The following is a 56085-nucleotide window of genomic DNA, read 5'->3' as shown; positions in this document are numbered from 1 at the left end:
CATTACCTTGAGCAACCCGCCGGTCAACGGCCTGGGTCTGGCTACCAGACGCGGTGTGGTTGAAGGTTTGCGCCAGGCCCTGGCGGATGACGCCGTCAAGGCCATCGTCATTACCGGGGCCGGCAAGGCCTTTTCCGGCGGAGCCGATATCACCGAGTTCGGCAAGGAAGATGCCTACCGCGAGCCGCATCTGATCTCGGTCATCCAGCAGCTGGACCTGTCGACCAAACCTTTGATTGCCGCGATTCACAGCGTCTGCATGGGTGGCGGGCTGGAGCTGGCGCTGGGCTGCCACTACCGCATTGCCGCCCCCGGCACGGCTGTGGCACTGCCCGAGGTCAAGCTGGGTCTGCTGCCGGGCGCCGGTGGCACCCAGCGCCTGCCGCGCGTACTGGGTGTGGAAGCCGCTCTGAACATGATCGTCAGTGGCGAGACCGTGATGAGCGAAATGCTGGCCATGCTGCCCGGCCAGAAGCTGTTCAACAAGATGTCTGCATCGGCCGAGACGCTGCTGGCCGATGCCAAGGCCTTGGCGCTGGAGGTCGCTGACGTCCGCCCGCTGCCGCGTGTGCGCGACCTGTCCTGCAAGCATCCCCAGGGCGAGGCCTACTTCGAGTTTGCCGCCACCATGGTGCAGGGCATGTCCAAGAACTTCCCTGCGCCCATGCGCTGCCTGGAAGCCGTCAAGAACGCCACGACCAAGAAATTCGACGACGGCATGGTGGCCGAGCGCGAAGCCTTCATGCAGCTGATGATGACGCCCGAGTCGCGTTCGCTGCGCCATCTGTTCATGGCCGAGCGTGCCGCCTCCAAGATCCCTGACGTGCCCGGCGACACACCGGTGCGCGAGGTCCGGGCCGTGGGCGTGATCGGCGCCGGCACCATGGGCGGCGGCATCTCCATGAACTTCCTGAATGCGGGCATTCCCGTCACGATTCTGGAGACCAAGCAGGAAGCCCTGGACCGTGGCGTGGCGACCATCCGCAAGAACTACGAAGCCCAGGTCAAGAAGGGCAAGCTCTCCGAGCAGAAGTACGAGCAGCGCATGGGCCTGCTGTCCACCACGCTCAACTATGGCGATCTGAAGAATGCCGACCTCATCATCGAGGCCGTGTTCGAGGAGCTGGGCGTGAAGGAGCAGGTCTTCAAGCAGCTCGATGAAGTGGCCAAGCCCGGTGCGATTCTGGCATCCAACACTTCCACGCTCGATGTGGACAGGATCGCCGCCTTCACCAAGCGTCCCCAGGACGTGGTGGGCATGCATTTCTTCAGTCCCGCCAATGTGATGAAGCTGCTGGAAGTGGTGCGCGGCAAGGCCACGGCCAAGGATGTGCTGGCCACGGTGATGAAGGTGGCCAAGAAGATCAAGAAGACGGCCGTGGTCTCCGGCGTCTGCGACGGCTTCATTGGCAATCGCATGATCGAGCAGTACTCGCGCCAGGCCGGCTTCCTGCTGGACGAAGGCGCATCGCCACAGCAGGTGGACAAAGCCATCGAGAAGTTCGGCTTTGCCATGGGCCCGTTCCGCATGGGCGATCTGGCGGGCAACGACATCGGTTGGGCGATTCGCAAGCGCCGTTATGTCGAGAAGCCTGATATGAAGTACAGCGCCAGTGCGGACCGCCTGTGCGAGCTGGGCCGCTTCGGCCAGAAGACCGGTGCAGGCTGGTATGACTATGTGCCTGGCAAGCGGGATGCCATCCCTTCGGAGGTGGTGGCCAAGATGATCGACGAGCACCGCAAGAGTCTGGGCATCACGCCGCGCAAGATCTCCGACGAGGAAATCGTGCAGCGCCTGGTCTTTGCGCTGGTCAACGAAGGCGCGCAGATTCTGGAAGACGGTATTGCCAGCAAGTCCGGCGATATCGACATGGTGTATCTGACCGGCTACGGCTTTCCGCTGTGGCGCGGCGGCCCCATGCACTATGCGGGCGAGGTCGGCCTGTTCAACGTGGTTCAGGCCATGGGTCGCTTTGCCCAGAACCCCAACGACGATGCCAAGTTCTGGCAGCCCGCACCGCTGCTGGCCAAGCTGGCCGCCGAAGGCAAGCAGTTCAGCTAGGCGCGGACGATCTGCCACGAAACACCCAGAATCAAAGGACAGAACATGACATCCGCAGTGATTGTTTCTACCGCGCGCACTCCGCTGGCCAAGAGCTGGAAGGGCGCTTTCAACATGACTTACGGTCCCACCATGGGTGCCCATGCGGTCAAGGCCGCAGTGGAGCGCGCAGGTATCGAGGGTGCCGAGGTCGAGGACGTGATCATGGGCATGTCCCTGCCCGAAGGCACGACCGGCGGCAACGTCGCCCGTCTGATTGCCATGCGTGCAGGTCTGCCGGTCACGACATCGGGTCTGACCATCAACCGCTTCTGCTCCTCGGGTCTGCAGGCGATTGCGCTGGCTGCCCAGCGCATCATCGCGGGCGAGAACGAGGTGCTGGTGGCCGGTGGTCTGGAGAGCATCTCCTGCGTGCAGCCCCATCTGAACTCGCACATGGCCTTCGATCCCGAGCTGACGGCCATGAAGCCCGAGATCTACTGGAGCATGCTGCAGACTGCCGAGCAGGTGGCCAAGCGCTACCACATCAGCCGCGATGCCCAGGATGAGTACGGCGCCTCCAGCCAGCAGAAAGCGGCTGCGGCACAGGCGGCCGGCCTGTTCGAAGCCGAGATCGCCCCCATGAAGACCGTCATGGGCGTGGTGGACAAGGTGCGCGGCATGGTCACCAAGGAGGTGATCGTGAGCAAGGATGAGGGCATTCGCGAGGGCACGACCAAGGAAGGCATCAGCGGTCTGCGCAGCGCGCTGCCCGGCGGGGTGATTACCGCCGGCAATGCGAGCCAGTTCTCCGACGGTGCCGGTGCCTGCGCCGTGGTCAGCGAGGAATACGCCTCGCGCAAGGGCCTCAAGCCCCTGGGCCGTTTCCTGGGCTTTGCCGTGGCCGGCTGCGAGCCTGATGAGATGGGCATCGGCCCCATCTATGCCATTCCCAAGGTGCTCAAGAAGCTGGGTCTGTCGATCAACGATATCGACCTGTGGGAGCTCAACGAAGCCTTTGCCGTGCAGGTCATCTATTGCCGCGACAAGCTGGGCATTCCGGCCGACAGGCTCAACGTCAACGGCGGCGCGATTGCCGTGGGCCACCCCTATGGCGTCTCGGGCCAGCGCCTGACGGGTCATGCGCTGATCGAAGGCAAGCGCCGTGGTGCCAAGCGTTTCTGCGTGACCATGTGCATCGGCGGCGGCATGGGCGCGGCAGGCGTGTTTGAAGTCCTGTAAGCAGGGCTTGGGTCAAGCCGTCTTCTGGCCACCTTGGGTTGGGGCTGGAGACGGCTTTTCTCTCCTCTGGATTTATGAATTTGATAGCTTAAATCGCTTTATTTATAAGCGTTTAAGCCTATTTTTATGGGTAATTTATGCGCCTGCGTTCCACCATTGACTTTCTGCTCTACGACTGGCTGCAGGCCGAAGGGCTGACCAGCCGCCCCCGCTTTGCCGATCATTCGCGCGACACTTTCGATGCGGTGATGGACACCTGCGAGCGCATTGCGCGCGAGAAATACGCGCCCTTCAACCGCACGGTGGATCTGCAGGAGCCGCAGTTCGACGGCGAAAAAGTCATCCTGCCTCAATGCACCTATGAAGCCCGCGAGGCCTATGCCGAATCGGGCATGCTCAGCGCGGCCCAGGACTACGAGATGGGCGGCATGCAGCTGCCCTATACCGTGGAGGCGGCGGCCAACTGCTTTTTCGCAGCGGCCTCCATCAGCATTGGCTCGAACATGCTGACCTCGGGCAATGCCAACGCCATCATGGCCCATGGCACCGAGCGCCAGAAAAAAGTCTTTGCCGCCAACGAGTTCAATGGCCGCTGGGCCGGCACCATGGCCTTGTCCGAGCCGCAGGCGGGCTCGTCGCTGTCGGACATCGCCACGCGCGCAGAGCCCGATGGCATCGAGCATGAGAGCGACGCACTGGGGCCGCGCTATCGCCTCAAGGGCAACAAGATGTGGATCAGCTCGGGCGACCACGAGATGACCGAGAACATCGTGCATCTGGTGCTGGCCAAGATTCCGGGCGCCGATGGCAAGACGATTGCCGGCGTGAAGGGCATTTCGCTGTTCATCGTGCCCAAGAAGCTGGTCGATGCCGAGGGCCGGCTGACCGGCGAGCGCAACGACGTGGCCCTGGCGGGCCTCAACCACAAGCTGGGCTGGCGTGGAACGACCAATACCTTGCTCAATTTTGGCGAAGGCAAATACCCGGTGCGCGGTCAGAGTGGCGGGGGGCTGGACGGCCGCGGTGCGGGCGCCATAGGCTATCTGGTCGGCAAGCCCGGGGAGGGCCTCAAATGCATGTTCCACATGATGAACGAGGCGCGCATCTCCATCGGCATGGCGGCCTCCATGCTGGGCATGGCGGGCTACCACGCCAGCCTCGAATATGCGCAAAGCCGCCCACAGGGCAGGCCCATAGGCGAGGGCGGCAAGGATGCGAGCCGGCCGCAGTCGCGCATCATCGAGCATGCCGACGTCAAACGCATGCTGCTGGCGCAGAAGGCCTATTGCGAAGGTGCGCTGGCCCTGAACCTGCTGTGCGCCAGATTGGTGGACGAGCAGTACACCGGCCAGAGCCAGGAGGCGGCAGAAGCCAGGCTGCTGCTGGAGGTGCTGACGCCGGTGGCCAAGAGCTGGCCCAGCGAGTTCTGCCTGGAGGCCAATTCGCTGGCCATCCAGATCCATGGTGGCTACGGCTATACGCGCGACTTCGCGGTCGAGCAGTACTGGCGCGACAACCGCCTGAACATGATTCACGAGGGCACACATGGCATTCAGGCCATGGACCTGCTGGGCCGCAAGGTTGTCATGGAGGGCGGCAAGGGCCTGCAGCTGCTGGCGGCCCGCATCAACGTGACCATTCAGCGAGCCATGCAGCATGAGAGGCTGGGCACCTATGCCAACCAGCTGGCGCGTGCGCTGGCCGATGTTGGATTAACCACCAAGGCGGCTTGGGCCACGGGCAATCCGCAGGAGGCACTGGCCAATGCCGTGCCCTATATGCAGGCCTTCGGTCATCTGGTGCTGGCCTGGATCTGGCTGGATGTGGCACTGGCCGTACTGGCCATGGACAAGGATCTGGCAATTGCGGCTCATCGCGGCAGCATGGCGGCGCAGCGCTACTTCTTCCACTACGAGTTGCCGCGCATCGGCGCCTGGCTACAGGTGGTGAAGGCGCGCGACATGACCTGCGCAGCGATGGAGGAAGAGGCGTTCTGAGCCTCGCAGCGCTGCAAAAAGGCCCGCGTCAGCGGGCCTTTTTCATGGGGCAGGTTCAGCTCAGGGCTTTTCGCAGTTGCCGCTCATACCCATCATGCCGGACAGCTTTTGAAGGCTGGAGCGCTGCTTCAGGCAGTCCTGATAGCTGGCTTCGGAGGCCTTTTGCTGCGCGACCTGAGTGGCCTTGGCGCGTTCGGCGCGCAGCTGGGCGATGCGTTCGCGAATCTGCGGCATCAGTGCAGTGGCGGCCTTCTCTCCTTCCACAATCGCATGGCTGCGCTGCGCGAAGTCGGCCGGGCCGATGTCCAGCACCTTGGGACGAATGATGATGTCGGCTCGCGCCAGCTCGGCCTGGCCCAGCTTCTGGCCCATGATGGCAATCGACTGATTGAGCGCTCCCAGCATATTGGCCGGAGTCTTGCCGCTGGCCTTGTTGGAGATGTCCACGGCGATCACGATGTCGGCCCCCAGATTGCGCACGGCATCCACCGGCACGGGGCTGACAATGCCGCCGTCCACATAGTGGTACTTGCCGATGGTGACGGGCTGGAACACGCCCGGCACGCTGCTGGATGCGCGCACGGCCTGGCCCACATTGCCACGTGCGAACACCGTGCGTTCACCATCTTCCAGGCGGGTGGAGATGGCGACAAAGGGCTTGGCCATCTGCTCCAGCGGCTTGCGGTGCACCTGTTCGTTGACATAGTCTTCGAGCTTTTGCCCCAGTACCAGACCGCCAGCGGACAGCTGCAGGTCGCGAATCTTGGCCTCGTCCAGGGCCACGGCTTTTTCCTGCAGCTCAAAGGCGTTCATGCCGCTTGCATAGAGCGCACCCACCACGCTGCCGGCGCTGGTGCCGGCCACGAACGAGGGCGTGAGGCCATTGGCCTCGAGCATCTTGATGACGCCGATATGGGCAAAGCCCTTGGCCGCACCGCCGCCCAGCGCCAGGCCGATCTTGATCGGGGGGGCTGATGTGGTTGCGGTGGGCGGCTCGGGTGTCGCTGCGGGGCTGGGGGGATTGCTGCCGCAGGCGGCAAGGCCAAGCAGACTCAAACAGACCAAGGGGCGCAAAAAAACGTTCAGGCGCATGCCGGGAAATCCTGCTGTCATTAGGGCGCAAAGTATAGCGACGGGTGTTTGATGCGTTGACGTACTGGTTTTGATCGTCAAAAAGCATAGCTTTCTGTGCTTGGCTGCAAATGGCTTGGGGCATGTATCCCTTGTTTGGCCTATGCGTGCCGATGCGGCTCTGCAGACAATGTTCTCATCACAAGCAAGTGGCTGGCACGCTCTGACGGCGCGACAGGACGAACGCCTGTCCGCCCTGTCCCTGCCGCAGGCCCGGCCCGATCAAGAGGCAGCAAATGTCGCAAAGCAATACATGGCAGGCCGGCGCCACAACGGCACAGGCCTCGGTCTGGTGGGTGGGCTTCGGCCTGGTAGTGGGAGTGCTGGGTGCGGCGCTGATCAGTCCGCTTTATGCGCTCTATCAGCAAGCCTGGCAGTTGCGGCCCAGCGATATCTCGCTGATCTATGTGCTCTATATGTGCGGCGGGCTGTGCGCCCTGCTGTTTCTGGGGCGCCTGCCTGACCGCATCGGCTTTGAGCGCGTGATGCTGTGCTTCCTGTGCCTGACGCTGGCGGGCACCCTGATCTCCATGCTGGCCTGGAATCTGCCCAGTCTGATCGTCGGGCGCTTCATGGTGGGGGTGTCGTCAAGCCTCATCACCATCAGCGCCACCACGGGACTGACGCTGCTGGCGGCTGACGGAGCCACCCGTCTGCAGCCTCAGCGCGTGGCCATGGTGGCCAGCTTTCTCAATGTGCTGGGCTTTGGTCTGGGTCCCTTGATCGGCGGCATGGCGGGGCAGTGGCTGCCTCAGCCCTTGATGACGGCCTATCTGGTGCCGCTGGTGCTGGGCTGCATCGGTGTGGCGGGCGTTGTCACGCTCAAGCTGCCGGAGTCGGTGCAGCGGGATGCGGGCCAGCCGGGGCAGGCCCCCGGACGTCTGCACTGGCGGGACTGCCTGCCGCGGCTGACCTGGCCTGTGCGCGAGGATTCCCAGGCTTTTGCACTGACCTGCGGCTATCCGTTCGTGGCGTTCGGCGTATTCGGGCTGTATGCCTCCATGGCACCGCTGTTTCTACAGCAGATGATTCCCTTGAGCGGCCCTGTGGTCAGCGGTACGGCCATTGCGGTGATCTTGCTCGTCTCTGCGGGCATTCAGCTGGTGGCTGCGAAATTGCTGCTGCACCGCTGCGGTTTTGCCGGCATGGCGCTGCTGGTGCTGAGCAACGCCATGCTGATGTGGAACCTGCAGATGCGCTCGACGCTGCTGTTCATCTTGGGCGTGGGCTTGACGGCACTGGGGCATGGCATGAGCATGCTGGCCGGCATGACCATGGTGGGCCGTCTTGCCAGGCCCGACAACCGGGCCGGCCTGTTGTCCACCTACCAGACCATAGGTCTGCTCGGCTCCATGCTGCCCATGTTGGCCGTGGGCTGGATCGCCGACCGCTGGAGCATCACGCTGGCCGTGAGCCTGTTTGCCGGTTTCGTCATGCTGTTGGCTACCCTGCTGGGGTTGGCATTTGCGCGCCATCCGCGCATGCGGGAGGCTGTGAACTGAGTGCAGGCTTGCAGCTCGTTTCTGTCAATTACAGAAGATGACTTGTATGAATTAAATGTCACAAATTCGGACAAATTTGTCCTACAGGGATGCGGGAAAAGTTCGTATCCGGGCCAAAATGGTGCCTGGTTACAGTTAACTGTCATGTTTTTGCAAGCATTAAGGGAGAAATCGATATGACCAATATGTTCAAGCGTTCCGCCCAAGTTCTGGCCATTACCGCCTTGGCCTTTGGCTTGGCTGCCTGCGGCAAGTCCGAAGACAACAAGACCGCTGGCCAGAAGCTCGATTCCGCCATTTCCCAGACCGAGAAGGCTGCGGAAAATGCTGGCAGCAAGATTGAAGAAGGTACGGCCAAGGTCGGCGATGCAGCCGCTGATGCATTGGCCAAGGCTGGTGAAGCTACCGGTGCCGCCATGGAAAAGGCTGGCAACAAGATGGAGGAAGGCGCTGCCAAGGCGGGTGCTGCCCTCGATGACGCAGGCATCACCGCTGCCGTCAAGACCGATTTGATCAAGGCCCCTGAAATCAGCGCTCTGCAGATCAATGTGGACACCAAGGGCGGCGCAGTGACCTTGACCGGCACCGTGCCCAGCGAAGCCGTCAAGACCCAGGCCGGCGAGATTGCCAAGGCCGCCAAGGGCGTGACCTCGGTCAACAACAATCTGACCGTGAAGGCTGGCTGAGACCTTTCAGACTGCATCTCGCATGAAGCCAGAGCGCGCAAGCCCTCTGGCTTTTTTGTGGCTGCATGGCACTAAGATCAGGGCATGACCCAAGCCGACCACAAGCTTTCCACCCATCTGATCCACCATCCCTACAAGCCACCCACGGACTTCGAAGGCCCGCAGCCGGCCGTGCACAAGGCCTCGACCGTGTACTTCGAGAATGTGCAGGCCATGCGCGAGCGCCGTTGGCTGGACAAGAGCAGCTACACCTACGGTCTGCATGGCACGCCCACGACCTACGCCCTGGAAGAGCGTCTGGCCTCGCTGGAGGGTGGTCTGCAGTGCCTGCTGGTGCCCAGCGGCCTGGCCGCGATTGCCACGGTGTCGTTGGCGCTGCTCAGGACGGGCGACGAGGTGCTGGTGCCCGATAACGTATACGGTCCCAACAAGACGCTGACCGAGGGCGAACTTGCCCATTTCGGCATTCGCCATCAGTACTACGACCCCATGAGCGTCGGAGACCTGGCGGCCAAGATCACGCCGGCCACCAAGCTGGTCTGGCTGGAGGCTCCGGGCTCGGTGACCATGGAGTTCCCGAATCTCGTCGAGCAGGTGCGCCTGTGCCGGGCCAGGGGCGTGACCATGGTGCTGGACAACACCTGGGGCGCGGGTCTGGCTTTTCGCCCCTTCGACCTGCTGGGCGATGGCAGCCTGGGCGTCGATGTCACGGTCCATGCCCTGACCAAATACCCCAGTGGCGGCGGTGATGTGCTGATGGGCAGCATCATCACGCGCAACCAGCCCCTGCATATGCGCATCAAGCTCGCGCACATGCGCCTGGGTCTGGGCGTGAGCGGCAACGACGCCGAAGCCGTGTTGCGCAGCCTGCCCAGTATCGGCCTGCGCTATCACGCACAGGATCGCTCGGCACGCCAGCTGGCGCAGTGGCTGGCCACCCAGAGTGCTGTGGTGCAGGTCTTGCACCCCGCCATGCCTGACGCCCCGGGCCATGCCTACTGGAAGCAGCTGTGCGGACAAGGGCAGGGCCAGGATGGCGTGGCAGCCGGTCTGTTCAGCGTGGTCATCGACGAGCGCTTCGACCAGGCTGCCTTGGATCGCTTCTGCGACAGCCTGCGCCTGTTCAAGCTGGGTTATAGCTGGGGCGGGCCAGTGAGCCTGGTCGTGCCCTACGAACTGCCCGAGATGCGCAGCCGTGCCACACCCCATATCAAGGCGGGGACCGTGGTGCGCTTTGCCATCGGACTCGAAGATACGAGCGATCTGCAGGCCGATCTGGCCCAGGCGCTGCTCAAGGCCTTTGGTTGATGCTATTTAATGGGAGCTTTAAGCGCTTGTAAATAAACGATTTCAGTATTATTGTTATCTGAAATCAATAGTGGATAGGCGCTATAAGCTCTTGTTTTGATAGTGAAAATGCGGAAGGGCTGACATGCGGGCTTTCCGCAATGCAGATTCAGGGTTGAGCGGGTAACTTGTTCCTGTCAGCTGCCGCCACCGAGGCGCGGCACGGGCGCCAAGGAGGATCTCGCATGCAAGCTTCCCCTGTTTCCGAGGTCAAGGCCGAGTCCGGCAATCTGCAGATTCTGCAGCTGCGCTGGAGCGAGCCCTGGCAATGGCTGGTGCGCGGTCTGGGCGATGTGCGGCGCGCACCCATGATTGCGCTGTTCTACGGCCTGTGTTTCTGGGGCATGGCGCGGCTGCTGGCCTGGGTGTTTCGCGCCAGCCCCGAATATGTGATGTCCATGGCCAGCGGCTGTCTGCTGGTCGGCCCCTTCATGGCCATGGGCCTGTACTACGTCAGCAAGCAGCTGGAGCAGGGCAGGCCCGTGCTGCTGTCGCAGTCCTTGACCTGCTGGGACAAGCATCTGGCCAGCATGGGCATGCTGGTCATGGTGTTGATGGTGCTGGAGATGCTCTGGGGGCGCGCCGCCATGGTGGTGTTCGCCATCTCGTTCGATACCGGCATGCCCAGCACGGCCACCCTGCTGCAGACCCTGGTGCGGCCCGAGAACTGGGAGTTCCTGCTGGGCTACACCGCAGTTGGCGGGATATTTGCTGTCTTGGTGTTTGCCAGCATGGTGGTTTCACTGCCCGCCATTCTCGATCTGGATACCGATGCCTTGACGGCCTGCATCACCAGCATGCGCGTGGTGGGGGCCAACACGGGTGTGATGTTGCTGTGGGGGCTGATCATTACCGTGTTGATCGCGGTCTCGCTGCTCTTCTACAGTACAGGTCTGATCGTCATCGGGCCGCTGCTGGGTTGCGCCAGCTGGCATGCCTATAAAGCCAGCGTCCGCGCCGAGAGCAAGGAGGAAGCTGCTTGAGGCGCAATGAGGGGGAATGTCATGGAGTTCTGGAACTGGTTGAAAAAAGTCTTTACGCCCCAGCCAGGCGCTTCGGGCCACAGCACCGATTCGCAGCTGGCCTGGACTTCGGCGAGCAGCCGCGAAGACGGCAGCGACGTCTTCAACGACAGCTATTTTTGCGGCTCGGGCAGCCACGAGAGTGCCTGCAGCTCGGACGGCGGGGACTGTGGCGGTGATGGCGGAGGCGGCGGCGACTGAGGCCGCGCGGCCGCTGCTTATTTCAGCAGGTGCTTGAGCTTGGGCCAGACATTGGCCAGCATCTGGGGCTGGGCCTGGGCATTGGGGTGAATGCGGTCGCTCTGAAACCATTGCTCGGCGTCCGCAGCATCGCCGATGCCCGACAGCAGAAACGGCACCAGCGGCAGCTTTTGCGTGTCGGCAATGCTCCTGAACATATCGGCAAATTGCTCGGTATATGCCGCTCCATAGTTGGGCGGTACCTGCATGCCCACCAGCAGTACCTGGGCCCCGGCCTCCCTGGCTGCCTTGATCATGACTTCCAGATTCTGCTGTGTGCTCTGCAGCGCCAGGCCGCGCAATGCGTCGTTGCCGCCCAGCTCCAGAATCACGATGCCGGGTTCATGCTGCCTGAGCAGCGACGCCAGGCGCGCTCTGCCGCCGGCCGTGGTCTCGCCGCTGATACTGGCATTGACCACCTTGCGCGGGTTTTTTTCATCACTCATGCGCTGCTGCAGCAACTGCACCCAGCCCTTGCCGCGTGTCAGGCCGTATTCTGCGCTCAGGGAGTCACCAAGCACCAGCACCGGGCCGGGTTTAGCGCCGGCAGCGGCCTTGGCCGGCTCCTTGTTTCTGGCAGGCGATGAGGCTACTGCCGCGCCGCAAGCCCCTGAAATGGCGAGCGCCAGAGCAACAGCGATACAGTGACGGCGCTGCAGCGCAAAGTGCTGGCTGCGACTCTTGACGTTTTTGCTATCCAATTGATTCATGTCCACAACTCTTGCCATTCCTTTGATTGCCGTTGAGCAACTGTCCAAATCGGTGAGCGATTCCACAGGCGTGCTGGATATTTTGCGGGATATCAATCTGAGTTTCACGGCCGGTGAAACCGTTGCCATTGTGGGGGCCTCCGGCTCGGGTAAAAGCACTTTGCTGTCGATTCTGGCCGGCCTCGATACCCCCAGTCACGGCACGGTCCGCCTGCTGGGCCAGGATCTGTTTGCACTCAGCGAGGACGACCGGGCGGCGGTGCGGGCGCAGAAGATGGGTTTTGTCTTCCAGAGCTTTCAGTTGCTGGGCAATCTCACGGCTCTGGAAAACGTCATGCTGCCGCTGGAGCTGGCAGGTCAGCGCGATGCGAGGGCACGGGCTTCGCAGATGATGGAGCGTGTGGGCCTGGGTCAGCGTCTCAATCACTATCCCAGGCTGATGTCGGGTGGAGAGCAGCAGCGCGTGGCCCTGGCGCGTGCTTTTGTGGTGGAGCCGGCCGTGCTGCTGGCCGACGAACCCACTGGGAGCCTGGACTTCGCCACGGGCCAGACCATCATGGAGCTGATGTTTGCACTCAACCGCGAGCGCGGCACGACCCTGATTCTGGTTACGCATGACCGCGAGATTGCGGCGCAATGTGATCGCAGCATCACCATAGAAGCCGGGCGCTCTGTCTGAAAAACAAAAAGGCCTGTGTGATCACAGGCCTTTGGGGATTTTTGCGCTTATCAAATAAGCGCTTGCAGCTATTCAATCAGCAGTCTCTGAGCTCAAGCCTCAGATGCGCGCGACTTCCAGTCCGGCCCTGCGCTCTGCGGCGCGGCAGGCGGCTGCGGTAAACAGCACGTCGGTCGAGGAATTGAGGGCTGTCTCGGTCGAGTCCTGAATCACGCCGATCACATAGCCGACACCCACCACCTGCATTGCCACATCGTTGGGGATGTTGAACAGGCTGCAGGCCAGCGGAATCAGCAGCAGCGAGCCACCGGGTACGCCCGAGGCACCGCAGGCGCAGACCGCAGAGACCACGCACAGCAATATGGCCGTGGGGATGTCCACCGAGATATTGAGCGTATGGGCGGCGGCCAGTGTCAGCACGCTGATGGTGACGGCAGCGCCGGCCATATTGATGGTGGCGCCCAGCGGGATGGAGATGCTGTAGGTGTTCTCGTCGAGCCTGAGCTTCTGGGCCAAGGCCAGATTGACGGGAATATTGGCTCCCGAGCTGCGCGTGAAGAAGGCGGTCACTGCGCTTTCGCGCAGGCAGGTCAGCACCAGCGGGTAGGGATTGCGGCGAGTCTGTGTCCAGACAATGACTGGGTTGATCACCAATGCCACAAACACCATGCAGCCGACCAGCACGGCCAGCAGATGGGCGTAGTCCTTGAGTGCTTCCAGCCCGCCGGAGGAGAAGGTGGCGACCACCAGGCCGAAGATGCCGAAGGGGGCCAGGCGAATCACGCCTTGAATCACGCGGGTGATGGCATGGCCGAAGTCATCCACCATGGTGCGGGTGGTGGGCGTGGCGTGGCGTAGTGCCAGGCCCAACGCAATAGCCCAGGCCAAAATGCCGATGTAGTTGGCGTTCAGCAGTGCATTGGCGGGGTTGTCGAACAGGCTTTGGACGACGGTGCTCAGCACCTGGCTGATCTCGCCGGGAACGCTCTGGACTTTGGGCGCTTCACGAAAGTGAATCACTGAGGGAAAGAGCGCGCTGGCTGCCACGGCCACACAGGCCGCCGCCAGTGTGCCGAGGACGTACAGCCAGAGCACGGGCTTGATTTGCGTTTGCTGGCCGGGGCGGTGGCTGCTGACGGCCGCCATGACCAGCAGCAGCACCAGAACCGGCGCGACAGCCTTGAGCGCGGCGATGAACAAGCTGCCCAACAGGGAAACCGGCTGGGCGGCAGCGGGCCATAGCCAGGCCGTCAGGCCGCCCAGAATCAGGGCAATCACAATCTGCAGCACCAGGCTGGTGCGGTTGAACCAATCGAGCAAGGCGTTGAGCATGCTGGGTATTTGTTATGGGATTGGAGGGAGATACAAGCACGCAAGCCTGCCTCATGCAGGACATGAAGAGGCTGTTGCGTGAATGCAGGGGCAACAGGCTCAAGCCTGTTGCCAGTCGTTCTGGGTGGCAGTGGAGCTTCATGTAAAGACTCGCACTCGGCAAAAGCCATGCTGGTGCTGCCTGATGAGCCGGTGCCTTGCCCGTTGGGGGCGCAGTGTAGCGGCAATGGAAAACCTCAGCTGTCAGCCCAGACATGGCCCTGCGAGTCTCAGGTCTGCCGTAAACGCCGGGATAATGTGGCCCCATGTCGTCCCCCAAAGTTCTTTTCGGCTTTCACGCCGTAGGCGTGCGTCTGAAGACCGCCCCCCAATCCATCATTGAAGTCTATTTCGAGGCTTCGCGTCGCGATGCGCGCATGCGCCAGTTTCTGGAGCGGGCCAAGGAAGCCGGTGTGCGTCTGATCGAGGCTGATGCCCTGCGCATTGCCAAGCTGGCTGGCTCTCACGGCCATCAAGGCGTGGCTGCACGCGTGGAAGAAGTCAAGGACACGCGCACGCTCGATGAGCTGCTCGACGACCTGCAGGAGGAGGGGGTGAAGGCCCCGCTGCTGCTGGTGCTCGACGGCGTGACTGATCCGCACAATCTGGGCGCCTGCCTGCGTGTGGCAGATGGCGCCGGCGTGCATGCCGTGATCGCTCCCAAGGATCACGCGGCCGGCATCAACGCCACCGTGGCCAAGGTGGCCAGTGGTGCGGCCGAGACCGTGCCTTACTTCATGGTCACCAATCTGGCGCGCACGCTCAAGGAACTCAAGGAGCGCGGCATCTGGATCATCGGTACCAGCGGCGATGCCGACAAACATCTCTATCAGATGGATCTGACCGGCCCGACAGCGCTGGTGCTGGGGGCCGAGGGCGATGGAATGCGCCAGCTCACCCGCAAGACCTGCGATGCGCTGGTCAGCATCCCCATGCAGGGCGCGGTGGAAAGCCTGAACGTGTCGGTCGCCAGCGGGGTATGCCTGTATGAGGCGTTGCGCCAGCGCCTGGCCGCAGCCGTTGCGATCAAGGCCTGAGTCGGCTTTCCGGGTACTGAAGCAAGGCGCGGCTGCGAGAGCAGCGGCGCCTTTTTTGAAGCTCCGGCCGAGCGAGCCGTACTCAGACGGCCGGCAGATCGGCTGGCGTCTTGCAGTCCGGATGCAGCATGCGCTGTACGATGCGTGCCAGCTCACCAATCTCCATGGGCTTGCTGAGCACCACATAGCGGCATTCCTGAGCATGCGGCACTTCGGCCTCCTCGCTGCTTGTCATGAGAATGAGCGGAATGAGGACATGCTCCCGCGCCAGCTTTTCCTGCATTTTCGCGATGCTCAAGGCACCGGAAAACTCATCGGCGGCAATGATGAGATCCACCTTCATGCCGCTGTTGATATAGCGCAGCGCGACTTCGGGTAAATATGCGGTCACGACTTGATAACCAAGTCCGTAGAGCACCTGGGCCATGGCATTGCGCGTGGCCAGATCGGGCTCGATGAGCAAAATCGTTTCCTGCCGGCCCGCAGGGGCCGAGGCTTGCGGGCTCTGCGGTATGACCGGTTGTGCGCGCGGAAAGTACAGGCTCACGATGGTGCCCAGGCCTGGAGTGCTTTCCACTTCGATCAGGCCCTGGACGTGGTCCATGAAGTTCTTGACCATGGGCAGGCCCAGGCCCGCGCCCTTGCCTTCGGGCTTGGTGGTGAAGAACATCTCGAAGATGCGGGCCTTGATCTCTTCACTCATGCCCGTGCCGTTGTCGGCCACGCTGATCATTACGTAGTCGCCCGCATGGCTGGCACGCTTGAGCAACACGTTCTCCGCTGTCAGCGTGATCTGGCCGTGCTCTTCGGTGGCATCACGCGCATTGATGCAGAGATTGATCAGCGAGTTCTCGAAATACAGCTTGTCCACGCTGATGGGCCAGATGCTGCTTGCCATATGCAGCTGCAATTCAGCGTTCTGGCCGACGGCCTTGCTCAGCAGCGGCTCCAGATCCTGTACCAGTGCACGGGGGTCGGCGGCAGCCAGCTGCATGGATTTGCGACTGCTGAACCCCGTCAGATGCGATGCCAGGCTGCCTGCTTTCTGAATGGTGTTGAGTATCACATCCACATGTTCGAGCTGCTCGGGCTCACCCAGCTGCTTTTCCAGCATGCCGGCATGCAGGCCGGTGATGAAAAGCAGGTTCTTCATGTCGTGCGCGACACCGGCAGACAGCTGGTTCACCATGCCCATCTTCTGGGCCTGCGCGAGGTAGGTCTCGGCCTGATCCAGCGCCTGCTGCTTGAGCCTCAACTGGTGGCTCAGCGTGGTGATCTGGTCGCGCAGTTGATTCTCGGACTGCCGGACGCTGTCTATGCTCAGGTTGGCGCCGACCCAGTAGAGAATCCTGTCCTGCGCATTCTTGACGGGAGACAGCGACGAAAAAAACCAGTGGTACTGGCCGTCATGGCGCTTGATGCGCAGCCGGTATCCTGTCGATTTTTCGGTGATCAGGGCGCGTGACAGCCCGGTGTTGACGGTCGCCAGATCGTCGGGATGCACGATATCAATCCAGATGCCTTCGCGCAGGCTCAGGGGACGTACTTCCCGGTAGGCGTATTCATGCAGGGCCCGGTTGAGCCAGGTCACTTCTCCATGGGGTGTTGCTATCCAGACCTGGTAGGGCAGGTGGTCCAGAAAGGCCTCAAAGCGGTTGACATGTCCCAGCCCGAGTTCGTCATCGGGTTCACGAAACGAGGTTTCGGTCGGCAATACATAGCATTGCACCGCTTCTGTCGTGCCAGCGCCTTGAATCGGTGAAAAATGCCAGAGCCCGGGGTGATCGGGCAGGTTTGCAGTCGCTTCCAGGCCTGTTTCCATGCACTGCCTGATAGCGAGCCTGGCTGTTTCCAGAATCTCGCGTTGGGGTATGCCGGGGGGCTGGTGGCTGGGTTGCAGAAGGCGCTGCAATGCAGGATTGGCAAAGCGCAGCTCCAACGTTTGGACATCAACAAGACCCCATGCCAATGCTGCAGGCGTCATGGCTTGCTGAAGTGCGAACAGTTGGCCCGATTCGTTCATATGCTGGTGTGGTGCAATATCAGGCAAAGAAGAAGCTCCGCAGATAAATTCAAGTATTCCACGTTGCAACTTGTTTTTTGAGGTTATAGCCTTGGTTCAAGCACTTATTGACAATTCTTCGACGTCCTTGGGCGCGATCGCCTGCGTGCGTCGCTGGCTGGGCGAGGCGCAGCGACTGGCCGTGCTAACCGGGGCCGGTGTCAGCGCCGAGTCGGGAGTGCCCACTTTCAGGGAGGATGCAGACGGGTATTGGTCCCAGTTCAAGCCTGAGGAAATGGCCAGCGAGCTGGGGTACCGCCGCGATCCGGCTCACGTCTGGCGCTGGTACGAGCACCGACGTGCGCTGGTTGCCAAGGTGGCCCCCAATGAGGGGCACCTGGCGCTGGCGCGCTGGGCAAGGCAGCATCCCGGTCGAATGACACTTATCACGCAGAATGTGGATGGCCTGCACCAGCAGGCGGGCAGTCAAGAGGTGTTGAGCCTGCATGGAGAGCTGAACAGCAATCGCTGGCTGAATCGCCGTTGTGCGTCCTGCGACCTGGAGCAGGCTGTCCCCGGTGAGCCGCCTCATTGCGCCGCCTGCGGCAATTTGCTGCGGCCTGCCGTCGTGTGGTTTGGCGAGTCTCTGCCCAGCCAGACCTGGGCCAGGGCAGAGCAGGCGGCAGAGCAATGTCAGCTGATGCTGGTGATCGGCACGTCAGGCGCAGTCTACCCGGCAGCAGGTCTGGCCAAGATCGCACGGCGCAACCGTGCGCGCGTGGTCATCATCAACCCGCATGCCAGCGAGCTGGACTCGGTGGCGGACCAGATGATCGCCATGCCATCGGCGCAGGTGCTGCCGTTGCTGCTGCAAAGCTCCGACTAGGCAGGCATTGGAGCCAGCAGCGGCCTCAGGAAAGAGACTGCTTTGGCAGTTGACGCCTGATCTGCCGAACCCGGAGCCTGGCGGTACTGCTTTTACACCCAGCCCAGCGCACCCAGCGCCGCACCGCCAGCCAGCAGCCACAGCAGATGAATGCGGGTGCGCCATACCAGCAATGTGCACGCAAGGCTCAGCAGCCATAGCTTCCAGTCCTTGCCAGGGTTGCCGCTGGCGCTGCCCAGCAGCCAGCCAGTGGCCAGCAGCAGACCGATCACCAGCGGAGCCATGCCTTGCTTGAAGGCGCGCACGCCGCGTTTGTCCCGGTTGCGCTGACCCCAGCGCGAGGCCTGCCAGGTCAGCAGCGAGCTGGGCAGCAAAATGCCCACCATGCATACGGCAACACCCAGTGCTCCCAGTCCCCAGGCGGCAGGGCCGGCGCCGCCGCCCGCATTCAGTCCCACGTTCCAGCCCAGCAGGGCGATGAACAGCACATTGGGGCCGGGAGCGGCCTGGGCAATGGCGATGGAGCTGGTGAACTGGGTTTCCGAGAGCCAGTGGTTGCCGTCGACCAGATAGCGGTGCATATCGGGCGCGGCGGTGATGGCTCCACCCACGGCCATCAGCGACAGCGTCAGGAAATAGGCAAAAAGATGCAGCCAGTCCGCGGTCTGCAGCGCGATCGCCAGCGGGCTCATGCCAGCCTCCGGTAGGTCAGCACGCAGCCTGTTGCGCCCACTAGCAGCAAGGCCCAGAACAGCGGCAGGCGCAGCACGGCCACCAGCACAAAGGCGGCGATGGCCAGCCCTGCGCAATACCACTTGCCCAGCGGATGCTTGCGCAGCGTGCCAGCCAGCTTCAGGCCCATGCCCGCCACCAGTCCTGCCGCCACGGCGCCCATGCCGCGCAGTGCTCCGGCAACGGCCGGGTTGGCCGCGAACTGCGTGTAGACCAAGGTGAGGCTGATGACCACCAGCATGGGAAACGTCAGCATGCCGCACAACCCCACGATGGCGCCGCGCCAGCCGAAGTAGCGTTCGCCCAGCATGATGGAAAGATTCACCACATTGGGCCCGGGCATGATCTGCGCCACGGCCCAATCCTCCATGAACTCCTCATTGCTCAGCCATTGGCGTTTTTCGACCAGTTCGCGCTGCACCACGGCCAGTACGCCGCCAAAGCCCTGCAAGGCCAGAAAGGTCAGCGACCAGAACAGTTCGCGCAGATGGCGCGGGCGTGGCCGCTCGGCTAGCGGCAAGGACGGTGGGGCGGGCGAGCTCATTGGGCGGGTCTCAAGGCCTCAGGCAGAGAGTGATCGGAGTCAGCTGTGGATGCTAATCCGGGCGCCTGTCTTCGGATCGGCTCGAGCCATCTTCAGTAGAGAAGGGTGTATCGATCACTTTGATGACTCCTGTTGCCGGAGCGCGACGCCTGGCGCAGGTCAGAGGTCGCCCAGGATCTGCTCCAGATCAGCGTCGTCGGCATCGGCCTCCAGGCGCAGGCTGCCCTGTATGTGGTCCAGGTGGCTGAGCATCAATTGCTCTGCCAGCTCGCCATTGCCCGCGACGATGGCATCGACCACGGCTTCGTGCTCATCCACTAGGCAGCAGGTGTTGACCGCCGATTCATACAGCGAGATCGTCAGGCAGGTCAGTGTGGACAGTTCACGCATGCTGCGCAGCAGCGCGGAGTTGCCGGCCAGCTCCGCCAGCAGCACATGAAACTCGCCGGACAGGCGCACCGTGGCTCGCTTGTCGGAGTTGGCACGTGCTTCGCGCTCCTGCTTCAGATGGGTCTGCAGGCGACGGATCTTGCTGTTGTCCATGTTCAGAACAAGGCGACGCACAATGCCTGGCTCTATCAGTCGGCGTGCTTCAAAGACGTCCAGCGCCTGCTCGATGCTGGGTTTGGCGACAAAGGCTCCGCGCTGCGGGAACAACTCCACCATCTGGTCGCGGGCCATGCGGGCAAGGACCTCGCGCACGCGAGCCCGGCTGGTGTTGAAGATATTGGCCAGCCTGTCTTCGCCGAGCTTGGTTCCCGGCAGCAGGCGGTGCTCATGGATGGCTGTCGCAATGCGGGTTGCCATTTCATCCACGGTAATTTCAGATCGAGATGTGTTGCTTCGATTGTTCACTTTTGTAGTGTCTTTTGTCGACATGTAGGTGAATTCTAGTGTCACACGGCATGTCGGCTTCGAACGTCCCGATTGAGGTTATCCCGCAGTGTTTTCAGGGCAGCTGGCTCAATAGCTGGGTGAGCCCCGGGGGGAGGTTCTTGAAGTCCTTGCGTGGAGGTTTGGCAAAGCTGCCGGCGCGTGCTGGAGCGGGAGCCAGCGAGACCAGGCTCTGTGCATGGTTGACTGCGCTGGAGACACCATCAACGGCCGGTACCGGCAAACTCTGCTTGATGGAGCGTGCGAGGCCGGCCAGCGGGGCGCCGGCAATGATCAGTACGTCGGCGCCATCTTCGCTGACCGCTGCTTCGCACAAGGCCTGCAGGCGTGCTGCATGGTCGTCCTGCACACTTCCGATGTCTCGCAGAGGCTCGTCCAGGCAGCGAATGCTGGCCAGTCGGTCGATGAGTCCGTTGCGCTCGACCATATCTCGGTACCAGGCGGTAATGCGCCTGGAGATGGCGATGATCGAAAAGCGTTTGCCGAGCATGCATGCGCTCATGAGCGCGGATTCGGTCATGCCCAGTACGGGAATGTCCAGGGCCTCGCGCAGGCCTTCGAGACCGGGGTCGCCAAAGGCAGCCACTATGACGGCGTCATGCCGCGCGGCATGGGTTGCGGCCAGCTCCGCTACAGCGTAGGCGGCAATCATGGCCTCGAAGCGCGTCTCGATATAGGCCACGCCCATAGGGGCAGTCAGCATGGTGATTTCCGTACCCGAAGCAGCGGCCAGCCTCGCCTCTTTCTCTATCAAGGAAGTGACGCTCTCGGAGATATTGGGATTGATGATGAGCAGTTTCATGGTGTGTGCTCCGGTTCAGAAGCGGGGTGCAGGTCGCTTGGGCAGCAATGTGGGGGCTCCACGCTGCAGGAATCGTCCCTGGCCGGCTCGGGCCTGGAACTTCTCGCCATCCCAGACGATCTGGCCGCCCGACAGGGTCAGGCAGGGCCAGGCCTTGATCAACTGGCCTTCGTAAGGAGTATGGTCCACGTTGTGATGCAGGTCGCGGTTGTTGATGGTGCGCTCGCCCTCCTGCCAGACGACCAGGTCGGCATCGGCTCCTATGGCGATGCTGCCCTTGCGCGGATGCAGCCCATAGACCTTGGCCGGGTTGGTGGAGGTCAGTTCCACAAAGCGGTTCAGCGTCATGCGTCCAGCCAGCACGCCGTGGGTATAGAGCAGGGACAGGCGAGTCTCGATGCCCGGGATGCCGTTTGGGATATGGCTGAAGGACACCTCCTGGCCACCCGGCTTTTTGCCTTCCGGGGCGTCGTAGTTGAATGGCGCATGGTCGGATGAGAATACGGTGAAGAGGCCGTCATTGAGACCGTTCCAGATGACCTCCTGGTTGGCCTTGTCGCGTGGCGGCGGGCTGCATACGCACTTGGCGCCCTGGTAGCTGTCGTCCAGGCCCAGGTCTTCTGCGCTCAGGAACAGGTATTGAGGGCAGGTCTCGGCCATGATGTTCATGCCGTGGGAGCGCGCCCAGCGGATCTGCTCGACAGCCTCGCGGCCCGAGACATGGACGATGAGTATCGGCACATCGGCAAGCTCCGAGAGCGCAATGGCGCGGTGCGTGGCCTCGCGCTCCACCAGCATGGGGCGCGAGACTGCGTGATAGCGGGGGGCGGTGCGGCCGCTGGCTTCCAGGCGCTTGGTCAGCCATTGGATGCAGTCGGCATTCTCGGCATGGATCATGGCCGTGGCATCGTATTTGCGAGCCACGTCCAGAACATCGAGAATCTGACCGTCATCGAGCTTCAGATCGTCATAGGTCATGTAGATCTTGAAGGAGGTGTAGCCTTCCCGGATCAGCGCGGGCAGTTCGTTTTCCAGTACTTCCGGGGTGGGGTCGCTGACGATCATGTGGAAACCATAGTCCACACATGCTTTGCCTTCTGCGCGGCGATGGTAGTCGGCCACGGCTGCGCGCAAGGACTGGCCTTTGGCCTGGGCGGCGAAGGGGATGACCGTGGTGGTGCCGCCGCAGGCTGCAGCGCGGGTGCCGCTTTCGAAGTCGTCTGCCATGCGCACGGGCGGTTCCATGGGCTGATCCAGATGGCAGTGGGCATCGATACCGCCCGGTGTGACCACTCGGCCTTGAGCGTCGTATTCGTGAGTGCCGGCAGGCAGCTTGTTGCCCAGCTGGGCGATCTTGCCGTTGCGGATGCCGATGTCGGCTTCAAAGATGTCACTGGCGGTTGCGACTTGCGCATTGCGCACCACGATATCGAATTCGCAGGGGTTCATGTTCGGGGTCGGTTCTACGTTGAAAGTGAGTGGCTGCCGGTGCTGGCATGACTGTGGTGATGTGTGTGGCGCGCTCAAGCTCGATGAGGCAGTGGCTGCTTCGGAGGGGCTTCCTTGGTGTACCGAGGAGGCAGGAGCGGCGCTGCGTCGGCAGGCCGCTCTGGCTGTCTTCATGCCTGAGGCTTACACGGGTACCTTCTTGCTGTAGTCGATCAGCAAGGCCGAGCAGATGAACAAGCCCACGCCTGCGCCGGTGAACATCATCAGCGCCATGAAGTAGGAACCTGTTGCCTGCACGATGAGCCCCACGATGATGGGCACGCCAATACCGGCGCAATTGCCGCCGAGGTTCATGACGCCGCCCAGAAAGCCGACGCGATTGCGGGTTCCGATCAGGGAGGGGATGCACCAGAACAGGCCGCACCAGCGCAGGAAAAACAGGGTGATGGACAGCAGGATGACGACCGTGACGGGGTCGGTGATCTGCGAGACACCATAGATGGCGATGGTGGCGATGATCGATGCAATGCCGAACAGAGTGCGCAGCACGGTGGCCTGGTTGCCACCTTTCTCACGCCATTTGTCGGCGATCCAGCCGCCGATCATTTCTCCCACGAAGCCGGAGAAGAACATGGCGAAAAGCGCGCCGCCCATGGCCTTGATGTCCATGCCGTGCACCTTGGACAGGTAGGTGGGCATCCAGGTCAGCAGACCGTAAAAGAGTGCGTTGAAGCACATCCAGCCAAAGAACATGCCCCACACCGAGCGGTACTTGAAGAAGTCCAGCAGCTTGCCCTTGCTGGTGCCGGCGTCGGCCCTGGCGTCTTCGGCATGTGCTGCTTCGATGTGACGGGCTTCGGCCTCGTTCACGCCGGAATGTTCGCGAGGGTGGTTGCGGATATAGGACCAGGCAAAGTAGCCCGCGATCATGGTGCCGACGCCGGCGACCACGAAGGAGATGCGCCAGGAGCCGAAGAAGGCGATCAGGCCTGCAATGATGATGGCCCCCAGGGCGGCGCCCAACGGTGCGCCGCCGTCAAGCAGCGTGGCACCGCGGCCGCGCTCGTTCTGGGACATCCAGATGCCGTTGAGCTTGCCGCCGGCCGGGTAGATGGGGGCTTCGGCGGCTCCCAGGCCCAGGCGTGTCAGCAGCAGTGGGAACCAGCCCGTGGTGAAGGCGGCGATGGTTTGAAACAGACCCCAGCCCAGAGTGGCGCCGGCGATGACGGAGCGCGGGCCGTATTTGTCGGCAAGCATGCCTCCTGGGATCTGCATGAAGGCATAGGTCCAGAAAAACGAGCTCAGCAACAAGCCCTGCATGGCAGGACTCAGATCGAATTCCTTGGCAATCATCGGCATGGCTACCGATAGCGAAGCTCGGTCGATGTAGTTGATCGAGATGAGGAACAACATCATCAGGAAGATCTTCCATCGGACTTTGGTCGGAGCCTGCGTGTGCTCCGCTGCGGCTGTGGTCGGGATATGCATCTTCGGGGTCACTCCATCCAGGGTTGGTTGATGTGATGAAAATTTAAATGTCGACAATGTTGTAAACAATATAGAAAACACCTATGTGACTAAATTTGCGTTGAAATATCTGCATTTCCGCAGTGCTACAGACGAAGTGGAATGTATTTTCTGGCGACTTTAAGAATTGATGCTTTTATTGTTGTTGACAGTATTGTTGACGTTTTTCGTTGGACTGAGAACAATATGATTCGGCCGCTGAGACGGTCAGCCCTTCACGGAGAAACACAAGAGATGACTGCAACCAAGACATGCCTGGGCGTGCTGACGCCTTCTTCGAATACGGCGCTGGAGCCTCTGACCAGTGCGCTTGCCGCCAGCGCGGGTCGATGCTCGGCGCATTTTTCGCGCTTCACGGTGACGGAGATTTCGTTGGCGCAGGCCGCGCTCAATCAGTTTGATGACAGCAAGATTCTTGCGGCCGCAGAGCTGCTGGCGGATGCCAAAGTGGATGTGATCGGCTGGAGTGGTACCGCTGCCGGCTGGCGCGGTTTTGACTGCGATCGGCAGTTGTGCGAGCGCATCGAGCAGCGTACGGGCATCAAGGCAACGACGGCCATCCTGGCGCTCAATGAGCTGATGCAAAAGCTTTCCGTCAAAAAGCTGGCCATCGTGAGCCCCTATACCGCGGATGTGCAGCAATGTATCGTCAACAATTACCGCGCAGCCGGTGTGGAAACCACGGCTCACCGGCATCTGAACATTTCGGTCAATCACCGCTTCGCGCTCGTGGAGCCGGAGCAACTGCTGGGGCTGATTGCAGAGGTGATCGAGGAGGGCGCTCCCGATGCGGTGGTGACTTACTGCACCAATCTGCATGCAGCGCAGCTGGCCGATCAGGTGGAGCGGCGCTGGAATGTGCCGCTGCTCGATACGGTAAGTACCACGGTGTGGGGAATGCTGCGTGCGGCAGGGCGTAGCCCGGCGGATATCAAGGGGTGGGGGCGCTTGTTTGAAGTGGCGTGACAGCGGGTGGCTCAAGCAGGGGCCGCCAGCAGGCTGTGGTGAAAGACGAGTCGAGGATGACGGTGCCTGGTGGTGGAATACCTGTGTTTGTGCCGAGCGCCCGAAAGTGATTTCCGAGGAATGGAGAGACTATGAAACTGGTTCGATTTGGAGCTGCCGGTGAGGAAAAGCCCGGTCTGCTGGATGCTCAAGGAGTGTTGCGCGATGCTTCGGCCTGGGTGGCGGACTGGCGCGGCGCCGAGCTGCATCCAGAAAAGCTGGCGCAATGGCGCGATCGACAATCCGAGGCGCTGCCGGCCGTGTCAGGAGCCCCCCGACTGGGCTGCCCGGTGGCGCAGGTGGGCAAGATCGTCTGCGTGGGGCTCAACTATGCAGACCATGCGGCAGAGGCGGGGGCTGCGCCACCGGCCGAACCGGTGCTGTTCATGAAGGCGGTCACGGCCATCAGCGGGCCCAATGATGCCATACAGATAGCGCCGGCGGCGACCAAGGTGGACTGGGAAGTGGAGCTGGGGGTGGTCATCGGCAGCCGTGCCACGCGGGTGGGCGAGCAGGCCGCGCTGGGTCATGTGGCCGGCTATGTGCTGGGCAACGATGTGTCCGAGCGGGCTTGGCAGATGGAGCGCGGAGGCACCTGGGACAAGGGCAAGAGCCATGACAGCTTTGCACCGCTGGGACCCTGGCTGCTGACGGCCGACGAGGTGGCCGATCCGCACCGCATTGCGCTGTGGCTTGAAGTGAACGGCCAGCGCATGCAAGGCAGCAATACCAGCAATTTCATCTTTGGCGTGCCCAAGATCATCAGCTATATCAGCCACTTCATGACGCTGGAGGCCGGCGATGTGATTCTCACCGGAACGCCTGCGGGCGTGGGCCTGGGTCAAAAGCCAGAGCCCGTCTTTCTCAAGCCCGGCGACGTGGTGCGGTTGGGTGCTGACGGACTGGGCGAGCAGCGCCAGGTCTGCGTGGCGGTGAACTGACGCAGCTTTTTCCCGGAGAGCTAGTTTTCAGAGCTTTCCGGGAGAAGTCGGGCCGCAAGGCGTGCGCTTTTCTTCGGCCGGCTGCAGTTGTTGAGCCTGCTTGATATCGAGTCGCCTGGCGATGATCCTGGCCACGCATTCGAGTTTTTGCAGGTCCTTGGCCGTCAGGCTTTCATCGGCGGCCTGACTGAAGCAGCACAGCGTGCCGTAGACCTTGCCGCTGGCCAGCACGATAGGGGTGCTCAGATGAGCACCTACACGAAAAGGAGTTGCCGGCAGCTTGGTAAAGGCCGGGTGGGTGGCCGCATCCTGGACCAGACCGGGCAGAACGCCGTCGAGCACGCACTGGCAAAACGACTCTTCCAGAGGGCCGCCGCCGCCAGTAGCAATCAATTCCTTGCCGGGAGCAGTATCGACATGCTGGAACATGCGTTGGCTGTTGCGGATCTCTGAGATAAAAATCACCTCCATATTGAGGTGCTGGCGCAGCTCCTGCAGGACCAGGCGCACGCTTTCATCGACCAGTTCGTCGCTTTGATCTGCCGTGGCCAGCAACAATTCGCTGACCTGTACCTCCAGCGCCTCCGGTGCGTAATCCCAGTTGTGAATCGCCATCTCTCAAACCTCTGAATGTCAGCAAAAAACGGGCCATTGTGGCCGAGCAAACAGGGTTCTCAAGTTAACAAGACGTAAGACTTCATAGCGAATCCTGGCCGGTCACCGGACTGGCGATGCTGTCGGCTGCACCCTTCTGGTCGGTCTGGGGCTGAATCAGTGACAGCACCTGGGCGTGGAGCTCGGCCGGTACGGCGATCAGCTCCATATTCAGTACACGGGCCATTTCCCGCAGAGTGGAAAAGCGCGGGTCGACATCGCCGGTTTCAGTGCGCTGTACGGCCATGCGCGACAGACCGGCACGTTCGGCCAGATCGGCCTGGGTGATGCGGGCGGCCTTGCGAGCCTGGGCCAGAGTCGTGATGAGTTCGGAAGTCATGCATATCAATATACTCTTTGTCGCATGGCACAAAAGCATGGCGTCTGCTGGAGGGCGTTTCCCCGGTCAGGCGGACCGCCGAAGTCTGCCATGCCGCTGCCATACTGCGAGGGCATGTTGGCAATGGTTCATCGAACAACAGGAGTGCGCAATTGGACTGGATAGCAATGCAGCTGAGCCACGAGAGCGTCAAGCTCTGGCTGTCTGTGGGCTGGTCGCTGTATGTCGTCGTGGTAGGCATCTGGATTCTGCTGCAGCGCAGCCAGCCGATTGCCACGCTGAGCTGGCTGTTGTCCATGGCAGCGCTGCCTGTGGTGGGTCTGTTGGTCTATTACTACTTCGGTCCGCAGCGCATGAAACGCCAGCGTATCAAGCGGCTGCGCTCGCGCAAGCGTTCGCGTTTGCGCAACAGCATGCAAAAGCTCAGGGAGCGCATTCCGGCCCAGCAGGAACGTCTGCGTCAGGTGGCGCGGCTGGTTGGCATGACCAGCGATTTCCCGGTAAGCACGGCCACTTCCATGCAGTTGCTTGTGGGGGGGGGCGCGACCTTTGATGCGATTGCCGAGGCCGTGAGCGCAGCACGCCACCATGTGCATCTGGAGTACTACATCTACGAGCCCGATGAGACTGGCACGGCCTTGCGTGATTTGCTGATCGAGAAAGCACGTGCAGGCGTGCAGGTGCGTTTGCTGGTGGATGCTCTGGGCTCCAAGAAGCTGGGGCGAAAGTTTCTGGAGCCGCTACAGCAGGCCGGGGCCGAGGTGCTGCGCTTTCACGACGCCAAGATAGGGCGGCGGCTGCGGCCCGTCATCAACTTCCGTACCCACCGCAAGATTCTGGTCTGCGATGGAAAAGTGGGCTTTACGGGCGGCGTGAACGTCACCGATGAAGAGAACGAGCGCATTTGTAACGATGCATATCATGACGTGCATATCCGGGTCGAAGGCTCCGTTGTCAATTGGCTGCAGACCGTGTTTCTCGAGGATTGGGCCTACACCCGCAGTGACGATCCGCACCGCCTGCCCGACGATCTAGATGATCTGCTGCCTGATTGCGAAGACGGCCCCATCCCCATGCAGGTCGTGACCTCTGGGCCTGATGACCACCTGGACGCCATCTACCGCGCCTATCTGGCGGCCATCAACGCGGCTCAGCAGCGCATCTTGCTGACCACGCCTTACTTTGTGCCGACCGAAGGCGCGCTGACGGCTCTCACCAATGCCGCGCTGCGCGGGGTGGAGGTCCGCATTCTGGTGCCGAAGAAGTCTGATTCGCTATTGGTGACGGCCGCTGCGCGCTCCTATTTTGACGAGCTGATTCGTTGTGGCGTGCATATCTATGAATATGCGGCCAGCATGCTGCACTCCAAGACCTTGGTGGTCGATGACAATATGGCCATGATCGGCACAGCCAATTTTGACTATCGCAGCTTTTTCCTCAACTATGAGGTCTGTGTGATCGGCTACGGGCCAGAGCTGAATCAGGCCATCGCTGCCCAGTTCGATGCCGACCTGGGTCAGGCTCGAATGGTGCAATATCGCAGCGAAAAAGGCCTGCGACGACGGCTGGTCGGTTCCGTGGCCCGATTGACATCGCCGCTGCTGTAATGAGTGAAACCCTGAATCATTGTGTGGATGCTCTGGCGCTGTGGCGCCTGCAGGACTGGCTGCATGCGCACCCGCGCGTGGTGGTCATTGGCGGTGCAGGCTGCAGCACCGAAGCCGGCATTCCCGACTATCGTGACCGCAACGGACAGTGGAAGCGTCCCCAGCCCGTGACCTATCAGGCCTTCATGGGCGATGTACTGGTGCGTCAGCGCTACTGGGCGCGTTCCATGCTGGGCTGGCGCGTGATGGGTCAGGCGCGGCCCGGTTCCGCTCACCAGGCACTGGCGCGACTGGAGCAGCAAGGCCGGCTGGAGTTGCTGATCACCCAGAATGTCGATGGCCTGCATGATGCGGCCGGCAGCCTGAACATCGTGGACCTGCACGGGCGCATCGACACCGTACGCTGCATGGACTGCGACAAGCGCTCTGCCCGTGCCGATCTGCAGCAGCGGTTGCTGGCACTGAACCCGGCCTGGGCCCAGCTCTATGCCACACCTGCGCCGGATGGCGACGCCGATCTGGAAAACCAGGACTTCAGTCGCTTTGTCGTGCCGGCCTGCCCACATTGCGCAACGGGCCTGATCAAGCCCGATGTGGTGTTCTTTGGCGAGACCGTGCCGCGTGAGCGCGTGCAGACCTGCATGGCTGCCGTGGCCAGGGCTGACGCCGTGCTGATCGCCGGCTCTTCATTGATGGTGTATTCGGGTTACCGCTTTGCGCTGGCAGCGCATGAGCAGGGCAAGTCCATCGTGGCCATCAACCAGGGGGTGACGCGAGCCGATGCATTGCTGGATTTCAAGCTCGAGGCCGATGTGGGCCAGGTCTTGATGGGCCTGGTCGAGACAAGCTAGCTCACTGCCTTTGCGCAATCGATGAGGGCAGGGCGGCGCAAACAGTCTGCATACTCCTGGAGCGCACGCCGGTCTCGTTGAGGTAAAGGATGGCACAGCATGCCTCCGGTGTTGCGGATCACGGTCTCGAGCTCATTGCCACCGATCGGGTGGAAATCGTGGCGCAGCAGCGGCGCATGGCTGCGCTTCATGAAGCGGCGGGGAATGCCAAGGGGTCTTGTGTGCCGCCCTTGAGCGGCTTGTGGCCTGCATGGGTGCGGTCATGCGGCCCAAGCTCCAGCGTGAAACTTCTGGCGGAGCCGGGGCCGTCGGAATATGCGGCGCAGGTATTGCGGTTCCTGCGAACTCGGTGAAGTGTCTGGGGCGTCGACTCGGCTGACCTCCGCACCGAGGTTGGCAGTTCGTGTGGATCGCAGGTCACAGCGAAAGCCTGGCCTACGTGCTGCGCTCCGTCTGCTCCCAGGGAGCCATCGGTTTCTGTCGGATGTTTTGAGGCTGCTGACTCAAGCATGGCAAGGGCTCAGTCACCAGAGCACGATCTGCGAGCAACGGAAGAGCGATAGCTTACGTCCCTTGTCATCGAACAAGGTGGCCGACCACACCTGCGTTGTCCTCCCCAGATGCTCAGCCACAGCCTCCACGCGCAAGATCCCTTGCTTCGCAGTACCAAGGAAGTTGGATTTCAGCTCCAGTGTCGTGAATCCTTTCGCGCCTTCCGGTAGATGCGCCAGCGTCGCATAGCCGGCGCAGGTGTCGGCCAGCATCACCTGTGTGGCGGCATGTAGAAAGCCATTGGGTGCCATCATCCACGGTGCAATAGTCAGCTCCATGGTCATGCGGCCTTCGGCAAGTGTCAGCGGCCGTGCGCCAAAGATATCGGGCAGTGTGCCGCGCTGGCGTTCAAACAGACTGTCCAGGGTTTCGGTGCTACGGAGCATCATGGTTTCCTCGAGTGGAGTTGAAGTCTTGGTCTCTGTCGATATGCGTTCACGGTCTCTCCAGCACCGTAGCAATACCTTGCCCACCGCCGATGCATTGGGTGGCCAGGGCATATCGTCCCTGCTGTCGTGCAAGCAAGGCAGCTGCCTTGCCGGTGATGCGCGCACCAGTGGCGCCAAGTGGATGACCGATGGCGAGCCCACCGCCGTCAATATTCACGGTCTCCATGTCCAGGCCGAGGTCTCGGATGCAGGCCAGCGCCTGCGAAGAGAAAGCTTCGTTGATCTCAACCACGTCCAGATTGGCCACAGTGAGACCTGCGCGGGCCAGCGCCTTGCGTGCGGCGGGTATCGGACCGATGCCCATGATCGCTGGGTCCACTCCCACGGTCGCGAAGCTGCGGATGCGCGCCAGTGCCTGCAGACCATGGCGTTCGGCAAAATCGTCGCTAGTGACCAGCACGGCCGCAGCGCCGTCGGTCAATGGCGACGATGTGCCCGCCGTGACCACTCCATCAGGCCTGAAGGCGGGCTTGAGCCCGGCCAGGGTCTCCAGTGTGGTGGCGGGGCGTATGCAGCCGTCGGCATCCAGCAGTTCTCCATCCGGTAAGAGAATAGGCACGATTTCATCGACCAGCAGACCCTGGTCGCGAGCAGCGGCGGCTTTCTGATGGGATTGCAGTGCCAGCAACTCCTGGTCGGCGCGGGTCACCCCCCATCTCTGCGCCACGTTTTCCGCCGTTTCGCCCATTGAAATATAGGCGTCGGTATTTGCCTGCAACTGGGGGTTCGGTGAGAAGTTGAAGCCGCCCTGCGGAACCATCGTCATGGATTCCACGCCCACGCAGAGGAAGGCGTCGCCCATGCCGGCCTCGATCTGCGCTGCGGCAATATGCACGGCCTGCATCGACGAGCCGCAAAACCGGTTCACAGTCATGCCGCCCACGGTCTCGGGCAGGCCGGCCAGCAGGCCGACGATGCGCGCCAGATTGTTGCCTTGCGAGGCCTCGGGGTAGGCGCAGCCGAGGATCACATCCTCCAGGAGTGCAGGGTCCAGGTCGGAGCGCTTCAACAAACCCTGTACGACCTGGGCTGCCAGCGTGTCCGGCCGCACTTCGGCCAAGCGGCCCTTGCGGGCGAAGTGAAACGGCGAGCGCGCATAAGCGGCAATAACGGCTTTCATGACATGGGCTCCTTGCGATAGTCAGTGCGCAGCGGCGTAGCGCTGGGCGGTGATGTTGCTGGACAACTGGCCAGCCATAGCTTGGCGTGCGGCCTCATAGGCATCCCACTTCTCGCCAGCATGCAGTGAGGAAGTAGAGACCTCTTCTCCACGCTCAAACCCCAGCAGTGCTGCATCGACGAGGTCTTCGACGCTCGTCACGATGCTTGCATCCAGGCTCTCTACCGGCAATCCACCGATGGCCCAGAAGTCCGTGGCCGTGGCACCAGGCAACACTGCCTGCACCCGAACACCTTGGTCAGTCAACTCATGCTGCAGCGACTGGCTGAAAGCCAGTACAAAAGCCTTGCGCTGCTCGTCAGCGCGTTCGGCTGTTCGGTGTTGCGGGCGACCAGGATCAGGTCATAGCCACGCTGAGCGAGCTTTTTTTGCATGTGGCGCACCGATGCCGCTGGATTCCTCGGTAACGAGGTTGGTACCGAGATAGGTTTGTGCCATGGTGAAACTCCTTGAGGTTGATGGATGTTGTCCATGGCCTGAATGGTGCGATGTGCGTGGTTTGTCGTAAATGACGTATATAGTCATGAAAAAGGACATCGGAAAGGACGCTCTTTATGCACCGCATCGGTTACATCCTGCCGGAAGGCTTCCAAGTCATGGCGCTGGCCACCCAGGCCGTGTTCGAACTCGCCAACCTGATGACGGAGAAGCCCTTCTATGAGGTGGAAACCTATGCGATGAATGGCGCGGTCCGAGCTTCGGCAGGGCTTGCATTGCAGGCAAACCCTTTCACGGCCAACAGCAGGGCAGACACCTGGCTGGTTGCGGGCAATCTCACTCCAAGAGACGTCGCTCCGGCACCGGAGCTGATCCGGCTGCTGAGCAAGGTGACGGTATCCGCTTGGCGCGTGGCCGGCCTGTGCACGGGCGCTTTCCTGCTGGGCGACGCGGGCCTGCTTGATGGGCGCCGCGCCACCACGCACTGGTATTGGGCCGAGGCCTTGCAGCAGCGCCACCCACAGGCGCAGATTGAGTCCGACCGCATCTACATTGCCGACGGACCGATCTGGACCTCTGCCGGTATGACGGCGGAGATCGACCTGGCGTTAGCGCTGGTGGAAAAAGACCTGGGCGCCAAGGTTGCACGGTCGGTTGCACACCGCTTGGTCATGCACCAGCGCCGCTCGGGCGGGCAGTCACAGCACTCGGAGATGCTCAAGCTGGCACCCAAGTCAGACCGCATCCAGCAGGCGTTGGAGCATGCTCGGCGCAACCTTTCTCAAGCATTGAGCGTGGAAGAGCTGGCCGAGGCTGCCAGCTTGAGTCCACGCCAGTTCAGCCGGGTGTTCACGGCCGAGACGGGGCAGTCCCCCGCCAAAGCCGTGGAGGGTCTTCGGCTTGAAGCCGCGCGGCTGATGATTGAGGGCAGTCGGCATCCGCTGGAGGTGATTGCTCAGGAGACAGGTTTTCGTGACCGGCGCCATATGCGCGAAGCCTTCCTGCGTGGCTTCGGCATGCCGCCACAGGCCGTACGGCGCGAAGCTCGGGTGGAGCCGTAAAACGGCTGACACGCTCCGTGAAATGCGTAACTTGCACCGTGCGTGGAACGACCAGCCGGGTACTGAGCCAACTGGCCATGATGGCGATCTGTGAACTGCGAACTACCGCCACAGCCGGCGCTGATTCGGGGATATGCAAGTACTTGGATGCCTGCTCTAGCGCGGGGAGGCGGCCCCCCTGGGATCCCGATCTCTCATCATCTCGAATAAAAACAGGGTTGCTGTCAGCAGGCTGATGACTTGCGGGTGAGAGAGTTCCTCGCTGAGGTGCGCGATGCCCGCCAGCCTCCTTCAAAGTGCGGGGCACCGTGTGAAAGGTTTGGCGAGTATCACCTGAGACTGGCCGTTGTAATGCTGCCTAAGGAGCTACTGGCAGCAGGTCCTGGTGTGTGGAGTTGCTCATCGTCTACGCATATCTGCTGTAAAGCACGGAGCTATGCAACGACACCGATAAGTTCAAAAAGCGGCAGGCTTGACGCCTCACTGCCTTTGTTCACTGGATCTGCTCGGAAGCTCCGTCAAAAAGTCTCCCAGTCATCGCCATTCTTATCCGTAGCCTGCTGAGTTCCAGCGATAGCAACTGGTCGACGCAGCACAGGGGACTTGGTAGCCATGAATGGCTTGGGTGACGACTCCGATACCTTTGCGACGGTCGCTGGTTTTGTCGGGTTGACCGAGGCTGCCTGCATTGCGGCAGAGGTATTTTGTTGGTGCTCTGACAACTTGAAGACCGCCACTGCTTCGACCAGCGACTGTGCTTGGTTGTGCAAGCTGCTGGCTGCGGCGGCCATTTCCTCGACCAATGCCGCATTTTGCTGCGTGGTTTGATCCATTTGGGTAACGGCTTCCCCAATCTGGGCCATCCCCGAGCTTTGCTCATGGCTGGCAGCGCTGATTTCACCCATGATATCGGTGACGCGCCGAATGGCCGTGACCACATTGGTCATGGTCTCGCCAGCTTTGTCCACGAGCAAGGAGCCTTGCTCCACGCGCTGCACACTGGTGGTAATGAGCTGCTTGATCTCCTTGGCTGCCTCAGCCGAGCGTCCAGCCAGAGCCCGTACTTCGCTTGCCACCACTGCAAAACCTCGTCCTTGCTCACCGGCGCGGGCAGCTTCGACGGCGGCGTTCAAAGCCAGAATATTGGTCTGGAAAGCGATGCCATCGATGACACCGATGATGTCGGAAATCTTGCGGCTGCTGTCATTGATGCTCTTCATGGTCTCCACGACCTCTGCGACCACTTCACCGCCCTGTGTGGCCACAGAGGATGCATTCACGGCCATCTGATTGGCCTCGCGTGCGTTGTCGGCATTTTGTTTGACCGTCGCACTCAACTGCTCCATGGATGCAGCAGTTTGTTCAAGAGCACTTGCTTGCTCTTCCGTGCGGCTGGATAGGTCGTTATTGCCCATGGCGATCTGAGCACTGCCCGACGCAACTCCCTGAGCATTGCCACGCACCGCCGACACCGTGCTCACGAGGCTGTGTTGCATGCGTTGCAGCGCACTGAGCAGTTGACCGGTTTCATCCTGAGACTTCACGGTGATCTGGCCACTAAGATCACCTCTGGCCACACGGTCGGCTGCTGCCATGGCCAGGGACAGGGGGCCGGTGATGGAGCGAGTAATCTTGATGGCCAGGGTTACCGCTAGAAGAATGGCGATTGCACCTGTCGCCAACACTTCCTGGAACAGATTGTCGGCAGCAGCTTCTGCCCTCTGGCTGGCCACGTCGGAGCTTTGGGTCTGGTGATCCAGCATGCTGCGGATGACCCGCTGATATTCGAGTTGGTTGGGGCGCAGTTGGGTTTCCAGCAATCTCAGCGCTTCATCTCTTTGGCCCTGATCGAGCAGTCCAAGAAATTCGTCACCGGATTTGAGGAAGGCCACGCGCCGCTGCTTCAGATCTTCCAGCAGCGATTGTCCCAGGCCGGAGTGAGTGTGCTTGCTCAGCGAATCCATTTCTGCAGCCAGCTCGGTGCGGGTCTTCTGAATCATGGCGCGTGCCGATGCCTGGAGCGTCTCCGTGGAAAAGATCGCTAGGTTGCGGAACTGAATCGCCTGTTCATTGGCGCCATCCGTGATGGTGTTCAGCGTGCGAATGATCGGGATTTGCTTCTGGGTGATGTCGGTGAGGGCTGAGCGCTGAGTGGACGACCCCCAAAGTGCCACCCCTCCCAGCACTAGTATCAGCACCATCAATGTCATGAACGAGAAAGTCAGCCGAGTGGAAATTTTCAAACGATCCATTTCGCGCGTCTCCTTTAGCAGCCAATGTTTTCGGTTTGAGAGCTCGTGTCAATTTGTGTTCATGTATTCAAAGTGTAACTTTGCGAGGGTTTCAGGGGCGCCTTTTTTATGAGTGATTGCGGCTTCTGAACGACAGAGCCTGAGTCCTTGCCTTCTTCCTCCTTGCCGAACTGGATGAGCGTTGTTCCCTGTCCACTGATCTGCGCCATCCCGTCCGGCACTTTGGAGTAGCTGCCTGGACTCCAAAGCCAAGCTTTTCTTCAGGACAGGTCGAGATCTGCTCCAACTTTCGCTGGCCGGCTCCTGACTGGCTCACTGCAATGTTTCAGCCAATGCCGCAGTGCCATGCGTCGGCAGGGCAAGACTGAGCTCCGATTGAATCAGGGTGGATATACGCGAAGGACTACCTTGAGGAACTATGTCCCATGCAGGACGTGCAGCAGCATCAGCAGCAGCGGCATGGTCACCAGCGCCAGCAATGTGGAGAGGGCAATGCTGGCCACCACCTCATCCTCGGCAACCTGGTAGCGCTGGGTGAAGAGCAGTGCGTTGGCGCCCACAGGCAAGGCTGAGCAGATCAGCATCACCCCCATGGCCGGGCCACGCAGTTGCAGTGTCCAGGCGCAGGCGAGAAACACAAGTGGGTGCACCAGCGACTTGACCAGCGTGATGCGCATCGCGGCTCGCCAGTAAGCTCCGATCCTGGTGTATGCCAGCGTGATGCCGACGAGCAGCAACGCCATGGGACCCATGGCCGAGCCCAGCATCTTGAGCGAGGTATCAAGCACGTCAGGCAGAGGCCAGCCTGTCAATGACCACAGCAAGCCGGCCAGAATCGGCAAAGGCACAGGGTGGATGACGCTATTGCGCACTGCCTGCCAGACAGTACGCCCCATGGACCGTTTGTTGTGGGTGTCGTCCGCATGCTGTTCACGCGAGGATGCCAACTCGAACACCATGGTCGCGGCCGTCAGCAATACCAGGGCGTGCACCGAGATCAAGGTGAACAGCGTCACCAGTCCCTGCTCGCCAAAGGCCAGGCCCACGAGCGGTACGCCGATCATGGCTGCATTGCTGAACATGCTGGCCAATCCGCGCGCTGCAGCCAGGGTGTTGAAGCCGTAGACCAGCATCGTTGTCACGAAGACGATGATGGCCGACAGGAAATACACGCCAATCGGTCGGTAATCCAATTCGCCGATATGGACCTGAGCCATGGTGCGAAACAGCAGTGAAGGCAGCAGCAATAGGAACACAAGGTTGGACATGTCCTTGACTGCTGCCTGCCGCACCAGTCCGACACGCGCCAAGCCAAACCCTGTACCGATCAACGCAATCACCGGTAGTAGGGCCGCTACTGCGGAACCATTCATTCAACTCTCCAACAAAACCGAATCGCTGCTTGCACCTTGCTCCAGGCTTGAGCATATGCACTTCTCGGGCGCTGAGCTTAACGCCTCTGCACACGCGTTTTCGGAATCTGCTTCACCTGTGCGCTATCGCACAACCTGCTAAATGAGCAAGTCTTGGTTGCTATTGGGCGAGGTGAAGCCCCAGCCTTGCTTGCCCGATTCACCGGCAAGCAGCGCCGTCATGTCGTGCTTTTGTTTGCAGTGCATGGCGCGCATGACCTCCAGTAGCAGGAATGCACCCGGAATGGCTTTGTGCTCAATGGTTTGCACAATGGATCTCCTTTCTGGCAATGAGGCGTGAGTCCATGCTCCCGCTTCATTCAACCCTTGATGCAGATCACCTGCTTGAGGGTATGGACCACTTCCACCAGGTCCTTCTGGGCGGCCATGACGGCGTCGATGTCCTTGTAGGCCATGGGGATCTCGTCGATCACGCCCTCATCCTTGCGGCATTCCACGCCTTCGGTGGCCTTGATCTGGTCAGCCACTGAGTACAGCTTTTTGGCCTTGGTGCGGCTCATTACGCGGCCCGCGCCGTGGCTGCAGCTTTCAAAGCTCTCGGGGTTGCCCAGGCCGCGCACGATATAGCTGCGCGCGCCCATGCTGCCGGGGATGATGCCCATCTCGCCGCGCTTGGCGCTCACGGCGCCCTTGCGGGTGACGAACACATCCTCGTCAAAGTGATGTTCCTTTTGCACATAGTTGTGGTGGCAGTTCACGGCCTCCACGTGGGACTCGAAAGGCTTGGTAATCACCTGGCGCACGGTAGCGATCAGGTTGGCCATCATCACTTCGCGGTTACTCATGGCGAACTTCTGCGCCCAGGACACGGTGCGCACATAGTCGCCAAAATAGCGGGCACCCTCTTCCAGGTAGGCCAGGTCCTGGTCGGGCAGATTGCGCTGGTGCAGCTCGGCATCCTTCTTGGCCAGCTCGATGAAATGGTTGCCGATGGCATTGCCCACGCCACGCGAGCCCGAGTGCAGCATGAACCAGACAAAGCCCAGTTCGTCCAGGCACACTTCCACGAAGTGATTGCCGCTACCCAGAGTTCCCAGGTGCTTGCGGTTATTGGTCTTTTCCAGGCGGGGGTGCAGCTCGCACAGCGCGTCGAACTCGTCCACCAGCGTGGCCCATTTCTGGTCCACCAGATCGGGAGGGTTCTCCCAGGCTCCAGGATCACGGCCACGGCTTTGGGGTGCCGAGCCATGGGGCACGGCTTTTTCAATGGCCGAGCGCAGCGTGGTCAGGCTGTCGGGCAGGTCTTCGGCGCGCAGCGTGGTCTTGGCGGCCATCATGCCGCAGCCGATATCCACGCCGACGGCTGCGGGGATGATGGCCTTGACGGTGGGAATCACTGAGCCGATGGTGGCACCAATGCCCAGGTGCACATCGGGCATGGCGGCGATATGTTTGAAGACAATGGGCAGGCGCGCGGCGTTGGTCAGCTGTTGCTGGGCCTCGGTTTCCACGGGCACACCCTTGGTCCACATCTTGACGGGCACGCCGCCAGCGACTTCCAGTAGTTGGTAATTGTGTTCGGACATCTTGATTTCCTTCAGGACCTACGCAAACAGGAGCGCAACAACGGACTGCCTGCTGAGGTAGTCGTCTTGCTTGGACCGGTTTTGCGTAAGTCGTTTCCTTGTTGTTCATGTCATCGATGGCGGTCTTGCAGCGACAAGGGTTGGTGAAACATCGTGCTCTACCAGGCTGAGCTACAACAGCTTTGCAACTGCTGGCAGGATTCGAACCTGCGACCACGAGATTAAAAGTCTGTAGTTCCACCGGCATTCGCTGCAGGACAGCCAAACCGAAAATTCAATGGGACTCACGCTTGCGCAGGTCCTGTTCAAAAAAGGCGGCGCGACCAGAGAAGCAAGACATAGCCATGACCGGTTTCCCGGCTGGGGAGTCGAACCCCGACAACCAGATGTAGTCCTGCTGGCATTCGCGCCAAACTCAAACCATGGTGATGAATGCCTTGCTGCGACAAGGGTTGGGTGAAACATAACCCGCGCTGTACCTTTGGCTACCGCTCGTTGATCTTTCGATCCGACGAGGCGGGCAGGAATCGAACCTGCAATCCGGGCACCCATGTAGTTCCACCGGCATTCGCAGCCAGTCATTCAAACCGTTCAACTTCATCCAGGACATCTGCTGCGAGCGACAAGGGGTTGGTGAGACGGGACAGTTTGGATATGTAGTCCCACCAGCATTCGCCAACAACAGATGATCACTTCACTCCGAGCTGCTAACACGAACCTTGATACGTCGTTGCTCAGCCTTGTCGTACTTTTGTACTGCCTGCGGCTAAGCGCATCGTCTCAAACTCAAACCTTCGGTTTGCAGGGCCGTGCTATCAGCTCTCACTGGGACTCGAGAGCGATCTTCTCGATCTCGCCCACCCAGTGCTCGGGGCCAAGCCTGCCTTCGGCAAAACTTGCCACCACATCGAACACCGCATCGCTGAAGCCGCCGACATTCAGAATGTCGTCACGCTCCATGGCCTGCGTCGTGCCATAGGGCTGGATGTCTATGCAGACCAGCCGGGCGTCGGGGTTGCGCTGCTTGATGCGCTCCCACTGCAACATGGTTTCGGTGGCACCGCGGCGCACACCATCGACCCAGGACTCGTTGTCCGAGACCATGATCACCATATCCACCCTTGCCTTTTCATCGGCCAGCTGCTTCAGTGGTGCACTGCAGTTGGTACCGCCGCCGCCGATCTTTGCTAGCTTGCTCGCATTGGTTATCACCGAGTCGCGGCCGTTGAGTTCCAGCTTCACCACCTTCTGCTCGAAGGGCAGTACACGGGCCGTCCTGTTCTTGCGCAGCACGGCGGCGGCCATCAGGCCGGCCACATCGATGCAGCGCACCGCCGTGGTGGCTCCGGTGCGATAACCCGTCACAGGGCTGTGCATGGAGCCCGACACATCGGGGCAGACCACTACCGCTCCTGCAAAGCAGGGCACATTGGCAATGGCATGCTCCATGGCATTCTGCAGCGCATCGCGCACCTGGGCCGGTACCTGCTCACCGGCAGCCTGGTAGGCCGACAGCAGTTGGTAGGGCATGGCACGGGCCTTGGCCACGGCGTCGGCATCTCCCAGCTTGTGGGCGACCAGTGCCGCCATTCCCTTGATCTCGAACACGCCATGGCGTGCAAAGGTGTTGAGGTTCTGGCGCACCATCTGCCATGAGCCGCTGCGGGCGATCTGCGCCCATTGCTGGGCTTTCAGCTCGAGTGCGGTCAGCATCTGAAACGGCACATCAGGCAGCTCGGCACTCACCAGACCCTGGGCCGCATCGCGCTTGAAGCGCTCGAAGGCCTGGGTGATGGGAGGCAGAGATGCCTCATCAAAAGGCTTGCCGATCAACCAGGCAAACCATGCGGAACGCCAGGCCTCCTGAGGCTTGGGGTGCACCATCTTCACCACATCGGCGAGCGATGGCTGCTTGCCCACGCAAGCGCTGAGCAGTTGCTTCTCGCTCGCATTGAGCAGCCAGTTCTGCACCAGCTTCTTGGGTGCCGAGCCCAGGGACTTGCGACCCATGGCGCCGCTGCGCACGATCTGCACAAAGTTGCGCAGCATCTTGCCGTTGTCGATCACGCGGCCAAACACCTGGTTCAGCAGCGCGGTATCCCATACAGCCAGCGCGGCAGCCAGGGTGGCTGGCATGTCCTTCATATAGCCGCGTTGGCGGGCATAGACGGCCGTCTGGGCGGTAAAGCGCGTGTCCACCTCCAGCACCAGATTGCCCAGCTGCTCCAGCTGATCCTGACCGCTGGCATAGAAAGTCTGGCTCAGGCAGCCGGTCACGGCCATCTGGGCCAGCTGGTGGCGGGGGCTGAAGGCATAGGCTGCGGCGCCTTCCTGATTGAGCGTGTTGGCGGCTGCAGTCAGGGCGCCGCGGCTGGTTTGAAACAATTGCGTGTTGACCATTCTTCTTCTCCTGTTTGCATTCAACTTGCAGATGCTTTGGTTATTGCAAGCGGTGTGCCAACTTCTCGAAGCGGGAGTGATTAATTTATAAGTAATTGAATTGATTGGATAAATTTCATTCCAATTGCTTGGGGTAACAGAAGTGGTGGAAGAGGAATTGAAAGATTATTAGAATTAAAGATAGATATTTATCTGGAAAGATATGTCCAAAAAAAACGTGGTGATTGGCTTCATGGGCACGCAGCTCGATTCGGGGCAAGGGGCAGGGCGCTGGAGCAAGTGGCGGCCTACGGTGTCTCTGATGCAGCATGAAGACCAGGTGATAGACCGGCTGGAGCTGCTGTACTCCAGCCGCTACGACAAGCTGGCGCAGACCCTGGTGCAGGACATTGCCAATGTCTCGCCCGAAACCCGGGTCAATCTAGTGGACTCCGATGTCCAGGACCCTTGGGACTTTGGCGAGATGTATGCCGCGCTTTACGATTGGGCGCGCAATTACCGCTTTGATACCGAGCGCGAGAATTACTGGGTACACATCACCACGGGCACCCATGTGGCGCAGATTTGCATGTTTCTGATGGTGGAGTCGCGCCAGATACCGGGTGTGCTGCTGCAGACCTCGCCACCGCGCAAGCAGCAGATGGGCTCGCCGGGCAACATGATCCTGATCGATCTGGACCTCACACGCTACGAAGCCCTGGCCCAGCGCTTCCATCTGGCCCAGACCGAGGCGCTGGACTTCCTCAAGAACGGCATTGCCACGCGCAACCCGCAGTTCAACCAGTTGATTGAAGAGATAGAGCGCGTGGCGATTCGCTCGCGTGCACCGATTCTTTTCACCGGGCCCACGGGTGCGGGCAAGTCGCATCTGGCGCGGCGCATCTTCGAGCTCAAGAAATCGCGCCACCAGGTGGCCGGCGATTTTGTCGAGGTCAACTGCGCCACCTTGCGTGGTGACGGCGCGGCCTCCACCTTGTTCGGCCACAGAAAGGGAGCGTTCACCGGGGCGGCGGCAGACCGTGCTGGCCTGCTGCGCACGGCGCATGAAGGCGTGCTGTTTCTCGACGAGATCGGCGAGCTCGGTCTGGACGAGCAGGCCATGCTGCTCAAGGCCGTGGAGGAAAAGCGCTTTTTCCCCATGGGCAGCGACAAGGAGGTCAGCAGCGACTTTCAGCTCATAGCCGGCACTCACCGTGACCTGCGCGTCGATGTGGCCGAGGGGCGCTTTCGCGAAGACTTGTTTGCGCGTATCAATCTCTGGTCCTATACCTTGCCGGGCCTGGCACAGCGCCCCGAAGATCTGGAGCCCAATATCGACCACCTGCTGCTGCGCGCCGTGGCCGAGACCGGCAGCTCCGTGCGCTTCAACGCCGAGGCCAGGACGTTGTATCTGCAGTTCGCCAAGTCTGCCCAGGCTCCCTGGAGCGGCAACTTCCGCGACCTTGCGGCCAGCATCACACGGCTGGCCACGCTGGCCGACAGCGGTCGCATCACGACCAGGCAGGTGGAGGCCGAGATCAAGCGCCTGGACTGGCTGTGGCAGCATTCGCAAAGCCATGTCCTGCCCAAGGCTGAGGTGGATCTGGGCGACTATCTGTCCGAAGACGCCATTGCCCAGATCGATCTGTTTGACCGCTTGCAACTGCAGTCCGTCATCGCCGTCTGCCGCGCATCGACCACGCTGTCCGATGCGGGTCGCAAACTGTTTGACCAGTCGCGCCAGCAAAAAGCCGTGGTCAACGATGCAGACCGGCTGCGCAAATTTCTGCATAAATTTGGTTTGAATTGGGAGCAGCTCAAACAAACATATTGATAGCTGCTTGCGCTTTATCCATAAGGGATTAAGGCCAAAAAGGCTTGAAGTTGATGGGGCTGAGCCGCAAGCTGTGTCGGTTCGCAGGCATACTTCGGGCCCATGGCTCATACCTTCTTCTGGCACGACTACGAAACCTTTGGCGCCCAGCCGCGCTATGACCGTCCCGCGCAGTTTGCGGGCATACGCACGGATGACCAGCTCAACGAAATCGGCGAGCCCGTGATGTGGTATTGCCAGCCGGCCAATGACTATCTGCCCGACCCGCAATCCTGTCTGATCACGGGCATCACGCCCCAGCGTGCACTGCAGGAAGGCGTTGCCGAGCATGAATTTGCAGCGCTGATCGAGGCCGAGCTGGCCCAGGCCGGCACTGTGGGCGTGGGCTACAACACGATCCGCTTTGACGACGAGATCACGCGCTTCATGTTCTGGCGCAATCTCATTGACCCTTATGCGCGCGAGTGGCAGAACGGCTGCGGCCGCTGGGATTTGCTCGACGTGGTGCGCATGGTCTATGCGTTGCGCCCCGACGGCATTCAGTGGCCGACAAAGGAAGACGGCACGCCCAGCTTCAAGCTCGAGGATCTGGCCCGCGCCAATGGCCTGCTGCACGAGCAAGCCCACGATGCGCTGAGTGATGTGCGCGCCACGATTGCCCTGGCGCGGCTGATCCGCGAAAAGCAGCCGCGCCTCTTTGACTTTGCCTTTGGTCTGCATAAAAAGGACGGCGCTCTGCGCGAGATGGGTCTGCCCGCCACGCAGGAGCACGCGCGCCCCTTTCTGCATGTGACCGGCATGATCAGCCCCGCACGCGGCTGTCTGGGCGTGATGTGGCCGCTGGCCACACATCCCACCAACAAGAACGAAGTCATCTGCTGGGATCTGGCGTCCGACCCGGCCGAGCTCTCGGGCATCAGCATCGAAGATCTGCGTCTGCGTTTGTTCACGCGCCAGGCCGAGCTGCCCGAGGGCGTGAGCCGTCTGCCCATCAAGAGCATCCACGTCAATAAGTCGCCCATGGTGGTGGGAAGCCTCAAGACGCTGAGCCCCGCGATGGCTGAAAAATGGGGTGTGGACATGGAGCTGGCGATGCGGCATGCGGCGATTGCCCGCGACCTGCCCGACATGAGCGCGCAATGGAAGGCCGTCTTCACGCGCGAGGCGGGTGAGCCGCTGGACGCGGACCAGGATCTGTATGGCGGCTTTGTGGGCAATGAAGACCGCCGCCGTCTGGAGCGCATCAAGCGCCTCTCGCCGCAGGAGCTGGCGCTGGACAAGACCGGCTTTGATGACGCACGTCTGACCGAGCTGGTCTGGCGCTACCGTGCGCGCAACTTCCCTATGACGCTGAATGCCGCCGAGCAGCAGCGCTGGGAACAGCACCGCGCGGCCTGCCTGATCGAAGGCCAGGGCGGCGCACGTACGGCCGAGCAGATGTTTGCCATGATCGACAGCCTGTCCGAAACCGCCGACGAGCGCGCCGAGGAGATTCTGGGCGAGCTCTATAACTATGCCGACGCCATGGTGCCCGAGGCCTGATCGACCCATTTCTGCTGCTCATCGCCATCCCAAAAGGCTGCTTCCGCCGAATACCGTAAGCAGCCTTTTAGCTTTGGCTCTAGCTTGGTGACGATGCGCTCGCAGGCCCTTACAGCTAGGGGTAGGGAGGTCTCGCTTGGGTGCTCGTCGCTGCATTGATTTTTAACCGGCTGAAGCTCCAGTGAGCGGCCAATCCATTGTTGCAGCCACTGCGATCAGGAAGCTGGTCACTTGTGGTCGCTTGTTCGGATCTACCAGTCATGTTGCCCACGCTGGCTTGCGCATCATTCAAACTGCCCAAGTGACGCCTCAATGCACCAGAGATCGGGCTCACGTACCAGGCAACCACATGCGAGCCCTGAGGTTTTCGAACACCTGGCGTGTGATCGGGTTGACAACATGACTGCGTATATAGAGTCTGTAGACCAGATCGGGAAGGGGAGGCAAACCGTCGCCATTGCTCAATACACGCAGACCGGGGTCCAGCTGCTCAACGCCGCGCGCAGTGATCCCCAGGTCGGCGCGCAGGGCTGCACGTATGCCCACCAGGCTGGTACAAGTATGGCGCGGTGTCCAGCTAATGTCCGCGGCGTCCAGCGCATCGCAGGCCAGGCGGCGAAAAATGCTGGGCCCGCTCGCCAGCACCAGGGGCAGAGGCTTGCTTGGGTCATGCACATAGTTCGCACCACACAGCCAGACCGTGGGGCTGGAGCGCAGTGCAAAGCTTTCGAATGTGGTGTCATCGCGGTTGGAGATGACCATGTCCAGCTCACCCTGCTTGAGCGACTCCATCAGAAACGGGCTGCGTTCCATATGGATGTCGATCAGCATGCCGGGAAATTTCAGTGCGATCTCTTTCAGCACCGGTGGCAGCAGAGTGTCGGCAACATCATGCGGCGCGCCTATGCGCACCAATCCTTCCAGATGCTGATTTCGAAGGCTGCTGAGCGCTTCATCGTGAATCGCCAACATGCGCTGGGCATAACCGAGCAGGCGCTGGCCATGCTCGGTCAAGCGCTTTTGCCGGCCTTGTTTTTCAAACAGCGTGTGGCCCACTTTGTCTTCCAGCCGTTGCATCTGCTGGGTGATGGCCGATTGCGTGCAGCCCAGTTGCACGGCGGCAGCGGCAAAGCTCTGCTGGCGGGCAATGGTCGCCAGCGTTCGTAGTTGGTCTAGATCCAGTGTGTCCATATATAAGTTTTTCTTAAGTATATGGTTGAACTATTGGGATTGTTCGCATTAAAGTCGCTCGCTACATTGGTTGTCATTCAACCAAGGGGAATGCTTTGACCACGATGACAGAACAACGTAATAGCGCTGTACAGACAGCAATTTCGGCAATGAAGTGCGCAATTGGTAGTGACCCTGAAACGCGCCAGAGTCTGGAAAAAGTTCTGGCTCAGCTAATAGGTCTGGCCGAGCAAAGCCAGCTGTGGGGAGCCGAGGACTTTCCGCCACCTGAGGGCGATGAGCATCAGGCGCGCTACATGATTGCCGAGGATGCGGATCAGAGCTATGCGCTGTATCTGAACGTCATGCGCCCCGGCAAGCGCATCGTGCCGCACAACCACACGACCTGGGCCTGCATTGCGGCTGTGCAAGGCACGGAGCACAACCGGGTTTACGAGCGAACCGACGATGGCTCGGTGCCAGGCAAGGGCACGCTCAGGGAGGTCGACCTGGTCATCGTCCAGCCCGGAACGGGGATTGCGTTGATGGCGGAAGACATCCACTCTGTGGAAATCCAAGGTGAGCAGGTGATCCGTCATCTGCACATGTATGGCCGCGCACTGGAGACACTGAATGGCCGAACCGGCTACGACCTGCAGGCCGGGACATGCCAAACCATGTCGATTGGCGTGCAGACAAGGCGCTGATGCGCTGCTGATCAGCCAAGCCTGATTCCTTTTTGCTTTGTAGTGCACTTTGATGTGCGCGGGCGCAGCTTTGCCTGAAATTTGCCAAATCACCTGTTATGACTCAATTTGTCACCGCTTCCCAACTCAAGTACTGGCTACATGATGGCCAGGAAATCGCCGTGCTGGATGTGCGAGAACATGGCCAGTATGGCGAGTCGCATTTGTTCTACGGCACCCCGCTGCCCTATAGCCGCCTTGAAATCGATGTGCCGCGACTGGTGCCGCGCAAGCCGGTGCGTGTGGTGGTGTATGACAGCGGCGAGGCCGATACGGAAAACGTGGCTTTGCGGGCGGCGCAGCGCCTGCAGGCTTTGGGCTATACCGATGTCCATGTGTTGGAAGGCGGTACCAAGGCATGGAAGGCTGCAGGCTATGTGCTGTTTGCGGGAGTGAACCTGCCTTCCAAAACCTTTGGAGAGCTGGTGGAGCATGCTTATGGCACGCCACGCATCACGGCCCAGCAGCTGGCGGCCAAGCAGGCTTCGGGCGAACCGCTGGTGGTACTGGATGGTCGGCCGGTGTCCGAGTTCCACAAGATGAACATACCTGGCGCCGTATGCTGCCCCAATGGCGAGCTGGCCTATCGCATCCGCTCGCTGGTTCCTGATGACAGCACACCTGTCGTCATCAACTGTGCCGGGCGCACGCGCTCCATCCTGGGTGCGCAGACGCTGATCAACCTGGGAATCTCCAACCCCGTATACGCTCTGGAGAACGGTACGCAAGGCTGGTTTCTGAACGACCTATCACTGGAGCATGGCGGCAGAAGCCGTTATGCCGACGACTCGGGCAGCGGCGCATTGCAATCTCAGGCGCAGCAGCTGGCACAGCGTTTTGACGTGCCTTGGGTCACTGCCCAGACGGTCAGCCAATGGGCTGCGGACAACGAACGCAGCCTGTTTCTTTGCGATGTGCGTACACCTGAGGAATTCGCCGCCGGCAGCCTGCCTGGCGCCCAGCACACACCGGGTGGTCAACTGGTGCAGGCAGGCGACCAATTCATCGGCGTGCGCGGTGCACGGCTGGTGCTTTTTGATAGCGACGGCGTGCGCGCTGCCGTGATCGCCAGCTGGCTGCGCCAGATGGGACAGGACGCCTGCGTGCTCATCGATGGCGTGCACAGCGGCCTGGAGTTGGCCAGCTCTTCAGAAACTGTCAGGCCGCAACTGCTCCTGATGACGGTTGCCGAGCTGCAAGCCCGTATTGAACGCGATGAGGTGCTGTTGGTCGACCTGCGGGCCAGCATGAAATACCGGGCTGCCCATATTCCTGGGGCAGTCTGGTCGATTCGATCGCGACTGGCCCAGAACTTGCGTGATGAGAAACGCAGCATCGTGCTGGTGGCTGATGAGCCGGCTTTGGCGCAATGGGCATCGCTGGAGTTGCCGGAGTCGGTAAGCCTGCTGCAAGAGGGCATGGCTGCGTGGCAGCAAGCCGGCTTGCCGGTGGTGGCCAGTGCCGATACCCCAGCGAATCACGATTGCATTGATTACCTGTTCTTCGTGCATGACCGCCACGACGGCAACAAGGAGGCCGCTCGTCAGTACCTGGCTTGGGAAACCGGGCTGGTGCAGCAACTCGATGCACAAGAGCTCGCAGCATTTCAGCTGCCTAGCTCTGAATCCCTCCATTCCTGCGCCGCCTGACCGCGCAATTCGCTTCGCACTTTCCGGGAGAAAACCATGCTTGCTATTCGTTCTCTGGCTACCGTTTTCATGGGCGTCGTGCTTGCTGCGCAGGGGCATGCGCAAACCTTGCCGCAGCGCAATGGCTTTCCCAGCCAGCCCATTCGCTTTGTCTCGCCTTTCCCTCCGGGGGGCGGCAACGATGCAACCACGCGCTGGGTTACTACACGCTTGCCAGAGTTCACTGGGCAGCCGGCCGTCGTCGAAAACAAGGGCGGGGCGGGCGGCAACATTGGCGCCAAGGCGGTGACCGAGGCCAGGGCCGACGGATACACCTTGTTGACGGGGCAGGTCTCGCTGATGGCGGTCAACCCCTCTCTGTACAGCGCACCAGGCTTTGATCCACTCAAAAACTTCATTCCTGTCACACAGGTCAATGCGGCACCGCTTGCCATCGTGGTCGCAGCCGGATCGAAACTCAAAAATTTTGCCGATCTGGCGGTCCAGTCCAAGGCTGAGCCCGGCAAGGTCACTTATGCCACGCCCGGCAACGGTACCTTGTCGCATTTGGTCGGTGTGGTGCTGGCCAAGGAAAGCGGCGTGACCATGACCCATGTGCCTTACAAGGGCGCCGGCCCGGCCATCAATGATTTGCTGGGTCATCAGGTGGATGTGTTGATCACCTCGACCTCATCGGTTGCCGGCATGATTCAAGGCGGTCAGGTGCGCGCACTGGCCGTCACCAGTCCGCGTCGGGTTGGTGTTTTCGGCAAGGTGCCCACGCTGGAGGAGCTGGGTTATAAAAACTCCACGTTTGAAGACTGGTACGGCTTTTTTGCCCCGGCCGGGACTCCGCCCGAGCGTGTTGCCTATCTGAACGAAGCCATTGTCAAGACGCTGCGCAAGCCCGAAGTCAGCAAGCTGGTCACCGATGGCGGCAGTGAAGTGGTGGCGAGCACCCCCGAGGCCTTTGCTGCCCAGCTCAATAGCGACACCAAGCGCTGGAGCCATGTGGTCAAACTGTCCGGCGCAAAGTTGGACTGATCCGGATTTCAGGACATCATCATGACGAGCAAAGATCAGCAGGCGTCGACTCCTGGTTTGGGAACGCGCCTGACTCACATGGGCATGTCTCCCGCTTATGTGGGTGGCAGGGCTGTCAATCCAGCCATTGTGCGAGCCAGCACCGTAGTGTTTGAAAGCACTGCCCAGCAACGAGAGATGCGTGCTCGGCGTGGTCAGGAGCGCATTTTCAGTTACGGCGCGCGCGGCACGCCGACCAGCTTTGCTTTGGAAGATGCGGTCAGCGAGCTGGAGGGCGCCTATCGCACGCGGCTCTTGCCCACCGGGCTGGCAGCCGTAAGCATGGCTTTGCTCAGCTATCTGAAGCCGGGCGACCACGTGCTCATCACCGACAGTGCTTATCAGCCGGTGCGGCATCTGACGCAGCAGTTTCTGCAACCCTACGGTATTGAATACAGCTTCTTTGCGGCAGACGGCAGCGATGCCGCCGCCAAAATGCGCCCCAATACCCGCATGCTGTATGCCGAATGTCCGGGTTCGCTCGTCTATGAAATGTGCGATCTGCCGGCACTGGCTGCCATGGCCCACGCGCAGGGGGCTCTGGTCGCAGTCGACAATACCTGGGGCTCAGGCGTGCAGTACCGGCCTCTGACGCTGGGGGCCGATATCTCCATTATGGCTGCCACCAAATATCTGTCAGGGCATTCGGATGTCATGATGGGTACGGTCGCCACTACCCAAGCTGTCTGGGAGCCACTGGCTGAGCGCTGCGATGCTTTTGGCATGACGGTCAGTCCCGACGATGCGTGGCTGGTGCTGCGAGGCTTGCGCACCTTATCCGCGCGGCTACGCATGCATGGGGAGCATGCCCTGGCCGTGACGCGCTGGCTTGAGCAGCACCCACTTGTGCAGACAGTCTTTTGTCCTGCACTTCCTGGTCATGAGGGACATGATCTATGGCGAAGGGATTGCGCAGGTACAAATGGTCTAATTTCCTTTGAGCTGAAGCCATGCATCACCGCTGAAGTCGTGGATAGTTTCATCGACAATCTGCAACTGTTTGGGCTGGGTGCGTCATGGGGAGGCTATGAAAGCCTGGTAGTTGCAGCACAAATGACGCAGGCTCGCAGCGTCACTGACTGGAGTCGGCGTGGCTCGGTCGTGAGACTGCACATCGGTTTGGAAGACCCGCAGGATTTGATCGCGGATCTAGCACAAGCGTTTGAGAGGTCAGGAATCAATGAGTTGATCAGGAATTCTCAAGCGTTTGTTTGAGCCTCGAAGGTGTCTGGGCGGCTCAAGGGGTCTGCATGCTGCATGAAGGGCAGGGCGAACGGTGGGATAGCGCTGTCACCGAATAGCAGTTTTTCTGTGTTTGCCAAGAAGCCGCAAGGAGCGCCTCTTTCTAGCTAGGCGCGGTCATTTAGATGCAGAGCCTCAGACAGACCGCCTGAAGCGACTTCCAGAATCAGTCGATAGATGTGGGGTCGCATCGCTGCAAAATCGCATGGTCTTGAACTTCTTGATGCACCAGGCAGCCAGTCTTGCCGCCGACCCCATTAATAAAAATCAGCTGATGCAATGAATCAGCTGGTTTTTATTAATGGGGGGAGCTATAGGTCAGTCGCAGCCGCTATGACGTCCGGTCTGCTTTATGTGTGGCTGGGCGCGATGACGCTGGCACACTGCGGCGGTGCCAGCCGGTTCCGGTTGGATCAGCGCTTGGGCAGTATGTCCAGTTCCGCCATGCTGGGCAGGAAGCTGCCGTTCCATACGGCGTTGGCCGGCACCGGGTTCTTGGTGGCATAGGCTTTGGCGACCTGCTCGGCCATCCTGGCCAGACGCTCGGTGCGCAACTGGCCGAAGCCTTCTTCGCGTGCGCCCTTGCTGTCGATGGCGGTCTCAATCGTCAGCTTCAGGCGTTTGACCTCCTGCGGTACGTTGACCAGTCCGTCCTTGGCTTTCATGGATGCAATGGCGGCTTCGGGATTGGCAATGCCTTCCCTGGCGCCCCGCGCAAAGGCCTTGAGGAAGGCGCGCACGGCTTCCGGTTTTTCGGCAATCAGCCTGGGGCTGGCGATGATCACATTGCCGTAGAGCTGAACGCCATGCGTGGCGTAGGGCAGGACCACCACATCCTCGCGCTTGATGCCGCGGGCCTCCAGATTGAGCAGGCTGGTGAAGGTATAGCCGGTGACGGCATCCAGATCGCCGCGCGCCAGCATGGTTTCGCGCAGTTGCGGCTCCATGGTGCTCCATTGCACCTCGCCCACGCCATTGGCCTGGGCGAAGATGGGGAAGGTGCGGCGGCCTGCGTCAAAGATGGGGGCTCCCATTTTCTTGCCCGTCAGGTCGGCGGCCTTGGTGATGCCCGACTTCTTGAGTGCCATCACCGAGGCCGGTGTGGTGTTGTAGATCACCATGATCGCCACGGGCTTGATGGGCGCATCGGGGTTGTTGGCGTGGAATTCCATCAGCGCGGCGAGGTCGGCAAAGCCCAGGTCATGGGTGCCGGAGGCCACGCGCTGGATGGCACCCGCGCCGCTGGCGGCCTCCACATTCACATCCAGACCGGCCTGTTTGAAATAGCCTTTTTGCTCGGGGTGAACAAACAGGGCTGCTGGTCCTTCGAAGCGCCAGTCCAGCTGGAACTTGAGCGGCGTGTCCGCCGCCTGGGCAGCGCTCCAGCTCAGGGCTGCAGCAGCCGTGGCGGCCTGAAGAAAGGTTCGTTTGCGCATATGACTCCTTGGTTTATCGATGGCTAAGGGACTGCTGCTTGTGCGCAAGATCGATGCCAATGTGTATACAAAGCGTGAACTGCTGAAGAGGGCACTGCGACGGTGCGTGCCGGACCTGCGTGTCCGGCTCTGGTGCATGGGGCGCCTGCGATGGTGCGTGGCCGTGCGCAGATCGAGCGCGGGTCGGCTGGCAGGCATCCGGCATGAATATTGCAATCCTGTGCAGCTTCAGGGCTGCTGCTGATTGCGCAGCCCGCTATCGAATCCATACCAGATCCGCCGCCAGGGCGAGAGCTGCCGCAAAGGCCGGGAGAGACTGCAATGACCGAAATTGATTTTGCGCAACTGGACACCTATGCCCGCTACAAGCTGATGGCCAGCCTGATCGTGCCGCGCCCGATTGCACTCGTGACTACGCTGGGTGGCGATGGCACGGTGAACGCGGCGCCTTTCAGCATGTTCAACATGATGGGCGAGGACCCGCCGGTGGTCATGCTCAGCGTCAACAAGCGCCAGGATATGGTGCAGAAGGACACCGCCACCAACATCCTGCGCACGGGCGAATTCGTGGTGCACATCACCGACGAGGCCATGGCCGCCGCCATGCACCGTTGCGGTGACAGTCTGCCGCCCGAGCACAGCGAGTTGCTGCACACAGGACTGACGGCGACTCCGTCGCAGAGTGTGCAGCCGCCGCGCATTGCCCAGGCGCCGGTGGCCTTTGAATGCGTGTTGCACGAGACGCTGGAGACCGAGAGCCGCTATGTCTTTATCGGCCGCGTTCAATGGCTGGCCGTGCGTGAAGGGCTGGTGGACACCGAAAAATGGCGGGTGCGTCTGCAGGAGTTCTTCCCCGTGGGGCGTTTCGGGGCCAGCTTCTACGTCAACTGCCGCGACCGCTTTGCCGTCGAGGCCCATGAGGGCAGGGCGCTCGCGCTGAGCGCCACGGCCAGCACGGTCATCGACGAGATGTAGATCGGTTCAGGTGATCTGCTGCAGATTGCTGCGGGCCTGGGCCTCCAGCAGTTGCCGAAAGTGCGGCGTGGCATAAATGAAGGCCTGGTCCAGAAAGCCGCGCAGCACCTGCTTGCGCTTGAAGCCATAGACCAGACGCGGCACCCAGGCGTATTCGGCAGCGACCTGGCGGTCGTATTCGGCAAAACGAGCGGGGTCGGCTCCCAGAATCGCCAGATCGATATCGACCAGCAGCCGGGCATCGGCATCGGCTGGCGTGGTCTTGTGGCAGGTCGCCATGATCAGCTCATGCACCTGCCGCCAGCAGGCCTCGGGCGCGCCCGAGGCCTGCAGTGCCTGTGCCGCCCAGTCGGCGCTGCGCAACTCGTTGTTGCCGGCCTTGATGTCGTAGACGGCATCGTGAAACCAGAGTGCCACTGCCACTTCGCCGGGCCGCTGGGCCTGTGCCCAGACGCAGTCGAGTTGGCTCAGGCATTCGGCCAGATGCTGCTGGGTGTGATAGTGGCGCTGAGGTTCGGCCCAGGCCGCGAGCAGGCGTTGCAGCAGATCTGTGGGCGGCGTCAGCCCCAGGGCTTGCCACGTGCGCTGCCAAGATGATTGAAACAGGGCTGCTGTGGAGTCCATGGCTCTGGCCTTTTTAGCGGATTTGATGCAAAACGGCTTGTGATGCTTGTCAGTTCTGGGTTTTATCCAAAAAACTGATAGCAAACCACGATGGCGGCGACCACGCCGGCCAACTCTGCCACCAGGGCGCAGGGCACGGCGTGGCGCGCGCGCTGAATCCCCACGGCACCAAAGTACACGGCCAGCACATAGAACGTGGTTTCGGTGCTGCCCTGAATCGTGGCTGCAGCCAGAGCCGCAAAACTGTCCACGCCCTGCGCCTGCATGGTCTCGATCAGCATGGCGCGGGCCGCGCTGCCAGAAAAAGGCTTGACCAGTGCCGTCGGCAGGGCGTCGACAAAGCGGGCATCCACGCCAAGGGCATCTACTGCCCAGCGGATGGCTGACAGCGCATATTCAAGGGCACCCGAAGCGCGAAACACGCCCACGGCGCAAAGCATGGCGACCAGATAGGGCAACAGGCCTTTGGCGACATCAAAGCCCTCTTTGGCACCTTCGATAAAGCTGTCGTACACGGCGACCTTGCGCAGTGCGCCCAGACCCACGAACAGCACGATCAGCATAAACAGCGTGAGGTTGCCCATCAGCGATGACAGCTGGGCCAGTGCCGCCGCGCTGAGCGTGGTGAGAAACGCCATAAAAGCGCCCAGCGCCAGCGCCACGGGCAACAGATAGGCCAGCACCACAGGGCTGAAGATGGGCAGTCGCTGCACCAGAGCCACGCTGAACAGGCCCACCAGTGTAGAGGCGGAAGTGGCCAGCAGAATCGGCAGGAAGACCAGCGTCGGATCGGCCGCACCCTGCTGCATGCGGTACATGAAGATGGTGACCGGCAGCAGCGTCAGCGACGAGGCATTGAGCACGAGAAACAGAATCTGCGCATTGGTCGCGGTGTCGGGCTGCGGGTTCAGCTCCTGCAAAGCACGCATGGCCTTGAGACCCATGGGCGTGGCCGCGTTGTCCAGCCCCAGCCCGTTGGCGGCAAAGTTCAATGTGATCAGGCCCAGTGCTGGGTGACCACGCGGCACCTCGGGCATGAGCTTGGCAAACAGCGGGCCCAGCATTTTTGCCAGCCATTCGACCACGCCTGCCTTTTCTGCAATGCGCAGAAAGCCCAGCCACAGCGTGAGCGTGCCAAACAGCAGCACCATCACTTCGACCGACAGCCTGGCCATGGCGAACAGGGCCTGAACCATGGATGAGAACACCTGGGCTTGACCGCCCAGCAGCCATTGCGCGAGCGCAGCCACTGCTGCCACGAGAAAAAAGCCGAGCCACAAGGCATTGAGCATATGAGCGCCTGTTTTGTACTGCTGCCGATTGTGGCGCGAAACCAGGGGCGCGATGGCACACTGTGGCTCCTTGGTTGCCCGGGTGAGCATGGCGGGCCCTCAGATGTTTTGAATCAGACAGGGGCATTGGTCGGATGACAGCAAAGCAAGTTCTCTGGGCGCAGCCCTATGGCAAGGGGCTGGCCCTGTTGATGTGCCTGTTCGGTTATCTTGGCCTGATGAGCGGATGGATGTTGCTGGACGCCGATTTTTCCGACGGCTGGCGTACTGCCGCCAGGATTCAGTGGGCGCTGGTGCTGCAGGCCATGCTGGCGCTGAACTCGGCCATGTGCTTCACGCTGGTGTGGCTGCTGTGGACGCGAAATCGTGCGGCTTTGCTTCTGGGCGCTCTTTACGTGGTGCTCGGCGTGGTCAGCCAGGCTGGCATGTTCTGGTATGTAGGCAGGCTTGGCAGGCAGGTCAATATGCTGTCTCCGGGCCTGTGGCTGGGAGAGGCCGTTTTCTGGCTCTGCATAGTGGGCTATCTCTACCGGCTCAAAAGCCGCGGTGTGCTGCGCTGATCCGAGCTCAAGGTGTTGCCAGCACGCGCATCAATTGCCCATTGGATGAATCGGTGAGCAGGTACAGCAGACCGTCCGGACCCTGGCGCACATCGCGTACGCGCTGGCCCAGGCGCGGCAGCAGCACTTCGGTGGCGGTGACCCTGCCATCGGCAATCTGCAGGCGTTGCAGCTGCATGGCCTTGAGTGCACCCGTGATGAAGGAGCCTTTCCAGGCCACGCCATAGCGTTCGCTGCTCAGATAGGCGAGCCCCGAGGTGGCGATGGACGGTACCCAGTAATGCCGGGGTTGCTCCATGCCGGCCTTTTCGGTGATGCCGGCACCAATCTTGCCGCCACCATAGTTTTCGCCATAGGTAATGACGGGCCAGCCGTAATTCTTGCCCGGCTCGATGCGGTTGAGTTCATCGCCGCCCTGCGGGCCATGCTCTGTCATCCAGAGCTCGTCTCCTGGCCCCAGTGCGGCACCCTGGCTGTTGCGATGGCCATAGCTCCAGATCTCGTTCAGTGCATCGGACCTGCCCGCAAAGGGGTTGTCGCGAGGCACGCTGCCATCCTTGTTGACACGCACGATCTTGCCCAGATGGGTCTGCAGATTCTGGGCCTCCTGCATGGCCTTGTAGCGCTCTCCAAGCGTCAGAAACAGCGAGCCGTCGGGTTTGCCGTTCACCTTGCGTTCCACGATGCGGCAGCCGAAGTGCAGGGCCGAATCGATCTTGGGACGCTGGCTGAACAGAATCTGCACGTTTTCCAGAGAGCCGGCGTCGGCCGAGAGTCGGGCTTTGGCCAGGGCCGTGCTGTTCTTGCCCCGGTCCGCTCCCTGCCCCGGTTCCGAGAAGCAGAAATAGAGCTGGCGGTTGCTGGCAAAGTCGCTGTCCAGCACCACATCCAGCAGGCCGCCTTGCCCGGCGACGGCGATGGTGGGAAGACCTTTGAGAGGGGTGTTGAGCCTGCCTCCGGCCTCCACAATGCGCATGCGGCCGGGGCGCTCCGTGACCAGATAGCGTCCGTCCGGCAAAAAGGCCAGTGCCCAAGGATGCTCCAGCCCCGTTGCCACGGTTTGCGTGCCCAGCTCGGTGGCCGCCTGGGCCAGCGAACCGAACAGAGCCAGCGCGCCGCAGGCGAGGGCGTGAATGGGGATGCGATGCATTTTTTCTCCTGGATGGGCGGTCAGCCGCTTGCTGTTTGCCTGTATTTATGACCCGGACTTGATGCAGTTTGCCGACAAAAGATTGCGCGCAGGTGTATAAATCCGGCTTTTGCTCGCCGATATTTTGGCGGGCGGCTTGCGTGTGCATAGCGCGGGTTTTGACAACATTCAACAAGGAACGCAGCCATGGGCGCGCAATGGAAAGCAAAGGGCAAGGCGCTGGTCGCCGATGCCAAGGGTAAGCTGTTTGGCAAGCTGGTCAAGGAAATCATGGTTGCAGCCCGTCTGGGCGGC

General features: G+C 61.2%; 50 protein-coding genes and 1 pseudogene (2 of these 51 running past the window's edge). 25 read left to right on the top strand and 26 right to left on the bottom strand.

All coding sequences use genetic code 11. The features are described 5' to 3' along the window. The 3 genes from AC1RTQ_RS12275 to AC1RTQ_RS12265 all read left to right on the top strand — a co-directional run. Positions 1-2062, top strand: partial view of a 3-hydroxyacyl-CoA dehydrogenase NAD-binding domain-containing protein gene (locus AC1RTQ_RS12275; protein ID WP_492876058.1) — the 3' portion only. 38 nt of this gene lie to the left of the window's left edge; the window shows 2062 of its 2100 coding nt (coding positions 39-2100); its start codon lies off the left edge, out of view; it ends in the stop codon at positions 2060-2062. A 45-nt stretch (positions 2063-2107) separates the two neighbouring features. Then, entirely contained in the window at positions 2108-3283 is a 1176-nt protein-coding gene (locus tag AC1RTQ_RS12270; protein WP_492876056.1) for an acetyl-CoA C-acyltransferase, read from the top strand. A gap of 137 nt (positions 3284-3420) precedes the next feature. Beyond that, on the top strand, positions 3421-5280 hold the full coding sequence (locus AC1RTQ_RS12265; RefSeq protein ID WP_492876055.1) for an acyl-CoA dehydrogenase: 1860 nt from the start codon (positions 3421-3423) through the stop codon (positions 5278-5280). 60 nt (positions 5281-5340) lie between these two features. On the opposite strand, the gene AC1RTQ_RS12260 is transcribed toward AC1RTQ_RS12265, so the two are convergent. Beyond that, entirely contained in the window at positions 5341-6372 is a 1032-nt protein-coding gene (locus tag AC1RTQ_RS12260) for a patatin-like phospholipase family protein (protein WP_492876053.1), read from the bottom strand. A gap of 275 nt (positions 6373-6647) precedes the next feature. On the opposite strand from AC1RTQ_RS12260, the gene AC1RTQ_RS12255 reads away from it, so the two are divergent. The 5 genes from AC1RTQ_RS12255 (at position 6648) to AC1RTQ_RS12235 (ending at position 11169) form a co-directional block, all read left to right on the top strand. Continuing rightward, on the top strand, positions 6648-7913 hold the full coding sequence (locus AC1RTQ_RS12255) for an MFS transporter (RefSeq protein WP_492876051.1): 1266 nt from the start codon (positions 6648-6650) through the stop codon (positions 7911-7913). Positions 7914-8089: 176 nt separating this feature from the next. Next, positions 8090-8599, top strand: a complete 510-nt coding sequence (locus AC1RTQ_RS12250; protein WP_492876049.1) for a BON domain-containing protein — start codon at positions 8090-8092, stop codon at positions 8597-8599. An 84-nt stretch (positions 8600-8683) separates the two neighbouring features. After that, positions 8684-9907: a PLP-dependent transferase gene (locus AC1RTQ_RS12245; protein WP_492876047.1), complete on the top strand. Its 1224-nt coding sequence runs from the start codon at positions 8684-8686 to the stop codon at positions 9905-9907. A gap of 224 nt (positions 9908-10131) precedes the next feature. Continuing rightward, positions 10132-10929 (top strand): DUF2189 domain-containing protein, encoded by a 798-nt coding sequence (locus tag AC1RTQ_RS12240; RefSeq protein WP_492876045.1) that lies wholly within the window; start codon positions 10132-10134, stop codon positions 10927-10929. Positions 10930-10950: 21 nt separating this feature from the next. Next, positions 10951-11169: a hypothetical protein gene (locus AC1RTQ_RS12235; protein WP_492876042.1), complete on the top strand. Its 219-nt coding sequence runs from the start codon at positions 10951-10953 to the stop codon at positions 11167-11169. Between the two features lie 17 nt (positions 11170-11186). Here AC1RTQ_RS12235 and AC1RTQ_RS12230 read toward each other — a convergent pair whose 3' ends face one another. Further along, on the bottom strand, positions 11187-11918 hold the full coding sequence (locus tag AC1RTQ_RS12230; RefSeq protein ID WP_492876040.1) for an arylesterase: 732 nt from the start codon (positions 11916-11918) through the stop codon (positions 11187-11189). On the opposite strand from AC1RTQ_RS12230, the gene AC1RTQ_RS12225 reads away from it, so the two are divergent. Continuing rightward, positions 11917-12597 (top strand): ABC transporter ATP-binding protein, encoded by a 681-nt coding sequence (locus AC1RTQ_RS12225; protein WP_492876037.1) that lies wholly within the window; start codon positions 11917-11919, stop codon positions 12595-12597. The two genes, AC1RTQ_RS12230 and AC1RTQ_RS12225, sit on opposite strands and share 2 nt — an antisense overlap. 99 nt (positions 12598-12696) lie before the next feature. Here AC1RTQ_RS12225 and sstT read toward each other — a convergent pair whose 3' ends face one another. Further along, positions 12697-13929: a serine/threonine transporter SstT gene (gene sstT, locus AC1RTQ_RS12220; protein WP_492876034.1), complete on the bottom strand. Its 1233-nt coding sequence runs from the start codon at positions 13927-13929 to the stop codon at positions 12697-12699. Between the two features lie 305 nt (positions 13930-14234). Here sstT and rlmB point away from each other — a divergent pair, with 305 nt between their 5' ends. Beyond that, positions 14235-15005 (top strand): 23S rRNA (guanosine(2251)-2'-O)-methyltransferase RlmB, encoded by a 771-nt coding sequence (gene rlmB, locus AC1RTQ_RS12215; protein ID WP_302090157.1) that lies wholly within the window; start codon positions 14235-14237, stop codon positions 15003-15005. Between the two features lie 82 nt (positions 15006-15087). Here rlmB and AC1RTQ_RS12210 read toward each other — a convergent pair whose 3' ends face one another. Next, positions 15088-17028 (bottom strand): hybrid sensor histidine kinase/response regulator, encoded by a 1941-nt coding sequence (locus tag AC1RTQ_RS12210; RefSeq protein WP_492876032.1) that lies wholly within the window; start codon positions 17026-17028, stop codon positions 15088-15090. 91 nt (positions 17029-17119) lie between these two features. On the opposite strand from AC1RTQ_RS12210, the gene AC1RTQ_RS12205 reads away from it, so the two are divergent. Then, positions 17120-17893: an SIR2 family NAD-dependent protein deacylase gene (locus AC1RTQ_RS12205; RefSeq protein ID WP_492876031.1), complete on the top strand. Its 774-nt coding sequence runs from the start codon at positions 17120-17122 to the stop codon at positions 17891-17893. A gap of 92 nt (positions 17894-17985) precedes the next feature. On the opposite strand, the gene AC1RTQ_RS12200 is transcribed toward AC1RTQ_RS12205, so the two are convergent. The 6 genes from AC1RTQ_RS12200 to AC1RTQ_RS12175 form a co-directional block, all read right to left on the bottom strand. Continuing rightward, complete coding sequence (locus AC1RTQ_RS12200) at positions 17986-18585, bottom strand: chromate transporter (protein WP_492876029.1); 600 nt, start codon at positions 18583-18585, stop codon at positions 17986-17988. Next, positions 18582-19169 carry a chromate transporter gene (locus tag AC1RTQ_RS12195; RefSeq protein WP_428177185.1) on the bottom strand — a complete coding sequence of 196 codons (588 nt, stop codon included), beginning with the start codon at positions 19167-19169 and terminating at the stop codon, positions 18582-18584. Before AC1RTQ_RS12195 ends, AC1RTQ_RS12200 begins: the two co-directional genes overlap by 4 nt. Positions 19170-19328: 159 nt before the next feature. Next, a complete protein-coding gene (locus tag AC1RTQ_RS12190) occupies positions 19329-19976 on the bottom strand; it encodes a GntR family transcriptional regulator (protein ID WP_304349280.1) in 648 nt (215 codons plus the stop codon). 142 nt (positions 19977-20118) lie between these two features. Then, positions 20119-20865 (bottom strand): aspartate/glutamate racemase family protein, encoded by a 747-nt coding sequence (locus AC1RTQ_RS12185; RefSeq protein ID WP_492876027.1) that lies wholly within the window; start codon positions 20863-20865, stop codon positions 20119-20121. Positions 20866-20880: 15 nt separating this feature from the next. Next, complete coding sequence (hydA, locus tag AC1RTQ_RS12180) at positions 20881-22314, bottom strand: dihydropyrimidinase (protein ID WP_304349237.1); 1434 nt, start codon at positions 22312-22314, stop codon at positions 20881-20883. A 183-nt stretch (positions 22315-22497) separates the two neighbouring features. Further along, positions 22498-23802, bottom strand: a complete 1305-nt coding sequence (locus AC1RTQ_RS12175; RefSeq protein WP_304349236.1) for an MFS transporter — start codon at positions 23800-23802, stop codon at positions 22498-22500. Positions 23803-24075: 273 nt separating this feature from the next. On the opposite strand from AC1RTQ_RS12175, the gene AC1RTQ_RS12170 reads away from it, so the two are divergent. Continuing rightward, positions 24076-24807: a maleate cis-trans isomerase family protein gene (locus tag AC1RTQ_RS12170; protein WP_302090163.1), complete on the top strand. Its 732-nt coding sequence runs from the start codon at positions 24076-24078 to the stop codon at positions 24805-24807. Positions 24808-24938: 131 nt separating this feature from the next. Next, a complete protein-coding gene (locus AC1RTQ_RS12165; protein ID WP_302090164.1) occupies positions 24939-25787 on the top strand; it encodes a fumarylacetoacetate hydrolase family protein in 849 nt (282 codons plus the stop codon). A 27-nt stretch (positions 25788-25814) separates the two neighbouring features. On the opposite strand, the gene AC1RTQ_RS12160 is transcribed toward AC1RTQ_RS12165, so the two are convergent. Both AC1RTQ_RS12160 and AC1RTQ_RS12155 read right to left on the bottom strand, forming a co-directional pair. Further along, complete coding sequence (locus AC1RTQ_RS12160) at positions 25815-26402, bottom strand: GAF domain-containing protein (RefSeq protein WP_302090165.1); 588 nt, start codon at positions 26400-26402, stop codon at positions 25815-25817. A gap of 82 nt (positions 26403-26484) precedes the next feature. Then, positions 26485-26781 carry a helix-turn-helix transcriptional regulator gene (locus AC1RTQ_RS12155; protein WP_492876021.1) on the bottom strand — a complete coding sequence of 99 codons (297 nt, stop codon included), beginning with the start codon at positions 26779-26781 and terminating at the stop codon, positions 26485-26487. 167 nt (positions 26782-26948) lie between these two features. Between AC1RTQ_RS12155 and cls the strand changes: the two genes are divergently transcribed. Further along, positions 26949-28388, top strand: coding sequence for a cardiolipin synthase (gene cls, locus AC1RTQ_RS12150; protein ID WP_492876133.1), 1440 nt, complete (start codon positions 26949-26951; stop codon positions 28386-28388). Further along, positions 28388-29239, top strand: coding sequence for an NAD-dependent protein deacetylase (locus AC1RTQ_RS12145; RefSeq protein ID WP_492876020.1), 852 nt, complete (start codon positions 28388-28390; stop codon positions 29237-29239). The genes cls and AC1RTQ_RS12145 overlap by 1 nt, the downstream gene beginning before the upstream one ends. A 524-nt stretch (positions 29240-29763) precedes the next feature. On the opposite strand, the gene AC1RTQ_RS12140 is transcribed toward AC1RTQ_RS12145, so the two are convergent. From AC1RTQ_RS12140 to AC1RTQ_RS12125, 4 genes and pseudogenes are all read right to left on the bottom strand, one after another. Beyond that, a complete protein-coding gene (locus tag AC1RTQ_RS12140; protein WP_492876018.1) occupies positions 29764-30180 on the bottom strand; it encodes a PaaI family thioesterase in 417 nt (138 codons plus the stop codon). Positions 30181-30226: 46 nt separating this feature from the next. After that, positions 30227-31360, bottom strand: a complete 1134-nt coding sequence (locus AC1RTQ_RS12135) for a thiolase family protein (RefSeq protein ID WP_492876017.1) — start codon at positions 31358-31360, stop codon at positions 30227-30229. A 21-nt stretch (positions 31361-31381) separates the two neighbouring features. Next, positions 31382-31708 (bottom strand): annotated as a pseudogene (locus AC1RTQ_RS12130) (SDR family NAD(P)-dependent oxidoreductase); the annotation flags it as partial. Next, positions 31663-31893 carry a hypothetical protein gene (locus AC1RTQ_RS12125; protein ID WP_492876015.1) on the bottom strand — a complete coding sequence of 77 codons (231 nt, stop codon included), beginning with the start codon at positions 31891-31893 and terminating at the stop codon, positions 31663-31665. The pseudogene AC1RTQ_RS12130 and the gene AC1RTQ_RS12125, both read right to left, overlap by 46 nt. Before the next feature lie 81 nt (positions 31894-31974). On the opposite strand from AC1RTQ_RS12125, the gene AC1RTQ_RS12120 reads away from it, so the two are divergent. Then, complete coding sequence (locus tag AC1RTQ_RS12120) at positions 31975-32919, top strand: GlxA family transcriptional regulator (protein WP_409817604.1); 945 nt, start codon at positions 31975-31977, stop codon at positions 32917-32919. Between the two features lie 518 nt (positions 32920-33437). On the opposite strand, the gene AC1RTQ_RS12115 is transcribed toward AC1RTQ_RS12120, so the two are convergent. The 5 genes from AC1RTQ_RS12115 to AC1RTQ_RS12095 all read right to left on the bottom strand — a co-directional run bounded on the left by AC1RTQ_RS12115 (position 33438) and on the right by AC1RTQ_RS12095 (position 40530). After that, entirely contained in the window at positions 33438-35171 is a 1734-nt protein-coding gene (locus AC1RTQ_RS12115; RefSeq protein ID WP_492876013.1) for a methyl-accepting chemotaxis protein, read from the bottom strand. Positions 35172-35587: 416 nt separating this feature from the next. After that, the gene (locus AC1RTQ_RS12110; protein ID WP_492876011.1) at positions 35588-36544 is read right to left on the bottom strand and encodes an AEC family transporter; all 957 of its coding nucleotides are present in this window, start codon (positions 36542-36544) and stop codon (positions 35588-35590) included. 138 nt (positions 36545-36682) lie between these two features. Next, a complete protein-coding gene (locus AC1RTQ_RS12105; protein WP_314972787.1) occupies positions 36683-36853 on the bottom strand; it encodes a hypothetical protein in 171 nt (56 codons plus the stop codon). Positions 36854-36903: 50 nt separating this feature from the next. Continuing rightward, positions 36904-38130: an RtcB family protein gene (locus AC1RTQ_RS12100; protein WP_492876008.1), complete on the bottom strand. Its 1227-nt coding sequence runs from the start codon at positions 38128-38130 to the stop codon at positions 36904-36906. An 822-nt stretch (positions 38131-38952) separates the two neighbouring features. After that, the gene (locus tag AC1RTQ_RS12095; protein WP_492876006.1) at positions 38953-40530 is read right to left on the bottom strand and encodes a vWA domain-containing protein; all 1578 of its coding nucleotides are present in this window, start codon (positions 40528-40530) and stop codon (positions 38953-38955) included. A gap of 202 nt (positions 40531-40732) precedes the next feature. Here AC1RTQ_RS12095 and rtcR point away from each other — a divergent pair, with 202 nt between their 5' ends. After that, complete coding sequence (gene rtcR, locus AC1RTQ_RS12090; RefSeq protein ID WP_492876004.1) at positions 40733-42343, top strand: RNA repair transcriptional activator RtcR; 1611 nt, start codon at positions 40733-40735, stop codon at positions 42341-42343. 102 nt (positions 42344-42445) lie between these two features. After that, positions 42446-43885, top strand: coding sequence for an exodeoxyribonuclease I (gene sbcB, locus AC1RTQ_RS12085; RefSeq protein WP_492876002.1), 1440 nt, complete (start codon positions 42446-42448; stop codon positions 43883-43885). Between the two features lie 330 nt (positions 43886-44215). Here the strand turns inward: sbcB and AC1RTQ_RS12080 are convergent, their stop codons facing one another. Then, entirely contained in the window at positions 44216-45076 is an 861-nt protein-coding gene (locus AC1RTQ_RS12080; protein ID WP_492876000.1) for a LysR substrate-binding domain-containing protein, read from the bottom strand. Positions 45077-45171: 95 nt separating this feature from the next. Here AC1RTQ_RS12080 and AC1RTQ_RS12075 point away from each other — a divergent pair, with 95 nt between their 5' ends. The 4 genes from AC1RTQ_RS12075 (at position 45172) to metC (ending at position 49727) form a co-directional block, all read left to right on the top strand. Next, entirely contained in the window at positions 45172-45762 is a 591-nt protein-coding gene (locus AC1RTQ_RS12075) for a cysteine dioxygenase family protein (RefSeq protein WP_409817606.1), read from the top strand. A gap of 98 nt (positions 45763-45860) precedes the next feature. After that, the gene (locus tag AC1RTQ_RS12070) at positions 45861-47450 is read left to right on the top strand and encodes a rhodanese-like domain-containing protein (RefSeq protein ID WP_492875997.1); all 1590 of its coding nucleotides are present in this window, start codon (positions 45861-45863) and stop codon (positions 47448-47450) included. Positions 47451-47486: 36 nt separating this feature from the next. Next, a complete protein-coding gene (locus AC1RTQ_RS12065; RefSeq protein WP_492875995.1) occupies positions 47487-48473 on the top strand; it encodes a Bug family tripartite tricarboxylate transporter substrate binding protein in 987 nt (328 codons plus the stop codon). A 21-nt stretch (positions 48474-48494) separates the two neighbouring features. Next, entirely contained in the window at positions 48495-49727 is a 1233-nt protein-coding gene (gene metC, locus AC1RTQ_RS12060) for a cystathionine beta-lyase (protein ID WP_492875993.1), read from the top strand. A gap of 440 nt (positions 49728-50167) precedes the next feature. Here metC and AC1RTQ_RS12055 read toward each other — a convergent pair whose 3' ends face one another. Beyond that, complete coding sequence (locus AC1RTQ_RS12055; protein ID WP_492875991.1) at positions 50168-51190, bottom strand: ABC transporter substrate-binding protein; 1023 nt, start codon at positions 51188-51190, stop codon at positions 50168-50170. 321 nt (positions 51191-51511) lie between these two features. On the opposite strand from AC1RTQ_RS12055, the gene AC1RTQ_RS12050 reads away from it, so the two are divergent. Continuing rightward, complete coding sequence (locus AC1RTQ_RS12050) at positions 51512-52165, top strand: flavin reductase family protein (protein WP_492875989.1); 654 nt, start codon at positions 51512-51514, stop codon at positions 52163-52165. Between the two features lie 6 nt (positions 52166-52171). On the opposite strand, the gene AC1RTQ_RS12045 is transcribed toward AC1RTQ_RS12050, so the two are convergent. Together AC1RTQ_RS12045 and AC1RTQ_RS12040 are read right to left on the bottom strand one after the other, a co-directional pair. After that, positions 52172-52789 carry an HD domain-containing protein gene (locus AC1RTQ_RS12045; RefSeq protein WP_492875987.1) on the bottom strand — a complete coding sequence of 206 codons (618 nt, stop codon included), beginning with the start codon at positions 52787-52789 and terminating at the stop codon, positions 52172-52174. A 62-nt stretch (positions 52790-52851) separates the two neighbouring features. Beyond that, on the bottom strand, positions 52852-54081 hold the full coding sequence (locus AC1RTQ_RS12040) for a nucleoside recognition domain-containing protein (RefSeq protein WP_492875985.1): 1230 nt from the start codon (positions 54079-54081) through the stop codon (positions 52852-52854). Between the two features lie 134 nt (positions 54082-54215). Here AC1RTQ_RS12040 and AC1RTQ_RS12035 point away from each other — a divergent pair, with 134 nt between their 5' ends. Beyond that, positions 54216-54641 carry a virulence factor MviN gene (locus AC1RTQ_RS12035; RefSeq protein ID WP_492875983.1) on the top strand — a complete coding sequence of 142 codons (426 nt, stop codon included), beginning with the start codon at positions 54216-54218 and terminating at the stop codon, positions 54639-54641. A 7-nt stretch (positions 54642-54648) separates the two neighbouring features. Here the strand turns inward: AC1RTQ_RS12035 and AC1RTQ_RS12030 are convergent, their stop codons facing one another. Then, positions 54649-55791 carry a PQQ-dependent sugar dehydrogenase gene (locus tag AC1RTQ_RS12030; RefSeq protein ID WP_492875981.1) on the bottom strand — a complete coding sequence of 381 codons (1143 nt, stop codon included), beginning with the start codon at positions 55789-55791 and terminating at the stop codon, positions 54649-54651. A gap of 186 nt (positions 55792-55977) precedes the next feature. Between AC1RTQ_RS12030 and AC1RTQ_RS12025 the strand changes: the two genes are divergently transcribed. After that, positions 55978-56085: the beginning of a YebC/PmpR family DNA-binding transcriptional regulator gene (locus AC1RTQ_RS12025; protein WP_003053809.1), read on the top strand. 597 nt of this gene lie beyond the right edge of the window; only the first 108 of its 705 coding nucleotides appear in the window; its start codon is at positions 55978-55980; its stop codon lies beyond the right edge, outside the window.

Source organism: Comamonas sp. GW821-FHT11H03, from assembly GCF_058807955.1.
Note: the sequence above shows the minus strand (reverse complement) of the source record. Positions and strands in the feature narration are given on the sequence as shown.

Bases quoted from the DNA above. Each gene is read 5' to 3' on its own strand.
- AC1RTQ_RS12140 (WP_492876018.1), bottom strand. From the start codon at position 30,180: ATGATGCTCCGTAGCACCGAAACCCTGGACAGTCTGTTTGAACGCCAG.
- metC (WP_492875993.1), top strand. From the start codon at position 48,495: ATGACGAGCAAAGATCAGCAGGCGTCGACTCCTGGTTTGGGAACGCGC.
- sstT (WP_492876034.1), bottom strand. From the start codon at position 13,929: ATGCTCAACGCCTTGCTCGATTGGTTCAACCGCACCAGCCTGGTGCTG.
- AC1RTQ_RS12250 (WP_492876049.1), top strand. From the start codon at position 8,090: ATGACCAATATGTTCAAGCGTTCCGCCCAAGTTCTGGCCATTACCGCC.
- AC1RTQ_RS12230 (WP_492876040.1), bottom strand. From the start codon at position 11,918: ATGAATCAATTGGATAGCAAAAACGTCAAGAGTCGCAGCCAGCACTTT.
- AC1RTQ_RS12035 (WP_492875983.1), top strand. From the start codon at position 54,216: ATGACAGCAAAGCAAGTTCTCTGGGCGCAGCCCTATGGCAAGGGGCTG.
- AC1RTQ_RS12170 (WP_302090163.1), top strand. From the start codon at position 24,076: ATGACTGCAACCAAGACATGCCTGGGCGTGCTGACGCCTTCTTCGAAT.
- AC1RTQ_RS12040 (WP_492875985.1), bottom strand. From the start codon at position 54,081: ATGCTCAATGCCTTGTGGCTCGGCTTTTTTCTCGTGGCAGCAGTGGCT.
- AC1RTQ_RS12030 (WP_492875981.1), bottom strand. From the start codon at position 55,791: ATGCATCGCATCCCCATTCACGCCCTCGCCTGCGGCGCGCTGGCTCTG.
- AC1RTQ_RS12200 (WP_492876029.1), bottom strand. From the start codon at position 18,585: ATGAGCCCGCTGGCGATCGCGCTGCAGACCGCGGACTGGCTGCATCTT.
- AC1RTQ_RS12050 (WP_492875989.1), top strand. From the start codon at position 51,512: ATGACCGAAATTGATTTTGCGCAACTGGACACCTATGCCCGCTACAAG.
- AC1RTQ_RS12160 (WP_302090165.1), bottom strand. From the start codon at position 26,402: ATGGCGATTCACAACTGGGATTACGCACCGGAGGCGCTGGAGGTACAG.
- AC1RTQ_RS12095 (WP_492876006.1), bottom strand. From the start codon at position 40,530: ATGGTCAACACGCAATTGTTTCAAACCAGCCGCGGCGCCCTGACTGCA.
- AC1RTQ_RS12135 (WP_492876017.1), bottom strand. From the start codon at position 31,360: ATGAAAGCCGTTATTGCCGCTTATGCGCGCTCGCCGTTTCACTTCGCC.
- AC1RTQ_RS12165 (WP_302090164.1), top strand. From the start codon at position 24,939: ATGAAACTGGTTCGATTTGGAGCTGCCGGTGAGGAAAAGCCCGGTCTG.
- AC1RTQ_RS12070 (WP_492875997.1), top strand. From the start codon at position 45,861: ATGACTCAATTTGTCACCGCTTCCCAACTCAAGTACTGGCTACATGAT.
- AC1RTQ_RS12125 (WP_492876015.1), bottom strand. From the start codon at position 31,893: ATGGACAACATCCATCAACCTCAAGGAGTTTCACCATGGCACAAACCT.
- AC1RTQ_RS12155 (WP_492876021.1), bottom strand. From the start codon at position 26,781: ATGACTTCCGAACTCATCACGACTCTGGCCCAGGCTCGCAAGGCCGCC.
- AC1RTQ_RS12110 (WP_492876011.1), bottom strand. From the start codon at position 36,544: ATGAATGGTTCCGCAGTAGCGGCCCTACTACCGGTGATTGCGTTGATC.
- AC1RTQ_RS12045 (WP_492875987.1), bottom strand. From the start codon at position 52,789: ATGGACTCCACAGCAGCCCTGTTTCAATCATCTTGGCAGCGCACGTGG.
- AC1RTQ_RS12235 (WP_492876042.1), top strand. From the start codon at position 10,951: ATGGAGTTCTGGAACTGGTTGAAAAAAGTCTTTACGCCCCAGCCAGGC.
- AC1RTQ_RS12190 (WP_304349280.1), bottom strand. From the start codon at position 19,976: ATGGCAACCCGCATTGCGACAGCCATCCATGAGCACCGCCTGCTGCCG.
- AC1RTQ_RS12065 (WP_492875995.1), top strand. From the start codon at position 47,487: ATGCTTGCTATTCGTTCTCTGGCTACCGTTTTCATGGGCGTCGTGCTT.
- AC1RTQ_RS12270 (WP_492876056.1), top strand. From the start codon at position 2,108: ATGACATCCGCAGTGATTGTTTCTACCGCGCGCACTCCGCTGGCCAAG.
- sbcB (WP_492876002.1), top strand. From the start codon at position 42,446: ATGGCTCATACCTTCTTCTGGCACGACTACGAAACCTTTGGCGCCCAG.
- AC1RTQ_RS12225 (WP_492876037.1), top strand. From the start codon at position 11,917: ATGTCCACAACTCTTGCCATTCCTTTGATTGCCGTTGAGCAACTGTCC.
- AC1RTQ_RS12115 (WP_492876013.1), bottom strand. From the start codon at position 35,171: ATGGATCGTTTGAAAATTTCCACTCGGCTGACTTTCTCGTTCATGACA.
- AC1RTQ_RS12145 (WP_492876020.1), top strand. From the start codon at position 28,388: ATGAGTGAAACCCTGAATCATTGTGTGGATGCTCTGGCGCTGTGGCGC.
- AC1RTQ_RS12240 (WP_492876045.1), top strand. From the start codon at position 10,132: ATGCAAGCTTCCCCTGTTTCCGAGGTCAAGGCCGAGTCCGGCAATCTG.
- rlmB (WP_302090157.1), top strand. From the start codon at position 14,235: ATGTCGTCCCCCAAAGTTCTTTTCGGCTTTCACGCCGTAGGCGTGCGT.
- hydA (WP_304349237.1), bottom strand. From the start codon at position 22,314: ATGAACCCCTGCGAATTCGATATCGTGGTGCGCAATGCGCAAGTCGCA.
- rtcR (WP_492876004.1), top strand. From the start codon at position 40,733: ATGTCCAAAAAAAACGTGGTGATTGGCTTCATGGGCACGCAGCTCGAT.
- AC1RTQ_RS12100 (WP_492876008.1), bottom strand. From the start codon at position 38,130: ATGTCCGAACACAATTACCAACTACTGGAAGTCGCTGGCGGCGTGCCC.
- AC1RTQ_RS12055 (WP_492875991.1), bottom strand. From the start codon at position 51,190: ATGCGCAAACGAACCTTTCTTCAGGCCGCCACGGCTGCTGCAGCCCTG.
- AC1RTQ_RS12195 (WP_428177185.1), bottom strand. From the start codon at position 19,169: ATGAGCTCGCCCGCCCCACCGTCCTTGCCGCTAGCCGAGCGGCCACGC.
- cls (WP_492876133.1), top strand. From the start codon at position 26,949: ATGCAGCTGAGCCACGAGAGCGTCAAGCTCTGGCTGTCTGTGGGCTGG.
- AC1RTQ_RS12080 (WP_492876000.1), bottom strand. From the start codon at position 45,076: ATGGACACACTGGATCTAGACCAACTACGAACGCTGGCGACCATTGCC.
- AC1RTQ_RS12210 (WP_492876032.1), bottom strand. From the start codon at position 17,028: ATGAACGAATCGGGCCAACTGTTCGCACTTCAGCAAGCCATGACGCCT.
- AC1RTQ_RS12185 (WP_492876027.1), bottom strand. From the start codon at position 20,865: ATGAAACTGCTCATCATCAATCCCAATATCTCCGAGAGCGTCACTTCC.
- AC1RTQ_RS12245 (WP_492876047.1), top strand. From the start codon at position 8,684: ATGACCCAAGCCGACCACAAGCTTTCCACCCATCTGATCCACCATCCC.
- AC1RTQ_RS12175 (WP_304349236.1), bottom strand. From the start codon at position 23,802: ATGCATATCCCGACCACAGCCGCAGCGGAGCACACGCAGGCTCCGACC.
- AC1RTQ_RS12265 (WP_492876055.1), top strand. From the start codon at position 3,421: ATGCGCCTGCGTTCCACCATTGACTTTCTGCTCTACGACTGGCTGCAG.
- AC1RTQ_RS12260 (WP_492876053.1), bottom strand. From the start codon at position 6,372: ATGCGCCTGAACGTTTTTTTGCGCCCCTTGGTCTGTTTGAGTCTGCTT.
- AC1RTQ_RS12255 (WP_492876051.1), top strand. From the start codon at position 6,648: ATGTCGCAAAGCAATACATGGCAGGCCGGCGCCACAACGGCACAGGCC.
- AC1RTQ_RS12120 (WP_409817604.1), top strand. From the start codon at position 31,975: ATGCACCGCATCGGTTACATCCTGCCGGAAGGCTTCCAAGTCATGGCG.